Below are 57,671 nucleotides of genomic sequence, written 5' to 3'. Positions count from 1 at the left end.
TGAGCTTCCAGATGGGCCGTTTGATACTCTTGCTGGCTATATCGTTGATGAGCTTGGCCGAATGCCTCAGAAGGGGGATGAGGTGATGCTCGGATCGCTTCTGCTTCAGGTGGCCTTGATGGACGGACGCCGAATCGATCGAATTACAGTTATCCCGCAGCCGCTGGCAGACGAAACGGAGATTGCTGAGTAATATGGTTCGGTAATGAGACGGGCTGGAATGCACTGTTCCAGCCCGTCTCATTTTTATGCATCATGGAGGACAACTGAAAGGTTTGTCAACGGTTGATCATAGTGGGCATCTGCCATTGCTGCGGCAATGCAGGTCAGTCCCATCCACCACTGCTCGTACGGCAATCGTGAGTCCATATCAATCAGCTCAGGCATATGAGTAATGGGCAACGCAGTCATTTGTCCATCAAGATGCCCGACGTGGAAAGCGCCAGTTTTTCCTTGCTGAAGTTGCTCGTCCAGAACCGCTAAAGCACGATCGACAAGGCGAACTGCCAAGGTACGATCAAACGGTGAAGGCCGTCCACCTTGTTGTGTATGTCCGATGATGTGTGAGCGGACGTCGAAGAGGCCACCACCTTCTTCCTCGAATGTCCGGCGAAGGAAATCAGTGGTGTAATACTCCGAGGCTGACTCATTCCTGATCGACAGGTACAGGTGGCGTCCCTCGCTGAACGAGCGCACCATCCGCGCTGCGTCGTCGGCGAGGCGAGCGAGCGTGATCCCTTGCTCTGCCAGATACACCTGCTCGGCACCTGTGGTGATGGCACTCATCAAAGCAAGGTAGCCGCATTGGCGGCCCATTGTTTCGACGACGAAGGCGCGTTGTGAAGCCGAAGCCGAGGCTTTAATGGCATCGATCGTTTTTGCATTTACGTTCAGTGCCGTGTCCGCTCCGATGGACAATTCTGACCCGGGGAGATTGTTGTCGATAGATGATGGGACACAAATCATCGGAATATTGAAGGCGGGGTAGTGGGTACGTTCGGTGACCATATTGTAAATGGCCTTGTATCCTTTGAACCCACCAATCATGACAAGCGCGTCTAGCTTGGCATTCTCGATGGCTCGACCCAATGCATAGTATTCGTCTGACTCGGGGATAGTACGTCGTGTGCCAAGCTCTGCGCCCGGCTCAGTTGCCCATCCTTCGACGTCGGCCCACTCAAGTGAGCGGAAGGAGCCGGCGAGCAGTCCGGGAAAACCGCCTTCGATGCCGACCATCTCCCAGCCGCGAGATAGTCCGAGTTTCACGGCTGCTCGTGCGGCGGGGTTCATTCCTGGAGCGAGACCGCCTGAGTGAAGAATGCCCACGCGTTTGCGTTCGCCGTCGACCTTCGGGGCGGAGGGAGCGGAGAGCGTTTCAAAGAGGGCGATCATCTGTCCGTATCCGCGTCCACGTGATTCGATGGCTTTCTCCCATTCGCCCGAAGCCATGTAGTCCTTGACCTTACGCGTTGAGGCGATCGCGTCCATCATCGGGAGGCGGATAATACGGTTGCGCTGAGTACCGATAATTGTCGGTTCGTCATCATCAGTGGCATTGACTATGTCGAGAGTGGCGGTATAACCCAACACAGTGGACATCCAGCGATCGTAGGCCGATGGTGTGCCACCGCGCTGGACATGACCAAGGTTCGTGATACGGGCGTCCTCACCGAGGCCATCTTTGACCGCTTGCGCAATCTGAGTGGAAGTGATCGGCTGACCCGAGCGATCGATCGCGCCTTCAGCCAAGATGATGATCGAATCGCGGCGTCCCGAGGCGCGTCCTTGGCGGAGTTTGTCGCACATGGCCAATTCCCATCCGGGCTCTGGGGGATTTTCTGGGATAAAGACGTAGTCGGATCCTCCGACAATCGCACTCATCAGCGCCAGGTAGCCACAGTGGCGTCCCATCACTTCGATAATGAACGTTCGCTGATGTGACGCGGCGGTGGAAGCGATAGCGTCCAAGGCTTCCATGATTCGAGTCAGGGCGGAGTCAGCGCCGACTGTCATATCAGTACCGACAAGATCGTTATCAATGGAGCCGACGACGCCTGCGATATGGAGCTTGGAGTGAACCGTTGCTTGTTCACGGGTAATCTCACCGGCCTCGGCAAGTTCTTCCAAAAGCGATGGCCATTCGGCTCGGAGCATGTCTGCGCCTGTCAGTGTGCCGTCTCCGCCGACGATGACGAGACGATCGATTCCGCGCTCAACAAAGTTTGCCACGGCTCGTTTGCGCCCCTCTCGGGTGCGGAACTCGTCGCTTCGTGCAGTGCCAATTGCTGTGCCGCCTCGAGGCAGGATGCCCGAAGCATCGTTCCATGTGGTCGGGCGGATGTAGTCTCCGCCTGCAATTGCGCCCTTCCAGCCTTCATGAATGGCGTAGGCGGTGGCACCTGCGCTATGGGCTGTGCGGATGATGGCACGGACAACGGCGTTCATGCCCTGGGCATCTCCGCCAGAGGTAAGAAAGCCAATTTTGATATCACTCATGTGACCCATATTACCGTCAGTAGCTAAGTGGAATATGTGCTGATTGGCCTAGCTTGTGGTGCTTAACATCGACTTTCAAGAACATGCCTCCTACTCAAGACATGGTGCAGATGCTCCGCGACGTGTTCTCAGTCATAATAAGACCAGCATGTTCAAGGAGGAATAATGAAGAAGTCCCTCGCCGTCGTCGCCGCTGTCACCTGTGTACTCGCGGGATGCTCTGGTGGAACGAAACTTTCAGCGGGAGATCAAACAATTTCCATCGACGGCGTGAGCTACCCAGTTCACCTGGCAGCACCTGCTCATATCGAAGTTAAAAATGGCCGACTCGTCACCGCGGATATCGGTGAAGGTGCTCCGCGAGCCACTGCACCGTATCAATCCCCGTCAGGAAATGAACAGTTCTACTTCGTTATGACTGATCGATTCGCTAACGCAGACCCGTCGAACGATCGCGGGGGTATCTCAGGCGATAAACATCAGACCGGCTTTGACCCAACTGACATGGGGTACTATCTCGGTGGTGATATTGCAGGACTTGAAAAGAACTTGGACTATATTAAGGGGCTTGGAACTACGGCAATCTGGATCACTCCGCCGTTTAAAAATAAGCCAGTTCAAGGTGACACGGCGTCTTACCACGGGTATTGGATCCAGGACTTTACCTCCATTGATCCTCACTACGGGACAAAGGAGGAGATGAAACACTTCATCGACACTGCGCATTCGAAGGGAATGAAAGTTTACTTCGATATCATCACTAATCACACAGCCGACATTATTTCCTATAAGGAAAATGACACCACCTACGTCCCTCTTCAGAAGTCTCCTTATCAGGACGCCAATGGCAACGTGATCGACGTCTCGACACTTGCAGGTAAAACTTTTCCTCGACTCGATCCGAACCGTTCCTTCCCTTACACACCACAGGCGAAGGAAAAGAAACTCCCCGATTGGCTCAACGATGTGACCTTGTATCACAATCGTGGAAATTCGACGTTCGAGGGCGAATCGTCGACGATGGGCGATTTTGGTGGGCTTGATGATGTGATGACAGAGAATCCCAAAGTTGTTCAAGGAATGGCTGATATTTATACCGAGTGGATGAAACTCGGAATTGATGGATTCCGTATTGACACGGTTAAACACGTGAATTTCGAATTCTGGCAAGAGTTCATGGAAAAAATCGCAAAAGTCGGTGGCGATAAATTCTTTTCTTTCGGTGAGGTTTATGACACCCAGCCAGCAACTCTTGCCTCGTATCCACGCAAAACCAAAATGAATTCGGTACTCGACTTCGCTTTCCAAGCTGCCGTGACATCGTGGGCCAAGGGAGGGCCGGCGTCGCGCCTATCGAGTCTTTTTAAAAATGACGCGCTCTACACCACCGCGCATTCTTCAGCGGGCGATCTACCGACTTTCTTGGGAAATCACGATATGGGGCGAGCTTCTCAGATGGTGGGGCAGGATCCGAAGGCCTTTAACCTCGCCTATACGCTGATGTTCCTTACACGCGGACAGCCGGTGGTCTATTACGGAGATGAGCAAGGTTTCGTCGGCGGAGGGAAGGACAAACTTGCCCGCCAGCCACTCTTTGCAACTCAGGTGGAGGGTTACCGCTCTCAAAAGTTACTTGACGGATCCGACTTCGGTGCTGGCGCCCACATGTCTACTGACACGGCACAATATAGGCTGATTTCAACATTAGGCCAGTTGCGGCGTGAGAATCGGGCCCTTTCCGACGGGGCACAGTTTGAACAGCTCGACGACGCAGGCGTGTACGCATTTTCACGGCTCGACCCACGTGAGGGCGTCGAATATCTCGTTATTGTGAACAATGCTGAGTCGACTTCGGTCACTGTTCCAACTCTGACCAGTGGTGAGTTTAGCCAGGTGTGGGCGCTTGGCGACGCGCCCACGTCGGTGACAGCATCTGACAAAGGCGCAGATGTGAAAGTTCCCGAAAAGGGAGCGGTGGTGTATAAAGCTCAAACCAAAGTTCCCGTCGCCACAGGTGCGCCGATGTTGAGGACTGCCGATGACGGAAAGACAGTGACGCTGACGGCAACGCTCAAAGACGGGGTGGCGCCAGTGTCATTTGCGTGGCGCGCTGTCGGTACGGATCAATGGCACTCGCTCGGATCCGCTTATGCGCCAGAAGCAACCGTGATTCACGATGTCAGTGGCGAAAAAGAGAATTTAGTGGTCGAGTATCGAGCGACGAATGGGACGGACGGGACATCGGTGATCCATATCCTCGGTGGCCCGGATCAGCAGTAGGGAAGTCAAAGGAAACGAGACTCAACTGCGGGGGAGGCGTGCACGCTCGCGGACGTTCGGCCCGTTCAGGGTAGCCCCAAATGCGCTAAAATTTTGGCCGGAACTGACACAAAGGAGAAAAAGTTGGACGTTACCGCAACCCAGGCATGGAGCCGCCTCGGGCAGCTCCGCGATGGCCTCAATGTGAACTTTCGTGAATGGTTCGCAAACGATCCTCAGCGCGGCGAAAAGCTTGTCTTCACTGCTGGCGATTTGTATGTGGATCTGACCAAGAGCTACCTCACCGATGAGATCGTCGATGCCTTGCTTCAGCTCGCAGAAGAGGTCGATGTTGATGGTAAGCGTGAAGCGATGTACCGCGGTGACGTGATCAATGTGACGGAAGGACGTTCGGTTCTCCACACTGCGCTTCGTCGTCCCCGTGAGGACTCGCTGATGGTCGGTGGCCGCGATGTTGTGGCAGATGTCCACGAGGTTCTCGATCGCATCGATACGTTTGCGAAGAAGGTTCGCTCCGGTGAGTGGGTTGGCATCACAGGCAAGCCGATCAAAACCGTGGTTAACATTGGTATTGGTGGGTCTGATCTCGGCCCAGTGATGGCGTATGAAGCGCTGCGTCCGTACGTCAAGCCGGGCTTGGAAGTCCGTTTTGTTTCCAACATCGATCCAACAGATATCGGTGAGACGGTGTCGGATCTGGATCCGCAAACAACATTGTTTATTGTGGCGTCGAAGACCTTCACTACGTTGGAAACCCTGACTAATGCTCGTCAGGCTCGTACCTGGTTGCTTGAGAGCCTCAAGGCTCAGGGCATCGACGCCGACGGTGCGGTTGCCAAGCATTTCGTTGCTGTGTCGACGAACCTGGAGAAGGTTGCTGAGTTCGGTATCGATCCGGCCAATGCGTTCGGCTTCTGGGATTGGGTCGGTGGCCGCTATTCGGTTGATTCTGCCGTGGGAACGTCTCTTGCGGTTGCTATCGGACCGGAGAACTTCCGTAATTTCCTCGCTGGTTTCCACATGATGGATGTTCACTTCGCAAAGGCTCCGGCTCGTCGTAACGTTCCGCTGCTCATGGGTCTGCTCAACGTTTTCTACACTAACTTCATGGGGGCTGCTACCCATGCAGTTCTTCCGTATTCGCAGTACATGCACCGCTTCCCGGCATATCTCCAGCAGCTGACGATGGAGTCGAACGGTAAGCGTGTCAAGGCTGATGGTAGCGAAGTAACCACGACCACGGGTGAGGTTTTCTGGGGTGAGCCGGGCACCAACGGTCAGCACGCTTTCTACCAGCTTATTCATCAAGGTACACAGCTCATCCCAGCTGATTTCATTGCCTTTGCTAATCCAACCTTCGCGCTCAAGGATGGGGATAACGATCAGCACGAGCTATTCTTGGGGAATTTCTTTGCTCAGACGAAGGCTCTTGCGTTTGGCAAGACTGCCGAAGAGGTTCGCGCCGAAGGCACAGCTGAAGAAATCGTTTCGGCTCGCGTGTTCCCGGGTAACAAGCCGTCGGCCTCGATTATGGCTCCTGCGCTTACTCCGTCAGTGCTTGGACAGCTCATCGCCTTGTATGAACACATCACTTTCGTGGAAGGCGTTGTGTGGGGAATTGATTCATTCGACCAGTGGGGTGTTGAGCTCGGCAAGGCGATGGCCAAGCAACTCACTGGTGCAGTAGCCGGTGATGAAGAAGCCATCAAGGCTCAAGATCTCTCCACGCGTGGACTGATTGAGTATTACCGTATGCATCGCCGCTGAATCATGGTGCATGACGCAGATGCGCAATAGTGCGCAGGCACTGCGTGAGGCGACTTGATGATGAGCATGCTGTTATTCATCGAGCGGGTGGGGGGGGCGATATTTGCGCCCCCCCCACCCGCCATTTTTCGAGGTCAGTAAACATTACAGTGATCAAGGGTTGTTTGCCCTACAGAGGCATGGGTGGCCCGGGAGTGCGGGGATGCGCAGAGTTTTGGGAGTTTAGTCAATACGTGGTGTTAGCCCATTGCGCTCTGGGTGTATCTGAACACCACCGATACGGATGAGGGGCGTGTTACCTGTTGTGGTGTCGACTGTTGCCACAGGTTTTCCTCTTGGTGAAATCACTTTTGCCGGTACCGCGGTGGGTGTCGAAATCTTTTGAAGGTTCCATTTCGATTGTGGATCCGCAAATGTGACTTGAGCTTTTTCGCGGCTGAAAGGTCTGGCATAAGCGCGGCGATGGTGAGGAGAGAGGCGATAACTATTCGCGAAAGAAAATCAGAAGATGGAAGTGGAGCACAGTCCTTGAATTGGTGAGCTTTCGTGAAAACTAGTCTTCTAACTTACGGTTGGGTAAGTTAGTGCTAGAGTGGAAGAATCCGGAGTGTGCTCCGATTCGTGTTTGGTGATCGGCACCAGCTCAAACCGAAATGCACTGTGAGAGGAAGGAGCCACAATGGCATATGAACGTGTCCACAACTCGTTGACGTCCCAACAGGCGCTCGCGCAGTTGTACACGCCTGTGACCGGCTCTACCCAAGATGATGCACGCGCATGGTACGAAGATGGCAATATCCCGTCCTTTACAGTGCTGTCTGCTGGGCATCAAACTGCAGGTCGCGGACGTGTTGGGCGTGTGTGGGAAGACTGCCCTGATAGCGGGGTCCTTTCGACACTCGTGCTGACCATTCCCGATACTGCTGCAAATCGTGCAGAGATTGGCTGGCTCACCCTCATGGTCGCGCTGGCCGCGCGCAATGCAGTGCAAACTGTAGGAGGTACGAGTGCGATCGCACAGATCAAGTGGCCAAACGATATTGTCATCAACCGCGAAGCCTGTAGGGATGCGCACCGCCATTTCAAAATTGGTGGCATCTTGGGCGAGCTTCTTGGTGTACGTGACGGTGTGATCACGTGCGCGATCGGTATTGGCATCAACGTTGACCAGGGGATTGGTGACATTCCTCCGCTTGCCACGTCGATGCGCCTGGCTTTCGGCTCCCACGCAATGGGAAGCGCTGATCGTATCTTGGCAGACATTCTTGCTCGATTGCAGGCGATGTTGCCAGAATGGATTGACGGCGGGGAAGCGCGAAATGAATTGCTGCGCGCTGAACTCGTTGACCACAGTGCGGACCTCGGCCATGCCCTGACGGTAAATCTTGCTGGTGGCGAAAAAATCGCTGGCTATGCTCGGGTCATCGGAATTGATGGTTCGCTTCAACTCGATACGCCCTCCGGACCAGTGGCAATTACTCCCGCGGATGTGTCAATGTTCGCGGCTGAAGATTGGGAACAGAGATGAAAATTTTTGTGGCGAATAGATCCGAAATCGCAGAACGAGTGATCCGCACCGCCCACGATCTCGGTCATACGGTCGCAGTGGGGTATTCCGATTCTGATCGTGAGGCTCGTTTTGTTCGCATGGCCGACGAAGCCTTCGCTCTCGGCGGCACATCGACGTCCGAAACGTACATGAATATTACGAAGCTCGTTGAGCTAGCTACGCGAGTAGGCGCCGACGCCGTTCACCCAGGTTATGGCTTCCTTTCAGAGGTTGCGGAGTTTGCGGCTGCGGTTGAGGAAGCGGGTATCATCTGGATTGGCCCTTCCTCACAGGTTTTGGCAGCTCTTGGCGATAAGATCTCCGCCCGCCAAATCGCACAGCGTGCCAACGTGTCGTCTGTCCCTGGGATTTCCCATTCAATCCGTTCCCGTGAAGACGTCGAGAATTTTATTTCCAATGACAGCTTCCCCGTCGTCATCAAGAAAGCCGACGGTGGTGGAGGACATGGCATTAGTATCATTCGTTCAGCTGATGATGTGGACATGTTCTTCACTGTCAACGGACACAATCTTGATGCGTTTTTCATCGAGAAATTCCTTGAGCGAGCACGACACATTGAGACTCAGTCGATGCGTGATTGCGACGGAAAATTTTCCGTTGTCTCCACCCGTGATTGCTCAGTGCAACGCCGTAACCAGAAACTGATTGAGGAGGCACCAGCTCCGGGATTGTCTGAGGACGTCGTTGCCGAGCTTGAGCGAGCTTCGCGCGCCCTTTTCGAATCGGTTGATTACCGGGGCGTGGGAACATGTGAATTCTTGGTGGAAGACGGACATGTGTATTTCATGGAGGTCAATCCGCGCCTTCAGGTAGAACACACAGTCTCCGAAGAAGTCAGTGGCGTGGATATCGTTGAACAGCAAATCCTTATCGCTCAAGGCCAACCGAGCGCCGACGTCGGGTCGGCTCGTGCGCACTCGATTGAGTTCCGCATTAACGCTGAAAACCCGTCTCTTGGGATGCGGCCTGCCTATGGAAAGATCCGTCACCTCGTGTGGCCACTCGGTCATGGTGTTCGTATCGAGTCGGGAGTCTGCGAGGGCGACGTCGTCACGGCCGATTTTGACCCGATGCTCGCCAAACTGATCGTTACCGGTCCGACGCGCGAGGTAGCCATTGCGCGTTCGAAGCGCGCACTTGCTGAATTGGTTCTCGACGGTGTGGCAAATGGTGTCCAGCTCTATCGCGATCTTCTCGACGACGATGCATTTGTCTCGAACAACTTCTCTACCCGGTGGTTCGAGTCAACCTTCCTCCCTCAGTGGATGGAATCGCATCCATCGGCTCCGCAAGACATCATGCCCGAGGCCCCCACCGAGCGTCGCGAAACCTTCACAATCGAAATTGACGGTAAGCGCGTCACCCTTACTCTTCCGCAAGCGATGTTCGGGAGTGCTGCTCGCGCACAGTCGCCATCTCAACCACGTCGGCGCCGCTCCTCGTCGCCTGCGCGTCGTGCCGTTCTGGGAGAGACAACGAACGGTCAGGTGGCATCACCAATGCAAGCAATCGTTGTGCGCGTGCTGGTCAACGAAGGCGACGAGGTAGCCGAAGGAGATCTGCTTGTTGTCCTCGAATCCATGAAAATGGAGAGTTATGTGCGCGCCCCTCATGACGGTGTGGTCGAATCCGTGGCAGTCTCTGACGGCCAAACGGTGGCCGCCGGTGAGATTCTGGTCAAGATTGGATAAGTATGAGCACCCAGCCATTTTTGAATGAAAAAATTTCCATCGATACCTCCGACCGTGTTGCCGACCGTGCAAAATTCGTGGCTCAACTTCAGTCGCTTGTCGATTCGGCAGAAGAGAAGGCCATGGCTCGCCAGCACCCCAAAGGTAAAGGCACTGCTCGTGAGCGTATCGCAGCGTTGGTTGATTCTGGATCATTTGTCGAGACCGGCCAATTCATGGGTGGCAATGTTGCTGATGGCTTTTCAGGAGCAGCGGTTATCACTGGCCTTGCTCGGATCGACGGACGCCAGGTAGCCGTGTACGCGCAAGATTTTTCCGTGCACGGAGGAACGCTCGGAGAAGCTGAAGGCGACAAGATCCTTGCCATAATGAAATCGGCGCTTTCGTTGCGTATTCCGGTGATTGGGATGCTTGATTCAGGCGGTGCACGTATTCAAGATGGCGTAGTGGCATTGGGACAGTACGGGAGGATTTTCAAACTCTCAGTTGAAGCCTCTGGAGTGATTCCACAGATTTCACTGATTCTCGGTCCGTGCGCCGGAGGAGCGGTCTACTCACCAGCTCTGACGGATTTCATTGTCATGACGAAGGCGAATTCGCATATGTTCGTCACCGGGCCCGATGTTGTGCGTGCTACGACAGGTGAGGAAGTCAGTTTCGCCGATTTAGGTGGCGCTGAAGTTCACAATCACCGCTCCGGCGTAGCCCATTACCTTGCCGACGATGAAGCTGACGCGATTGATTTTACGCGCGCCCTATTGTCCTACCTTCCGTCACATTCGGGGCAACCAGCTCCGCGTTACGACTACGTCTCGGAGGATATCTCTACTGAAGTAGCAGATCTCGTGCCGGCGTCGTCGAAGCAGCCATACGACATGAGTGAAGTGATTGCTCAGCTGGCCGATTATGGGGAGTTTTTACAGATCCACGAAGGATTCGCTCGTTCGATTTTGACTGGTTTTGGAGCGTTTGACGGGCAAGTTGTCGGTATCGTTGCCAACCAGCCGATGGTCGATGCTGGCACGCTCGATGTCGATGCGTCAGAAAAAGCAGCCCGTTTCGTCCAGTTCTGTGATGCGTTCAATATCCCAGTGGTGACACTCGTTGATGTGCCAGGATATCGACCAGGAACTGAACAAGAGCAGGCCGGGATCATCCGCCGTGGTGCGAAACTGATCTGGTCTTATGCCTCAGCAACGGTTCCACTCGTCACCGTCGTCTTGCGCAAAGCCTATGGCGGCGCAGAGATCGTGATGGGTTCGAAATCTCTCGGCGGTGACATGGTCTATGCGTGGCCGAGTGCCGAAATCGCTGTGCTTGGGGCTGACGGCGCTGTATCGATTCTCCACCGACGCGAACTTGCCGCCGCACGCGAAAACGGTAACGAAGCTCAGGTGCGAGCCTCACTGATGGCTCAGTACACGGAAAAGAATGTGAACCCCCTGCTATCGGTGGCACGCGGAGAGATCGATGCGATCATCGATCCTGACCAAACTCGTGCCACCATCGTGGCCTCCCTGGCAGCTCTTGCCACAAAGAAAACGCCCCCCGCCCATGAACGCAAGCATGGCAACATGCCGATGTGATGAGGAGTAAACATGGAATCATTCAAGACTCACTGTGAAAATACCCCCTACATTGCCCTTTTTGGCGGACAAGCGACCCCCTGGCATCTGGCCTTGAGCGAGTCTGTTGCAGAGCCGATTGCAGCTCATCGCTTCGAGAAGATGATGCAACGCTCGGATGAGACTCTTGCTCCTGTCCTCAATGAAGTGAATTCAATCTGCGCTGGTCCGCTTGATCTTCTTGGTACTGACACCAATGAGCCATTCGCTTCGGTTCCGGGTATCTTCGCTGCCCAAGTTCTCGCTTATCACGAGCTCGGGTTGCCGGATCCTGCTATTGCGATCGGACATTCTCAAGGAGTCCTCGCGGCAGACTTTGTCCGCGGTGACGACGAAGGCGAACTTTTCGCACTGGCTCGACTCATTGGCGCTGCTGCCACATTCGCCACGCGTATGGCAGATGCGTCGGCACACGCCGGGCGTACCCCAATGGCATCTATTCGGGGGATCACGGAAGACCAGTTGCGATCTGTACTGGCTACCCACCCGAATCTTGACCTCGCAATTCGCAACGGTTACCGCTTCTTCACTGTTTCGGGGCGTCCTGTAGATCTCGCTGCGCTTGAAACCGATCTTGACCAGTTGTCTGCTCAGGCACGTGCACGTCGGGATAACAAAGAGGTCGGAGGTACTGCCCGTACCGCCGTCGTTGAATACCTGCCCGTTGCTGCTCCGTTCCATTCTCGTCTTCTTGAACCTGCTGTCGACCAAGTATGCCAGTGGGCGCGAGCCTGCGATCTGACGATCGACGTCGAGCGGCTTGCTCGAGCCGTGTTAACCGATCACATTCGCTTCGACGACGAGATGCGTGAAGCACTCGAAACTGGTGCTCCTTGGATCATCGATTTTGGCCCGGGGCAGGCTTTGAATTCAATCACTCAGGGACTCATCGCAGGACGCGGAATTGGGCTGGCAAACGCTGGATCAGCGATGGCTCGTGACCGTATCGTAACCCCTGGCTATGATTGGGAACGTGGGGCTGACTGGTCAGCCTTCGCCCCACGCGTGGCGCGTGTGGGTGGTAAAACCGTTCTCGACACACGTTTTTCTCGGCTTACTGGCCGTTCACCGATCCTGCTTGCTGGAATGACACCGACGACGGTCGAACCGGACATCGTGGCAGCTGCTGCGAATGCTGGGTATTGGGCTGAACTTGCGGGTGGGGGGCAGGTCACGGAGACAATTTTCCTTGAGCATGTGCGCAAGCTTCGCGAACAACTTGAGCCGGGACGTGCAGTCCAGTTCAACACTATGTTCATGGATCCGTATTTGTGGGGGCTACATTTTGGACGTGAGCGCATTGTGTCTCGTGAACGTGCCAATGGTGCGCCCTTCGACGGCGTTGTGATTTCAGCTGGTATCCCGCCAGTAGAGGATGCGCTGGGGATTATTGAGCAACTGCGTCAGGGTGGCTTCCCGTACGTGTCATTTAAGCCCGGAACGGTGGCTCAAATTCGTACGGTACTGGCGATTGCAAAGGAGATTCCCAACATTCCCGTCATTATCCAAGTTGAGGACGGTCGTGCAGGTGGACATCACAGTTGGGAAGACATGGAGGGTCTTCTTGTCCCGACCTACGGCGAGATCCGGCAGCTCCCCAACACAGTATTGGTTGTTGGCGGCGGACTTGGCGTTCCTGAGCACGCGGCAACCTTCCTCACAGGCACCTGGTCAGAAAAGTTCGGTGCACAGCGTATGCCGGTGGACGGAATCCTTGTCGGAACAGCCGCGATGGCCGCAAAAGAAGCTCACACGTCACGTTCTGTGAAGCAACTCCTTGTCGATTTACCAGGAATCACAGAAAATGATGGATGGGTGGCGTCGGGAAGCGAGAACCACGCCATCACCTCGGGTCTTTCGCATTTGCTTGCTGACATTCACGAAGTAGAGAACGCCTCTGCTCGAGCCGGTCGTCTGATCTTGTCGGTTCAAGGCAAACCTGAAGAACGCGAGGCTCGCCGAGAGGAAATCATTGAGGCGTTATCGCACACCGCGAAGCCTTATTTCGGCGATGTCACGATGATGACTTATGACGGGATGCTTCGACGCTACGTCGAATTGGCATATCCATGGGTGGATGTGATCTTTACTCAGCGCTTCCATGACATGCTTCAGCGTGTTGAAGCTCGTCTGAACGAGGCAGACCATGGCCTCATCGACACGATCTACCCTGACATCGACAGTGTGCGTGACCCTTATGCTGCCCTTGACCGATTATCTGAGCGATATCCCAGTGCAGCCACAACCAACGTTACTCAGGCGGATGCGGCATGGTTCATCGAAGAATGCCGCACTTATCCCAAACCGGTACCATTCGTTCCCGCACTCGATGATTCCTTGCTCCGATGGTGGGCCTCAGATAACCTTTGGCAATCTCACGATGAGCGGTACGACGCCGATTCGGTGCGCATCATTCCCGGTCCTGTTTCTGTTGCTGGAATTACTCGCGTCGATGAACCGGTGGCACAGATCCTGGGACGTTTCGAGTCTGTCGCTATCGACGCCGTCGGGGGAGAGATCAGTGATCGCTTCACTCGCATGTCGGCAACTCCTGAAGAATTCCTTGCCGACGTTACCCACATCTTGTGGCACGGACGTCTCGTTCCTAACCCGGTGACCCTCGTCGATTCCTACGAACTGATCGACACTGAACTCGGCGTTGATCTGGTCGTGACATTTGATCAGCCTGACGGCATGGCTCACAGTGCAACCAGCCTCACGATTCCGCTGATCCTGCCCAACGCTGTGGCTGACGGCGGGGTTCCTGTCGTCGATGAGGACAGATTTGACCACACCATGCGTTCTCTCCTCTGCGAGATCGCCGGCGTGGGAGCCGTTGACCCCATGGGAGAGACAATTAGCGCACTGCCACCGGTTAATGTTCCATTCGGGCAAGCTCGCCACACTTTTACCTACGGCAAGCGACTGGGCGTGCTCCACGCCGGAGTGACAGCCAATACACTGCACGGGGTCACTGCGGCTCCCATTGTTCCTTCAGCACTTTTGGGAATGGCGTGGCCGGCAATCTATGCAGCTTTCGGTTCAGCAACCTATGAAGGTGCGAGCGTACTCGAAGGCTTCCTTGGTGTGGTTCATCTCGATCACGCCGAACTACTCGATACTCGCCAGCTGCGTGAAGGTGCTCGCATTGAAGCAATCTCACGTGCATGTGATGTCGTCGATTCGTCCGCTGGCCGCGTTGTCACAGTGGTGACGCAACTGCGCGATGAACGTGGCGACCTGGGCTCGTTCACTGATCGCTTTGCAATCCGTGGCCGTGCACAAGGACGCGACGCCGTGGATGAACCATCTCTCGCAGGAGGGAACTGGGACGTGCGCGAAACGAAGCGTTCACGTCTGCGCACAGTCACAGTAACAGCGCCGACGTCGATGGAAGCGTTCGCGCAGGTGTCGGGTGACTACAACCCGATTCACACCTCCTCAGTTGCTGCCCGTTTGGCAGGACTTGACGCTCCGATTGTTCATGGCATGTGGCTCGACGCCGCCGCACAACACGCCGTGATGGGCGCAGGTCTCGAGCACGGATGGCAGATTCTGGGCTGGACTTATCGAATGTTCGGTATGGTCAAACTTGGCGAAAACATTGAGATCACCATCGATCGTATTGGGCGCATCAACGGTGGGGGACTCATGCTCGAAGTCACCTCAAAAGTGGGTGGCAATGTTGTCTCGGTGGCGAGTGCCGCTGTGGCCGGTCCGATCACCGCGTACGTCTACCCGGGTCAGGGCATCCAAAAACAGGGAATGACACTTGACCTGCGCTCCTCGAGTGCGCCCATCAACACTGTGTGGGAGCGCGCCGACGCTCATACTCGAAATGCTCTTGGTTTCTCGATTCTCGCAGTTGTCCGTGACAACCCTGATTCGATTACCGCAAAGGGAGTGACGTATCGTCATCCCAAGGGAGTGCTCAATCTTACCCAGTTCACCCAGGTGGCTCTGGCGACCGTTGCTTTTGCTCAAACCGAACAGCTGCGCGCTGCTGGTGCGATCGAAGATGGATCCTACTTCGCAGGTCACTCACTCGGTGAGTACAACGCGTTGTGTGCCTATGGCCAGATTATGGATCTTGAAACAGTGCTCGATATTGTGTTCTACCGCGGTTCAACGATGCATAACCTTGTTCCACGAAATGAAGATGGATCATCGAACTACCGCCTGGGAGCACTTCGTCCGAATCAGTTCGGAGTCACCGACGCCGATGTGGCAGCCTATGTCGCTTCAGTGGCAGAAGCGAGCGGCGAGTTCCTCGAAATTGTGAATTACAACCTCCTCGATGAGCAGTACGCGGTGGCAGGAACAGTGGCAGGACTCGATGCGCTCGCGGCCGACGCTCAGGCTCGGGCTCTCGCCGCTGGTGGGAAGGGCGCGTTCATGCTCATTCCAGGTATTGATGTTCCCTTCCATTCGAGCGTCTTGCGTAACGGTGTGGACGAGTTCCGTACTCTGCTCAACTCCCTTCTTCCTGAGCACATCAGCTGTCAGTCGCTGGAAAATAAGTATGTGCCCAACCTCGTGGCTCGACCGTTCTCGCTGACACGTGAGTTTTTCGAAGCTGTGGCCTCAGCATGTGACTCACCATTCGTTGCCGATTCGCTTGCGCATTGGGAATCGATTGACGTCGTGGGACAGCGCGATTCGCTCACGCGTGCCTTACTGATCGAGCTGTTGGCTTACCAGTTTGCTTCACCGGTGCGCTGGATCGAGACCCAAGATCTCCTCCTGCGCCAGCAAGGTGTCGAACGTCTCGTTGAAGTGGGGCTTGGACAGGCGCCGACGTTGGCGAATATGGCTGCTAAAACTCTGAAGAAACCTGCTTTACGCAGTTGCGAGGTTGAGGTTCTCAATCTCGGACGGGACACTGCTCGTGTGATGAATGACGACGTGGTGGAACCTCCCACACCCGTCGCGAGCGAGACAGCGGAGGAAACTCTTACAGAAGAACACTCAGCTTCGCAAGAGGCTGTGCAGGTGAATGCGCCGTCGCTCCCGCTACCGTCGCCGTCGGCGGGGACGGAGCCGATCGCGGATCTTCCCTTTGATGCTCCTGACGCCCTGCGCATTCTTTTGGCGTTGGAAAACAAGGTGACGTTGAGCCAAATTGGCGACGCGGATACACTCGAAATTCTCACAGGTGGCGTCTCATCCAAGCGCAACCAGGTTCTCATGGATATGTCCGCGGAGCTCACGTTGCCATCCATCGACGGCGCGGCAGACTTGCCTGTGGCTGAGCTGGCATCGCAAGTTGCGACACTCGCGCATTCCTATCGCCCCTTTGGCCCGGTGCTGTCCGATGCTGTTGCACAGCGTCTGCGTAGGCTCTTCGGTGCCGCTGGAGTCAAACCAACCCAGGTCGGTGAGCGTCTGTCGAATGTGTGGAATTTGGGCGCCGGATGGGCTGCGTGGACCAGCGCAGTGCTTCTGCTTGATACGCGCGAAGGGTCGTCAACGCGCGGCGGAGAACTTGCCACCTTGTCAACCCAGACGCCGACGTCGGCAGACGATGTTGATGCGTTGATTGATGCGGCTGTTGAGCGTGTTGGTGCGTTGCACTCGATCGCGGTAGCACGGCCTTCAGCGGGGACAAGCTCAGGTGGGGTCGTGGACTCAGCAGCGCTTGACGCATTCTCACAGACAATTACCTCCGCGCTGGAAGCCAATGCTCGCGATCTCCTTGATCGTCTTGGCAAGCTCGATATCCAGGGCGATCATCTTGAGCCTGATGACACTCTGATGGAAACGGTGACAGCTGAACTGGGGTCAAAGTGGCCCGAGATTGTTCAGCCACGATTCGAGGCTGTCAAAGCTGTGCGCCTTAACGATCGCTGGGCAACCGCACGCGAGGACGTGGCACGGATTGCACTTGGAGAGGAAGTCGAAGCAAACTTCCTCGCAACGGGCGAGGCTGTTGCACGCCAGGCAGAGTACGAAGCTGACAGGGCGATCAACGATTCGCTGCGGTCACGTCTGCTGATGATCGCTCGGGATGCCCGAAATACCGATCCTGGTGAACTCACAGGTCAAGTTGCAGTGGTGACGGGTATGACGCCGACGTCGATCGCAGGCGGTGTTGTCCGCCAGCTCCTAGCTCGCGGCGCTACCGTGATCGCGACTGCTTCGAGCATCTCCACAGATCGCCTGCTTGCGGCACGCCAGATGTACCGACGCCATGCACGCGGGGGAGCCGAGTTGTGGCTCGTGCCTACCAACCTTGCCTCCTATCGTGATATTGATGCGCTCGCGGAATGGATCGGCACACAGTCGACAGAAACAGTGAATGCGACGTTGGTCGAAATTAAACCGGCTCTGACTCCTGATCTGTTCTTCCCCTTCGCTGCGCCGCCTGTCTATGGAACCATGGAGAGTGTCGGAGCTGAGACAGAAATTCATGCACGAGTGATGCTGTGGGGCGTGGAGCGTTTGCTCACCCGCTTGGCCGCAATCGGCGAAGAATGGGATACCGAACATCGTATGCACGTGGTGCTTCCAGGTTCACCAAACCGTGGTCTCTTCGGCGGCGACGGCGGCTATGGAGAGGTCAAGGCTGCATTTGATGCAATCTTGAATAAGTGGCGAGTTGAACCGTGGGGTAAGCGCACCACAGTGGCTCGCGCTCGAATCGGATGGGTTCGAGGAACCGGCCTGATGAGCGCAAATGACCCGTTAGTGGAGTACGTGGAGAGTCAGGGGGTGACCACTTACTCAACCGACGAAATGGCTGACAAGATCATCATTCTTGCTGGGCGTGAGGCTCGCGAGGACGCTCTGGACGCGCCGCTTGACGTCGATTTTACCGGCGGTCTGGGCAACATCGACTTTGCTACCCTTCTTCAGCAAAGCCGCAGTAGAGCAACTCAGATGCCTCCGCAGAACGTTGCCACTCTCAAGGCGCTGCCTCATGCAACCTCGGTGTCTCTTCCCGCTTCACGGGAGGGTGACTGGGATTCGGTGACCGCCCGTCCGCAAGACACCATTGTCATTGTTGGCTATGGCGAGGTTGGCCCGTGGGGAAGTTCGCGCACGCGCTTCGCCGCTGAACTCGGTGTTCAAGCCGATGGCTCCTTCGAACTCACTGCGGCAGGTGTTCTTGAACTTGCCTGGGGAATGGATCTACTGACCTGGCATGACACTCCGAAAGCGGGCTGGTATAACACTGACGGCGAGCTTGTGGATGAAGCGGATATCTACGATCGCTATGCCGACGAAGTAGTGGCACGTTGTGGAATCCGTCAGTTATCCGATCGCGACACGATCACTGATCAGAGTGTGAACGATGCCGCTACCGTTTTCCTCGATCGACCGGTGACCTTCGCTGTTGCCAACGAAGAAGAGGCTAACGCCTATGTTGCTGCGGATCGACAATTCACGACCGCGACGCGCGTGGGAGGTGAGTGGCAGGTGACCCGTGCTAAGGGGGCGACTGCACTTGTCCCGAAACGCACGGCGATCAGCCGCTATGTTGCTGGACAGATGCCTGCTGGTTTTGACCCGCAGCGCTGGGGTATCCCAGCGTCGATGATTGAAAATGCCGATCTCATGGCGTCGTGGAATCTTGTGACGACTGTGGATGCTTTCTTGTCATCAGGGTTCACACCAGCACAACTGCTGGCAGCAATTCACCCCACACAGGTTGCGTCAACTCAGGGCACCGGCTTTGGTGGCATGGAATCAATACGCAAGCTTTTCCTCGAACGTTTCCGCTCAGAGAATATCCCCCAAGATACGCTCCAGGAAACTTTAGCCAATGTCATCGCTGCTCATACGATGCAAGCCTATGTCGGAGGCTACGGATCGATGATCCAGCCGGTCTCAGCATGTGCGACTGCTGCGGTTTCGGTTGAGGAAGGAGTGGACAAGATTCGTCTAGGCAAGGCGACCTTTGCCGTAACAGGTGCAATTGATGCCCTCAGTGCCGAGTCGCTCGAAGGCTTCGGGCTGATGAACGCCACGGCATCGTCGGCTGCGATGGAAGAAAAGGGAATTAACCACCGCTTTTTCTCGCGCGCGGGAGACCTTCGTCGGGGTGGCTTCGTCGAAGCTGAAGGCGGCGGAACTGTGCTGATCGCTCGTGGTGACCTCGCTCTTGAACTCGGGTTGCCAGTGTACGCGGTGGTGGGGTACGTGCAGAGCTTCGCTGACGGCGCTCACACCTCGATCCCGGCACCGGGGATCGGAGCGCTCGGCGCAGGTCTGGGAGGCACAGAGTCATCGTTGATGCGTCAGTTGCGCCCTTTGGGAGTTGAAGCTGATGATCTCGCTGTCGTATCCAAACATGATACGTCGACGAATGCGAACGATCCGAACGAGGCAGAGCTTCATGCTCGCTTGGCGAAAGCAATTGGCCGACATGAGGGCAATCCGCTGTATGTGATTTCGCAGAAAACCTTGACTGGTCATGCGAAGGGTGGAGCGGCGCTCTTTCAGATTGCTGGCGTGACACAGGTCTTTGCTACGGGAATTATCCCAGCCAACCGAGCACTAGATAATCTTGATCCGGTATTTGAAGACGACGACTACTTGGTTTGGCTGCGCGATCCACTAGCGCTTGGCAAGCGGCAAACGATTAAAGCAGCTTTGGTGACCTCTCTCGGCTTTGGGCATGTGTCTTCGGTTGTTGCTCTTGTCCATCCGGGGGCATTTGAGGCAGCTGTGGCTCATGCGCACGGTCACGAGGCGTTGGTAACCTGGCGTGAACACTCGCTTGCTCGCCGACGTGCTGGGCATGAGCGAATTGAGGCGGCGATGATGGGACACGCTCCCTTCTTCGAAGAGATCGAAGGTCGACGCTTCGCTTCCAATGCTCATGAGACTGAGACGCGGATGCTACTCGATCCATCAGCCCGTCTGGGGGAGAACGGCTACTATGCCTGAGATCTCAGGTGTCGGGATTGATCTTGTTCATATTCCCGCATTCATCGCCCAGTTGGATGAGCCGGGAACGCAGCTCGCGCGTGCGTTCCACCCGCGCGAGCTGCGTATTGCGGCCCAACGTCACCATGTCACAGGACGTCCGGTGGCCTACCACCTGGCTGGACGTTGGGCCGCAAAAGAGGCATTTATCAAGGCGTGGTCAGAGGAAAACTTTGGCCGCCCACCTCTTATCCCTGATCCGATCGATTGGTCACAAGTGTGGGTCGATGCCGATGCATGGAACCGTCCTCGACTCGTCCTTGACGGTGAACTTGCGCGAGCTGTCGGCAGTGTCGTCGCCCATCTCTCGGTCAGTCATGACGGAGAATACGCTACTGCCATCGTCACCCTAGAGAGGAAAACTGATGGGAAAACGTGAAGATCGCAAGCGTGATGATCACGCAAAAATCTTGGCCGCTGCGCGTGAATTGATGCACCGAGACGGCTTCGATAACGTGACAACGAGTGAGCTTGCACGCGTTGCAGGAGTTTCGACGGGAACGCTATTTCGCCAGATTGGGTGCAAAGCAGATCTTCTGATCGAGCTTTTTCTCGTATCGCTCAAGGATCGGAAGCTTCCTGATGGCGAAATCCTCACGATGGATGACGCCGTCGCGCAAGTGATCGCTGTCGTTGATCCTTTCATTGCGATCTCCGCTTCTCGGCCGGACAACGCTATCGCTCTCCAACGAGAAGTCATTGGAGGCTCATCTCCGCGCGTACGAGACTTCATTTCTTACGTGCAGTCCTTTGAAGCATCGATCGGAAGTGCGCTTAGCCGTGCCCGTAAAGCTGGAGTTCTCAATATTTCCGCCGACGAGGTGGCGCCTCTCGCACATGCAATCTACGGCTCGTTGTATATGGATTTTCTCCAAGTATCGACGGGACGCGTGAAAATGGAAAGCTTGCGCATCACAATGGTTGACTCGGTGAGGTTCCTCTTGGCGCGATACTGAACGTGACGCCACCTCGAACCGATGTCGTAGAATGACACACAGAAAGGTGGTGGCCATGGATTTTATGTCAATGCCGATTGGCCAGGTCGATCCTGAGATCGCCAAGGTAATGGATCAGGAGCTGAACCGACAGCGTTCAACTCTGGAGATGATTGCGTCAGAGAATTTTGTCCCGCAAGCCGTTCTTGAGGCTCAGGGGTCTGTGCTGACGAATAAATATGCTGAAGGTTATCCAGGGAGGCGTTACTACGGCGGCTGCGAATTCGTCGATGTGGCCGAAGAACTTGCGCGCGAGCGCGCTCAGAGTCTTTTCGGTGCAGCATACGCCAACGTTCAACCCCATTCCGGGGCACAGGCCAACGCCGCGATTTACCATGCTTTGGCCACGCCGGGCGATACCGTGCTCGGTCTTGAGCTTGCTCACGGTGGTCATCTCACTCACGGGATGCGGATTAATTTCTCGGGTAAATACTTTAACGCTGTCACCTATGGTGTGGATCCCGCGACATCCCTGATTGATATGGATCAAGTGCGCCAGCGCGCCTTGGAACATCAGCCTCGCATTATTATTGCTGGCTGGTCAGCCTATGCTCGTCATATCGATTTCGCGGCATTCCGTGAAATTGCGGATGAAATTGGCGCATATCTGTGGGTGGACATGGCTCACTTCGCCGGTCTGGTTGCTGCAGGTTTGCACCCGTCGCCGATTCCTTACGCCGACGTCGTCACCACGACAATCCATAAGACGATCGGTGGCCCGCGTTCAGGCATGATTCTTTCTCGCGATGATACGTTGGCGAAGAAGATGAACTCTGCAGTTTTCCCTGGCACTCAAGGTGGCCCGCTGATGCATGTTATCGCGGCCAAGGCCGTAGCGATGAAGATTGCGGCAACAGAAGAATTCAAGGAGCGCCAGCAGCGCACTCTTGATGGTGCAAAGATTATTGCTGAACGGCTGATGCGCTCAGACATGACGTCAGCAGGCGTGAATGTCCTCACTGGTGGCACTGATGTGCACCTCGTATTAGTCGATATGCGCAGATGCGCGATGGATGGTCTGACCGCAGAGCACCTTCTCGATTCGGCACATATCACCGTCAACCGCAACGCTGTGCCGTTTGATCCGCGACCACCGGCCATCACCTCTGGTCTCCGTATCGGTACTCCGGCTCTGGCGACGCGTGGATTCGGAGACGAGGAGTTCCGTGAGGTGGGAGATATCATTGCCTCCGTTCTTGCCGACGGAGAAAGCGCAATTGCCGACGCGAGTGTTCGAGTTGCGACACTGACTGATGCTTTCCCCTTGTATCCGGGTCTTGGCCAGTTTGGAGCTGAATGATTGTGATGGACGGGCGGCGAGTCGCCGCCGAAATCAAGGCTGATCTCGCCGCGCGCGTCGCACAGCTCAGCGAACGAGGAGTTACTGTCGGCCTGGGGACAGTTCTGGTTGGTTCTGATCCTGCCTCTGCGCTATACGTCAATGGGAAGCATCGTGACTCTGCGCAGGTGGGTATTGCATCGATTCGGGTGGAGTTACCCGAGACAGCATCGACTGACGATGTGTTGGCTGCTGTTCATCGTCTCAACGCTGATCCGCAGTGCACAGGGTTCATTGTCCAACTTCCGCTACCTGAGCATGTCGATACGCAGGCGGTGATCGAGGCAATTGATCCTCGTAAAGACGTTGATGGGCTCCATCCGCTCAACCTTGGCAAGCTCGTCGAAAAAGTCAGCGGCAGGCTCGATATCCCGATCCCATGTACTCCGAGAGGTATTATTGCCCTCGGCCGTTACTATGGAGTCGAATGGGAAGGTGCCAACCTGTGTATTGTTGGACAAGGCGCAACGGTCGGTCGTCCGCTCGGCGTCGTCGCGTCGCGTGAAGATGTTGGGGCCAGTGTTGACTTGTGTCACCTACAAACACGTAACCTCGGCGATCACACTCGTGCAGCCGACATTATCGTTGTGGCAACAGGAGCGGGACATCTTCTGACACCTGAAATGGTGACACCTGGAGCTGCCGTCTTTGACGTGGGTATCAAGCGCATCAACGATCCGACGACAGGAAAATCGACGGTGGTTGGAGATGTCGTTCCTGGCGTGGATGCTCTTGCCGGATGGTTATCGCCCAATCCCGGTGGGGTCGGGCCAATGACTCGCGCAATGCTGCTCGCAAATGTTGTTGATGCCAAAGAGAGGACTGCATGAAGATCACCACCGTCAACGTCAACGGGATTCGAGCTGCCTACCGTAAGGGGATGGGGCAGTGGCTGTCGGATACAGCACCCGATGTTCTCCTCTGCCAAGAAACCCGTGCTCCTGAAGAGATCATCGTTGAGCTTATTGGCGAAAATTATCAAGTCTTTCCTCATGAGTGCCAGATTAAAGGACGAGCTGGGGTCGCGGTTGCGGTACGTCACGGCATTGAGGTTGGTCAGGTGCGTGTCGGTGTTGTCGACAGCGAAGAGCCGGTCGATACTGGGCGGTGGCTAGAAGTGGGTTTGCCTGAATACGGCCTGACTGTGGTGAGCGCATACCTTCACTCGGGTAAGGCAGATGATGAGGCGAAAATGTCAGCTAAATATGCACATCTCGACAAAGTCAGTGAGCGCCTCGGAGCAATGACAGGTGAATTCGTGGTGGGGGGTGATTTCAATATTGTCCATACAGAAGCTGACATCACTAATTGGAAATCGAATCACAACAAAACCTCAGGTGTTTTGGATCGGGAAATCTCCTATCTTGATCAGTGGTTTGGCAACGGTTTTGTGGATGTTCAGCGACATCTTGACCCAGACTCTCAAGGCCCCTATACGTGGTGGTCGCAGCGCGGCAAGGCTTTTGACAACAATGTCGGCTGGCGCATTGATTACCACATGGCAACACCCGCGCTCGCAGAACGAGCACGAACATACACTATTGACCGCGCAACTTCCTACGATACGCGTTGGTCTGACCATGCAGCATTGACGGTGATTTACGATGAGCAATAAGACACAAGTTGCTGACACTCACGCTTCAACTCCATCGCAGACGACCAGCCTCATGGACAAACTTTGGGCGGTCATCGACTGGGTGATGAACCTCCGTCCGGTTCGTGCAAACACGCGCTATGGTTATCAGCGCGGATGGCTTTTATCAGGTGGCATTGCCTATTCGGCGCTTTTCGCACTCGGTGGTGCGCTGACTATCGGTTTGACAATTTTTTCTTACACGCTGGGGAAAAATCCGTCGCTTATGAGCCGTCTTGAATCTGGGATTAACTCAGCTCTGCCCGGGATATTGAAAACCCATGACAACCCTAACGGGTTAGTGGCAACAAAAGATTTAGTGGTGGACAATCCCTTCAACTTCGTCACGTTAATCGCGCTGCTCGTCATGCTGTGGTCTACTCTTTCTCTGATGGGCTCTTTGCGAACATCCATTCAAGCGATGTTTGGGCTGTCTGCTCTTCCTCGAACTTTTATCGTGACCAAAGCAATTGACCTTGCTGGGATTGTTACGCTTGCTGTGGGATTAGTGGCGGGCATTCTGCTTGTTTCGGGAGCTACGCAGTTCTCCGCGATTATCTTCGATGCATTGGGAATTTCAGGCTCTGTCGCTCAAGGTGTCCTTCAGGCTAGTTCGCTTGTCTTGGCTGCGGTAGTGGATATGGCAGTGTTTGCTTTCCTTATCCGCGTGGTTGCCGGAGCGCGTGTGCCAGCGAAAGATCTTTTTATTGGCACATTGGTAGGAGCGGTGGCATCGTCCCTTATCCGTGTGCTGGGAACGACTGCGGTGGGGTCAGTCGCAAATAATCCTATCCTTGCGCCTTTTGCGGCACTGGCGACAGTGATGCTCTGGGTTAATTTGGTTGCTCGAATTACGTTGCTCGCAGCAGCAATGTGCGCAAATCCGCCAAAACCACTTGATGTGACCAAAGAAAATTATGCGCATCTCGCTGATACGCCAAACTACGTCACGCTTTCGGCGCCGCAAACTCAAGATTGGGAGCATGATTCCGTCACCGGAGTCGTGATGCCCCTCAAAGAGTCGGCTGTTGAAGATGTCCCCCGTTGGGAGGGGTGGCGTGCTGCGCGTAAACGCAAAGCTGTGCTACGTGCTAAAGAACAACTTGCCGAGGCGAACTACGCCTATGAAAATGCCAAGCAAGAATATGAAAAGGGCGCACGAGCTCAATACGCTAAGCAAACCCATTATTCTACCCAGGGAGCAGCCTCGTGAGTTTCCATGCGATCATTCCTGCAGGCGGCGCAGGCACACGCTTATGGCCGCTCTCACGAGCAAAATTCCCTAAGTTTCTTGTGGATCTGACCGGTAGTGGGCGCTCGATGCTCCAAGATACAGTCATGCGGTTGTCACCCCTTGTAGCAACAACGACGGTGGTGACCGGCGTCGCGCATGAAAGCGCAGTTCGAGCGCAACTGGACGCGCTCGAAGGTGATGGCGGCGAATGCGATGTCATTGCTGAACCGAGCGCGCGAAACTCAATGCCAGCGATTGCCTTGGCGGCAGCGGTGATTGCCCAACGTGATCCCGATGCGGTGGTTGGCTCATTTGCTGCTGATCATGCGATTGAGGACGAGGATGCTTTTCGTGAGGCTGTCCGTTGTGCGATTAGTGCAGCAGAAGATGGATACGTGGTGACGATCGGTATTACACCTGATTCACCTGCCACAGGTTTCGGATATATCCACGAGGGGGCGGAGATTGCTCCTGGCGTGCGAATGGTTCGCGAGTTTGTCGAGAAGCCTGATCACAGGACTGCTCAGAGCTATGTGGACAGTGGCGAATACTGGTGGAATGCAGGAATGTTCGTTGCGCGTGCACACGTACTACTCGATGCGCTGGAGAAATTTCACCCACATCTCGCGCATGGTATTCACCAGATTGTCAAGGCGTGGGGTGATGATGAAACCTTTCTCGCTCAGTGGAGTGGTCTTGAGAAGATTGCAATTGACCATGCGATTGCTGAACCTCTGGCTCGTGAAGGCGGTGTTGCGGTCGTTCCTGCGCAGATGGGGTGGTCAGATGTGGGTGATTACTCATCTCTATACGCTATGGTAGACGGCCATATAGGGGTGTCTACCGGGGGGCAACCACAAGATGTTGTGGCTGTAGATTCGCCAGGAAGTCTAGTTTTTACACATTCGAAACCAATAGTTGTCGCGGGCGTTAAACGTGCTATCATCATAGAGACGCAAGACACGATCTTCGTGACTTGCAATGAGTACGCACAGAACGTCAAGAATGTCCCAGATGCGCTTGAACAAGCGGGTCGGAACGATCTTCGTTAGGGCTGCGGGTACTCCAGGAATTCAAAGGCGAATGAACGTTTCCATAGTTCAATCCTGAAGAAGCATTTTCGCATGACGCAGGATACTATGGAAACAACCGAATTTGCCCCGGGCAATGCGGGGCACGGATCATAGGGAGACCCACGTGAAATCAAAGTTGACTTCTCTTCTCGCGGTTGCCGCATCGGCGACCCTCCTCCTCGGCGCTTGTGGTGGCGCATCTACCGATAAGAACGCAAAGGGTGGCGATGCGTCTAACTTCAAGGCCTGCCTCGTTTCTGATGCTGGCGGCTGGGACGATCACTCCTTCAATGAGTCCGCATTCGTCGGTTTGAAGCAGGCTGAGAAGGATCTGAAGGTCCAGATCAACACTGCTGAATCCAAGCAGTCCACCGATTACAAGCCGAACGTTGAGAAGATGGTTGACGACGGCTGCAAGATGATCATCGGTGTTGGCTTTAACCTCAATGACGCTATCCTCAAGGTTGCTCAGAGCACCAAGGATCTTGAGTTCGGCCTGATCGATTCTGTCTTCACTGAAGGTGGCAAGCCGGTTGAAGTTGATAACGGACGTCCGTTGCTGTTCAACACTCAGGAAGCTGCTTACCTCGCTGGCTATGTTGCAGCGGGCATGACCAAGACTGGCAAGGTTGCGACCTTCGGTGGTATCCAAATTCCATCCGTGACGATCTTCATGGATGGTTTTGCTGATGGTGTCAAGGCATACAACAAGGACGCTGGCAAGGACATCCAGCTCCTGGGATGGGATAAGGACGCTCAGAAGGGCGCCTTCACCAACTCCTTCGACGATCAGAACAAGGGTAAGCAGCAGACTCAGCAGTTCCTTGATCAGGGCGCTGACATTGTCATGCCAGTGGCAGGCCCAGTTGGTCTCGGTGCGGCAGCAGCTGTGAAGGCTAAGGCTGGCGCCATGTTCATCGGCGTTGACTCTGACTGGTTCGAGGCTGTACCGGACTACAAGGACATCGTTCTGACCTCGGTGAAGAAGGAAATCGCGGCTTCGGTGGTTGATACCGTGAAGCAGGGTGTTGATGGTAAGTTCTCCAACGCTCCGTACATCGGTGACCTCAAGAATGGTGGCGTCTCGCTCGCTCCGTTCCACGATTTCGATTCCAAGGTTCCTGCAGATCTGAAGACGAAGATCACGGAGCTCGAAGAGAAGATCAAGTCCGGTGAACTCAAGATTGAGTCGCCGGCCGCGAACAAGAAGTAATCAGTTCCCGAGCTTGGGAATCAACGTTGGGGCCCAGCCAGTGGCTGGGCCCCAACGTCTGAAATGACATGAAGGCGGAAAGCAATGAAGCTTGAATTGAGAGGAATCACGAAGCGATTCGGTTCTCTCGTCGCCAATGACTCGATCAATTTAGAGATCGGGGAGGGGCGTATCCACGCTCTGCTTGGCGAAAATGGCGCGGGTAAGTCAACCTTGATGAATGTGCTGTATGGCTTGTACGAGCCTGACGGTGGCGAGATCCTGATTGATGATCAGCCGGTGACTTTCAATGGCCCAGGAGATGCAGTAGCAGCAGGTATTGGCATGGTGCATCAGCACTTTATGCTCGTGCCAGTATTCACTGTAGCGGAATCGATTGCGCTCGGATACGAGCCAACCAAGAGCGCGGGAATTATTGACCAAAAGGCCACTGCGCAAAAGGTGAAGGAAGTTTCAGCACGTTTCGGCTTTAACCTCAATCCTGATTCGTTGATTGAGGATCTTCCTGTGGGCGCTCAACAACGAGTTGAAATCGTCAAGGCACTCTCGCGCGATGCGAAAGTTCTCATCCTCGACGAGCCAACTGCTGTGCTCACACCACAAGAGACCGATGAATTGATGGCAATTATGCGTCAGCTTGCTGACGCAGGTACCTCAATTGTGTTCATCACGCACAAGTTGCGCGAAGTTCGTGCTGTTGCAGATGACATCACAGTGATTCGCCGCGGCAAGGTCGTGGGTCAGGCTGATCCTAAGTCGTCAGAATCCGATTTGGCGACAATGATGGTTGGCCGTCCTGTGATGATGAAGGTTGATAAGAAGCCGGCAAATCTTGGGCCAGAAGCTCTGAAGTTCGAAGACGTGACGTACATTGACTCGGTTGGTACGCATGTGCTTGACCACGTGTCCTTCAGTTTGCACCGCGGCGAAGTTCTCGCTATTGCGGGTGTGCAAGGTAATGGCCAAACCGAGCTCGCAGAATCCGTGCTTGGTTTGATTCATCCGGACGCTGGATCGATCACCCTCGAAGGTAAAGAATTACAGAGAAAGAATCCCCGTGAAATTCTTGAAGCCGGCGTCGGCTTCGTTCCAGAAGACCGCATGAAAGATGGCATGATCGCTTCCTTCTCAATCGCGGAAAATTTGGTTCTTGATCAGTACCGCGATGCGCCTTTCGGGTCGGGTCTTTCAATCAAGCCCAATGTCATCTTGAAGAACGCAGAAGAAAAGCGAGACGAATACGATATTCGTCTCACTGCTATCACCGATCCGATCTCTACTCTGTCAGGTGGAAACCAGCAAAAGGTTGTTGTTGCGCGTGAGATGTCACGCGATCTTGACCTCCTTGTCGTGAACCAACCGACTCGTGGTGTCGACGTCGGGTCAATTGAGTTCATTCACCAACGCGTTGTCGAAGTGAGAGATTCTGGTGTTCCTGTCCTTCTGATTTCGTCTGAGCTTGATGAGATTGAGGCATTGGCTGATCGCATCGCTGTGATGTATCGAGGAAAGATCATCGGTATTGTTCCTTCGGGAACCTCTCGTGACGCACTTGGCCTGATGATGGCTGGCGTTCCACAAGACGAAGCCTTGGCACAAGTGCAAGGAGGAGAGAACTGATGTCTCGCAAAGAAATTCAACCGGCAAAGCCCGGTTTCGGGGTGTGGCTGAAGGCCTTCCTCCACACGGCTCCTCGTTCGGGCCTTCTGGTCGGACTTCTCGCAGTGTTGATCGCCTTCGTCATTGGCGCGCTACTCATCCTACTCTCGGGTGAGAGCCCGATCGCCGCATATCAAGCAATGTTCCGTGGAGCGATCTTCAATTACAACGCTGCAAATATTGAACGTGCACTGTTTAAGCCAGTTGGCGATACTCTGATGTACGCCACCCCACTGATCCTTGCGGGTCTTGGCTTGGGAATCGGCTTCCGTGCCGGCTTGTTCAATATTGGTGGAACCGGTCAGCTCGTCTTCGGTGCACTTGCAGCCATCTGGGTTGGCTTCAACTATCAACTTCCGCCGTACCTTCACACCTTGATTTGCCTTCTGGCAGCGGCAATTGCAGGCGGTCTCTACGCTGGAATCGCTGGTGTACTCAAGGCAAAGACCGGTGCCAACGAAGTGATCGTCACGATCATGTTGAATTCGATTTCTGGTTTGGCACTGTCCTACATCCTTTTGCAAAAGGCATGGCAGCGCCCAGGAACGGGCGAACCCCGCACCCCGGTTGCTGAAAAAACCGCTGCGTTCGATACTCTGATTCCAGGAGCCAATCTCCACACCGGTATTCTCGTGGCTCTTCTCGCAGTGGTCGTGTACTGGTGGTTGCTGTCGCGTTCGAAGATCGGTTTCGAAATCCGCGCAGTGGGCGCCAACGCCAATGCTGCTCGTACAGCCGGTATGTCAACGGGGCGCACCATTATTGTCACGATGGTTCTTTCTGGTGTGTTTGTTGGATTGGCAGGAGCAAATGAAGCCCTCGGTACCTTGGGCTATGTCGATCAAAATATCGCTGGAACTGTCGGTTTTGATGCCATTACCGTGGCTCTTCTCGGACAGTCGACTCCGCTCGGTGTTCTCTTCTCTGGAATTCTTTTTGGGGCGTTCAAAGCTGGCGGATATACGATGCAGGCTTCGGCTCATGTTCCGATTGATATGATTCTGATCCTTCAGTCGGCCATTGTTTTACTGATCGCTGCTCCTGCACTTGTCCGCTTCTTGTTCCATTTGCCTAAGCCCGACAAGATGTCGATGCGTGAATACGTACGTATCGCAACGACTGGTGGCACTGCTACTTTTGTCGATGAAAAGGGCAAGGTCGAAGTAGTGGTAAACGCTGAGGATCCAGGTGAGGTTACCGACGCGATCGGAGGATCCACCGAGATCGATGAATCATCCGCTGATTCGAAGGAGAACGCACGATGAGCGCTGTTACGACTCATTCTCAGGAAAATACTGAGGTTTTGAAGAAAGCATCGTGGAAACTTCCCATCACATTTGGTTTGGCAACACTTTTGCTTATCGCCATGGCACTCAACGCCTCCGGCGTGTCGCGTGTTCGCCTTGCCGGGCCAGGACAGTCGTACAAGATCGCTGATGGGCACGTGAACGCTCCACTCTATCTGTGGATATTTGTTGTTATTGCTCTTGCCGTTACTGCATACGCTGTGTGGGCAAACATTCGACACAACACAATGGGCTTTGAGCCTTCAGGGCGTGCTACAGCGCTCTCGTCAATCGCAGTGGGCTTTGTGACTGTTTTTGGATTCCTCCTTTTCGCAGCTGCAGGTTCCAGCGGAGCTATCACATTGACATCAGCGCTGGTTTCGACCGTTGCGATCTCGACTCCGCTGATCTTTGGTTCCCTTTCGGGAGTGCTCTCTGAGCACGCCGGCGTCGTCAATATTGCTATTGAGGGCGACCTTTTGATCGGAGCCTTCACCGGAATCCTTGTCGCATCGTATTTCCACAGCGCATGGCTCGGTTTGATTGCTGCACCGCTTGCGGGCGCATTCCTCGGTTGCCTGCTGGCGTTGATCTCGGTGAAGTATGGTGTTGATCAGATCATTACGGGTGTTGTTTTAAACGTGCTCGCACTTGGTTTGACCTCGTTTTTCGCTGGATCGCTCATGTCTGGCGAAAACCAGGCCGTCTTCAATACGAACAAGTACACTCTGCATCCGATCAAGATTCCTGGTCTTTCTGAGATCCCAGTGATTGGACCTGCATTGTTCAATCAGACGATTATCGTCTACGTGATGTACGTGGTGGTTATTGTTTTGACGATTATGCTTTACCGTTCCCGCTGGGGATTGCGCCTACGCGCAGTCGGTGAGCATCCGAAGGCTGCTGACACCGTTGGCATTAAGGTGAACCGTACGCGTGCGCGTAATGCGATCCTTGCTTCGGGCATTGCTGGATTTGGCGGTGCATTCTTCACTCTTGGCTCAGGTCTGGCGTTCACTGAAAATATTTCGGCAGGTAATGGATATATTGCTCTCGCAGCAATGATCCTTGGAAAGTGGCATCCGCTTGGTGCACTGGCCGCGTCACTGATGTTCGGTTTTGCAACGTCAGTGGCACAGATGATGCCAAACTTGAACAACGCGATTCCGTCAAGCTTGCTGAACATGATCCCGTACGTGATCACGATCATTGCAGTGGCTGGTTTTGTCGGTAAGTCCCGACCGCCGGCAGCGGAGAACATTCCGTATCTCAAGTGAGTGAGTGTGTGGGTGGGGAAACCCACCCACACACTTTTTCGGGAGGAGAAAATGATGGAAGTCAACTGGGAGAAGTTGAGGGAGCTCGCTGTTTCCGCATCGAAACACGCATACGCTCCGTATTCGGGGTACCCCGTCGGAGTTGCAGGAGTGACAACTGACGGCCGGTACTACTCGGGATGCAATGTTGAGAACGCGTCGACAGGCCTGGGCTTATGTGCTGAGTGCGGAATGGTGTCGGCGATGACTCTTGACGGTGGCGGACAATTAGCCGCAGTTTTGTGTGTCAATGGAAATGAAGATGTCATCGGTCCCTGTGGACGTTGCCGTCAACTCATTCGCGAACACGGAGCTGACGGTTGTCTGATCGAGATGGGAGAAGGACCTGTCACGATTGAGGATCTCTTGCCCTACGGTTTTGGTCCCAAAGATCTTGCTGAAGTCAAAGGCGCGATCAATATTTTGTAGCGCAACTACGCGTAAAGCTGCTCGGAAACTCGCCTGAGGGGCTCGAGCCGAGCATAGAAATGAAGGAGAAGGAATGGCTGAAAAGTTTGACATGGTGGATGTGATCCGCGCTAAGCGTGAACACAATAAGCTCACCAAAGAAGAAATCGATTGGACAATTGACGCATACACGCGTGGTGTTGTGGGCGATGAGCAGATGGCTGCAATGGCTATGGCAATCTTCCTTAACGGTATGGATCGCGAAGAAATTGCTCAATGGACCAATGCAATGATCAACTCCGGTGAACGAATGGACTTCTCAGGCCTTGGTCGCGTTACCGCAGATAAACACTCGACTGGAGGCGTGGGCGATAAAATTACGTTACCTCTTGCACCTTTGGTTGCTGCATTCGGGGTGGCAGTTCCGCAGCTGTCTGGCCGTGGTTTGGGACACACGGGTGGTACTCTCGACAAACTTGAAGCAATTCCAGGTTGGCGTGCAGCACTGTCCAACGATGAAATCATGCATATCCTCGGGCTTGAAGGCCCTGGAGCGGTAATTTGTGCTGCTGGCACTGGTTTAGCTCCAGCGGACAAGAAGCTGTATGCCTTGCGTGATATTACGGCTACCGTGGACTGTATCCCGTTGATTGCATCATCGATTATGTCGAAGAAGATTGCTGAGGGCACTCACTCTCTCGTTTTGGATGTCAAAGTCGGCTCCGGAGCATTCATGAAGGACATCGATAAGGCTCGTGAACTCGCTCGTACCATGGTTGATCTTGGCGCCGACGCCGGCGTTGAGACCGTCGCACTCTTGACCGACATGTCAACCCCGCTCGGATTGAAGATCGGAAACTCGCTCGAAGTTGAAGAATCTGTTGATGTGCTCGCAGGTGGCGGACCAGCCGATGTCCGTGAGCTGACCATCGCCCTGGCACGAGAGATGCTGAATGCTGCTGGTAAGCCGGATGCTGACATCGAAGCCGCTCTTGACGATGGCCGTGCGATGGACGTATGGCGCAAGATGATCGAGGCTCAAGGTGGCGATCTTGACGGCGCGATGCCTGTTGCCAAGGAATCGATGGACATCTACGCCGAGGAAGATGGCGTTTTGTCCAAGCTTGATGCGCTGTCAGTTGGAGTTGCCTCCTGGCGTCTGGGAGCTGGTCGCGCTTTCGCGGGTGAGAAGGTTCAACTTGCTGCAGGTATTGAACTGTTTGCCAAGCCGGGAGATCAAGTGAAGAAGGGCGATAAGCTCATGACACTCTTCACGGATGAGCCTGACCGTTTTGAGCGCGCTCTGCAATCGCTTGAGGGCGGAATCGAGATTGGCGGCACTATCGCCAATCACTCAGTCGTTCTTGACAGGGTTGCAGCTCAGTGATCAACATCGGGTCATTCGTGTCGGCGCTCTCGCGTCCAGTCACCACAGCAGTGAGTTTTATGAAGCCGCAGGATCTGGATGCGCAGGCGCTGGCCGCGATGGAAACCTACGCGGCCTATGGCGAACCGCTTGAGGCTGGTGGGCATACACTTGCCCAGTCGACCGAGACAACCTGTGGAGCTATGGCGCTGATGGTTGCTCGGGCATACTTACGAGCAGATCTGCGCGAACAACTTGAGGAACACCCCGGCTTCGCCAGTGAGATCGAAGATGAGTTGTACCATCAGCTGCGGCAGAATGCTTTCGCAGGACGGTGGGAGTGGCCAAAGAAGTTTGGCACGCCTCCGTGGACTTTAGCTCGTGAACTGAGTCGTTTAGGTAAAGTCACATACTTTTCGACGGCGGTGGACGACTCCTCTGCACGCGGATGGGCCATTCTTCAGTGGGTTGCTCATGCGACGACAGTGGGGCTTCCTGTACCGCTTTATACCGGCGGTGATATTGATCAGGGCGTCGGGGCGATTTTGCCTCGACACGTTGTCCTGGCTATTCCCGGGAATCCGTTCACTGCGGATAACATTCCTCAATTGTCAATCTACGATCCGGCCTCGGGACTGGTACATGAAGTGCCACTGCATCTCCTGGTCGATCGAACAACACCTGCTCCGTTCCTGGGCAATTGGTCGCGCATTGTGTGGGCAGTTCTCCCAGACAAGATGAGCAATTAAACTGGTAAGAAACCTATCCAAAGGAGAAAAATGGAACGCAGCGAACTCGCAAAGTACGTTGACCACACGATCCTCACGCCGGAAGCCACCACGGCTGACGTGCTTAAGCTGATCGAAGATGCGAAGGAACTTGGCACCTACTCGGTGTGTATTTCGCCTTCGATGCTTCCGCTTCCGGAAGAAGCTGATCTCGATGATGTGAAGCTCTGTGTGGTTGTTGGATTCCCATCGGGTGCGGTGGCTCCGGAAATCAAGGCAATGGAAGCAGCTCGTGCAGTTGCTGCCGGTGCAGATGAAGTCGATATGGTAGTCAATCTTGGCAATGTCAAGGAAGGCGACTGGGATGCAGTCGAGTACGACATCGCCGTTGTGCGTGATGCAATCCCATACGCAGTACTCAAGGTCATCATTGAGTCGGCTGCGCTGACCGATGAGGAAATTGTGAATGTGTGTGAGGCTGCGAAGGCTGTCGGTGCGGACTTCGTCAAGACCTCCACTGGCTTCCACAAGGCCGGTGGCGCATCAGTTCACGCTGTTGAGCTGATGAAGAAGACCGTTGGCGATGAACTCGAGGTGAAGGCCTCGGGCGGAATCCACGATGGAAAGTTTGCGCTCGAGCTCATCGAAGCAGGCGCAACTCGCCTCGGACTGTCGGGTACCCAAAAGGTTCTCGACACCATGTGATGATGAGGACAACTCATCTAGCTGGTGTTTAGCCAACTGGGGGGGGAGCGTTGCTCACCCCCCCCAGTTCCTTTATTGCGTGATGAAAAGGTTTTGGGGGTGCTCTGGAATTCCAGAGCACCCCCAAAACCTGAGCAGTGTGATCAGTCGAGCTTGGTCATGGCCTCAACATCGGACTTGAACACGTTCATTCGCTGAGCGGCCTCAGCACGAGCAGAAGCAAGATCGCTGTCGACGGGGACAATGACTTCCAAGTAGCACTTGAGCTTCGGCTCGGTGCCCGACGGGCGTACCATGACGCGAGAGTTGTTCTCGGTCAAGATACGTAATGCATCGGTTCCAGGAAGCTCATCGGTGCCTTGTGAAAGATCTTCGATGGAGCGCACTGGGGAACCGCCGAGTTGAGTTGGTGGTTCCTTGCGTAACTTCGCCATGGTTGCCGGAATAATTGAGAGATCAGAAACACGGATCGTGACCGGGGTAGTGAGATAGACGCCGTAGATCGTGTGGATTCGGTCAAGCTCGTCAGCCAGATCTTTTCCTTGAGACTTGAGCGTCGCTGCCAGGTTTGCCAGTGTGACACCAGCAGACAGACCATCCTTGTCACGTACGTGGTTCGGATCAACACAGAAACCGATCGCTTCTTCGTAGCCGAAGGTGATCTTGGGGGTGCGCGCGATCCACTTGAAACCAGTGAGAGTCGACTGGTAGTGGAGACCGTGTTTCTCAGCAATCTTGCCGAGCAACTGTGAGGACACGATTGATGAAGCCAGTGCGACGTCTTTGCCTTCATCGCGAGTAGCAATGTACTCACCGAGCAGTGAGCCAATTTCATCGCCTGAAAGCTGATGCCATTCGCCGTTAACTTTCGTTGCCACAGAAGCACGATCAGCATCTGGATCAGAGGCGATGACGAGGTCAGCATTATTCTTCTTTGCTAAAGCAATGGCAAGATCCAATGCCCCCTTTTCCTCTGGGTTTGGAAAGGACACAGTGGGGAAATCAGGATCCGGTTGTGCCTGTTCGGGAACCATCTCGTAGTCCGTGAAACCAGCACCATCGAGGACTCGCTTCATAATTTCTCCGCCCACGCCGTGCATTGGGGTGTAAACGATGCGGAGATCACGTGGTCCATCTGACGGGACAACAGAAATTGCTTGGGCAACGTAGGCATCAATGACATCTTCGCTGATGGTTTCCCAACCGCTATCAGCGAGTTCGATTTCATCGGCTCGGGGAGCGGCGGCGATCTCAGCGGCGATGCCAGCGTCGATCGGTGGCACGATCTGAACGCCACGGCCGTCTTCTTCAACTGCACGAGCCCCAACGTATACCTTGTAACCGTTGTCTTGTGCAGGATTGTGTGATGCTGTAACCATCACACCGGCGTCGGCGCCGAGATGACGCACAGCAAAAGCCAAAAGCGGGGTTGGTAGGTGGCGCGGCATGATCATTGCGCGCGAACCCATGGCAGTGACGATTGCTGCGGTGTCAGCCGCAAACTCGTCGGAGTGGTAGCGCGCGTCAAAACCGATCACAACCAGCGCATCCTTGCCCACAGTTTTGTGGAGCCAGGATGTCAGACCGTAGGCAGCGCGCCGCACAACTGCACGGTTCATACGATTCGGGCCGGCAGCCATTGCGCCACGCAAGCCTGCTGTGCCAAATTGCAACGATCCCGCAAAGCGATCGGTCAATTCAGCCTGTGCCGCTTCATCGCCGCCTTCCGCTTTTGCCAGCAAGGCAGTGAGCTCGGCTTGAGTCTCTTCCGACGGATCGTGGTTGATCCAGTCTTGAACTGTTTCTACGTTGTACATTATTCCTACTTTCCCTCGATTGCCTCGATGATGTCTGCCAAGAGGCGTGAGATGCGCGGCCCCGCATTGCGCCCCGCTTCGAGGACTTCTTCATGGTTAAGGTTGCCAGGAGCGAACCCGGCAGCGTGGTTGGTGACGAGCGAGATCCCCAGGATCTCCATTCCTGCTTCACGAGCAGCGATCGCCTCGAGTGCAGTGGACATTCCGACGAGGTCGCCTCCGAGGGCGCGAGCCATCTTCACTTCTGCAGGTGTCTCGTAGTGAGGCCCAGGGAACTGGGTGTAGACACCTTCGGGCAGTGAAGAATCGATGGTATGCGCGATATTGCGCAGACGCTGTGAATACAAATCCGTCAGATCAACGAAATTCGCGCCTTCAATGGGGGAAGTTGCGGTGAGGTTGAGATGATCCTTAATGAGTACCGCGGTGCCTGGCCCCCACTCCGGCACGGTCGATCCACATCCGTTGGTGAGGATACAGATTTTCGCGCCAGCTGCAGCAGCTGTTCGTACACCATGCGCTACAGCCGCCACGCCTTTACCTTCGTAGTAGTGTGTGCGGGCGCCGAGAACGAGCGCATGGTGTCCATCTTTGAGCCGAATCGAGGTGATTTTTCCTCCATGACCGACAACAGAGGGAGCGGAGAATCCCGGAATTTCTTGAGCATCAATTTCTGCAACAACCTCTCCAATGAGGTCTGCTGCGCCGCCCCAGCCGGATCCGAGTGTCAGCGCGATATCGTGCTGTTCAACTTCGGTCCGTTTTGCGATGACGGCTGCGGCCTGAGCCGCGAGTTCCAAAGCGTTAACCATACACATAATACTAACCCTCATTCCGCGTAAAAGCACGATTCTGAGCGATTTCTATAGCGCAAAAGTGGAGATATTGTCTGCGTTGTGGCTGCGCGGATGTGTACCGATAGTTTGCGGGTGTATCCACCGATGGGCGCGGCACGGACTCTCGTCTCTTCGCAAAAGGATAGCCGTGAACTCATGGCATAAACACGCCTATTCAGTTCGATCGTCAATGATATTTATCTGCTGTTTTCCCATAGCGACTAGCATAGTGCTCATGACTTTTGACAATTACCAGCGTGGATCGCTGACACTGCGCGGCGAAATGATTCCAGATACCACTGCCGATGCGCGTCTTTTGGCTAACAGTTCCGACCCTGATTTCATTCATTCCGATACGTGGCGGGTGTTACGTATCCAATCAGAGTTCGTTGAAGGCTTTGGTGCGTTAGCTGAGGTTGGGCCTGCAGTATCTGTTTTCGGGTCAGCACGTACCGACGTCGATAGTCCGTACTATGCAGTTGCGCGTGAAGTCGGCAAAAGTCTTGCGTTAGAAGGCTTTGCTGTCATCACTGGCGGCGGACCGGGCGCAATGGAAGCCGCGAATGCTGGAGCAAAGGAAGCTGGCGGTGTATCGGTTGGTTTGGGAATTGAGCTCCCCTTTGAACAAGGTCTGAATGAGTACGTTGACCTGGGGATAAACTTCCGATATTTTTTCGTGCGAAAGATGATGTTTGTGAAATATTCGCTCGGTTTTGTCGTGTGCCCAGGCGGATTTGGCACGATGGACGAATTGTTTGAAGCATTGACATTGGTTCAGACCCGTAAAGCAACACAGTTTCCGATTGTGCTGGTCGGCAAAGAATACTGGAGTGGCCTGTTTGATTGGGTGAAAAACACGATGCTTGCGCAGGGTCTCATTAACGCTGAGGATCTTGAGCGCGTCACTATTGTTGATACGGCGAAGGAAGCAGTCTTTGCGATTAAGCGCGGTGTCCATGACTTGGCTGAGGCTAAGCGTGCGTCTGTCTGAGTATAAACGCCGCAGAACGCCACTCAAGACAGCTAATATAGAAATGCGAGGGAAGGAGATCACATGGCGGCAATGAAACCGCGAACCGGTGATGGGCCACTGGAAGTAGAAAAGAATCCCCACGGCTATATTCTCCGTCTTCCACTCGAGGGTGGCGGTAGAATGGCACTTCAAATGACGGCTGAGGAGTTGGAAGAACTTCGTCAGGTTATCGTTGAAGGTCTTGCAGAATAAAGAGACTGGGACGCTTTTGTCCCAGTCTCTTTATTCTATCGACGACGTCGGCGGTCAGTCGGCAACGTGATACCGTTGCCCTCAGTATCCCGACGCTGGTGTCTCAGATGTCTGCAGATGACGCCCGGTTACTTTTTAACGGCGATGATAAGGCCATCTCCAACAGGGACAAGAGAAGTGATAAGCTCCTCCGATTCGAGAAGGTCAGCACCGAGATTGCGCAATGCAACGGTACGTTCGTCACGTCGTGCCGGATCGGCAACGCGATCGGCATATAGTGCACGCGCAACAACAAGGAACCCGCCTGGACGGAGCATACGGATAGCTTCGTTCACGTCTCCTTCAGCTTCGAGGGGCTCGCCATCGACGACGACCATGTCGTAAGAACGATCAGCAAGGCGGGGGAGAAGATCTGCGGATCTACCGTTGATCACACGATAACGCGGAGAAGCAAAACGCGCAGCCGCGAAAAATTCGCGTGCGCGTGATTGAGCCTCAGTGTCAGTGTCGATTGTCGTGAGCTTGGAGTGAGAAGATGCTTCCAGCAGGAATAGACCAGAAACGCCAGCGCCAGTGCCGATTTCAGCGATTGTTTTTGTATGCGAGGCCAGAGTTCGCAAGAGCGCGCCAGTGGCTGGGCTGATCGGTTCGATTCCAAGCTCTTCGGATACGCCACGTGCACGTTTGACGATTTCGCTCTGATAAGCATTTTCCTCAGCGTATGCCCATGACGCAGTCTTATTCGGCATTGATCCTCCCGGTTAGATATCACCATGCTACATGGCACGCGCGGGGAACGCTGTTTGATCTGCGTTCCCCGCGCGAAATACATGGGTTATAGTGGCGAAACTCCCAGTTGTACACCTGCAAGGCTACGAGTGCGTTGCGCGAGAGTTGATGCAGCTGCGCGAAGTTCGCGCTGAGCAGCTGATTCTCCAGCAGCACCAGCATAAGGAACGCCCGCATCGCCACCTTCGCGCACTTCCTGCTCCAGAGGTACTTGAGCGAGGAGAGGAACGTCGTATCCGAGAACATCCTTGAGACGCTTTGCCACCGCCTCACCTCCGCCGGATCCAAAGATTTCCATCCGAGTTCCGCCCATATCCAAGTAGGACATATTTTCGATCACGCCAACCACACGTTGCTTGGTCTGGGCAGCCATGATTCCCGAACGCTCGGCAACCTCCGCGGCTGCCACTTGGGGAGTAGTCACCAGGACGATCTGTGCGTTGGGAATCAACTGAGCGAGCGAAAGCGCGATATCTCCGGTTCCCGGAGGAAGGTCAATCAACAGGACATCGAGATCCCCCCAGTACACGTCCGCGAGGAACTGCTCTAATGCCCGATGGAGCATCGGCCCACGCCAGACGATTGGCTGATTTTCCTCAATGAACATCCCGATCGACATCACCTTGATGTCGCCCGAAACCGGAGGAATGATCATTTTGTTCACCATTGTCGGCTTAGTATCAACACCAAGCATCTGCGGCACTGAGAAGCCGTAAATATCGGCGTCCATGACGCCAACCTTCAAACCTTGCGCTGCCATCGCTGAGGCAAGGTTCACGGTGACGGTCGACTTGCCCACGCCGCCCTTGCCAGAAGTAATTGCGTATACGCGGGTGAGGTTTCCAGGCTCGCTGAAAGGGATACGTGGTGCTGGGTTACCGCCGCGAAGTTCGGTCTTGAGAGCTTCACGTTCTTCCTCGGTCATCACTCCCATCACGACTTTGACGTTTGTGATGCCCTCCAACGCTCCGACAGCTCGCTCAATGTCTGCAGTGAGCGTATCGCGCAATGGGCAGCCAGCGACGGTGAGCTTGATGCCGATTGTGGCAGAACCTGCGTCGTCGATGTCCACGCTTGACACCATGTTCAATTCGGTAATGGGACGCCTGATCTCAGGGTCGTTTACTGTGGCCAGTGCTTGGGTAATAGTCTCTACGCTGGGAATACTCATAACCTGCATTCTACTTAGTGACGGATTGAAGGTGGATGTGGAATTACTCGCCGAGTCTGGCACGCAAGGCAGCAATCTCACGATCCTTTTCTTCAATGAGAGATCGAAGTTCCTCGCGGTCGTCGCGCACCGGATCGATCATGTCCATGGTTTCTTCGAGTTGATCGCGAATCTCGCTACGGACAAAGTCACGAGTAGCCAGCTCATTGACTGCCAGTCGGAGTGATGCGATCTCACGTGTGAGGAACTCGGTGTCTTGAAGATTACGCTCGGCAGTTTGACGATCGTTTTCTGCAACCACGCGATCTCGGTCATCCTGACGATTCTGCGCAAGAAGGATTAGCGGAGCTGCATATGATGCCTGAAGTGACAGCATCAACGTCAACGCGGTGAAACCGAGATCCGCTGAATCGAATTGAAGAGAATCTGGCGCATAAGTGTTCCATGAGAGCCAGATAACGACAAATATCGTCAGATAGATCAAAAACTTCGGTGTGCCGGAGAACCGCGCGATGCGTTCAGCCCACACCCCCGCAAAATCTGGATCGGGGCGGAAGAAAGCAAATCGCCGAGGTCGGCTTTCCATTGGTTCGTCAAAGCGCTTCATTCACTCACCTCCGAATGGTCAGAATCGTAATTGTGTTGCTCGTCAACCGCAGCGTCGAGCACCTCCTCGTCTTCTTCTCGCCAGTCATTCGGCAGGAGGTGGTCGAGGACGTCGTCGACAGAAACAGCGCCGAGCAGGGAATCGTTATCCACTACTGGTAACGCGGTTAAGTTGTAGGTTGCCAGCAGACGGGTCACGGTACCGATGCCGTCTTCAGGCGCGAGGGATTCGATGTCGGTATCAATGATTGCGCCAATCATCTGGCTTGGGCGTTCGCGTAGCGCACGTTGCAGATGGACAACGCCAATGAAACGCCCGGTGGGAGTTTCCGATGGAGGTCGGCACACAAAAATGGTGGTGGACAAGGCAGGAGGGATATCAGGCCGACGAGCCTGCGCAAGCGCCATCGCCACCGGCGCATCGGGAGTGAGAATGATGGGGTCGGTTGTCATGAGACCACCAGCAGTTCGCTCACCATAGGACATGAGACGTCGCACGTCAGCGGCGTCGTCAGGCTCCATGCGTTCGAGGAGAACCTCGGCTTGCGCATCAGGCAACTCCGATACGAGATCAGCAGCGTCGTCGGGCTGCATGATTTCCAAAACGTCCGCAGCACGATCGACTTCCAAGCCAGAGACGATCGAGACGCGGTCGTCATCGCCGAGTTCTTCGAGGACGTCAGCGAGGCGTTCGTCAGAAAGTTCGTTTGCGACTGCCAGGACGCGATCAGAAGGAAGATCGCGTAGGACGTCAGCGACGTCCGGTGGCTTGAGATCGTCGATTTGTGCCAGAATCTGGCTCGCGCCCTGATTTTCCACTTTGGTGGCAAGGCCGGAAACTTCACGAACCGATACGGTTAGGGATGAGCCGGCGTCTTTCGCGCTGCGATCGCGTTTAACATACAGTTGCGACACTTGCCATTCGCGTGTGCGGGTCTGCTCAATTGCGACGTCGACGACGGTGGCTTTGCCTGAGCCGTCGCGGAATGTCACTGGTCGGTCGAAGAGTTCACCTACCACCATTGTTTCTGTGGGACGCTGAGTAAACCTGCGAATATTGACGAGTCCGGTGGTGATCACCTGTCCATCGCGAATCGATGTCACTCGGGTAAGTGGCAGGAAAACGCGGCGCTTGCCTGCCACATCCACGACGAGACCGATGGCGAGAGGCGTGCCACGCAATCGGAAGACCACCACTACGTCGGCGACGCGGCCAACTCGATCCCCGATGGGATCAAAGACATCAGTTCCGGACAACCGGCCAACGAAAACGCGTCGGGCTTGGCGATCAATCATAAAAAGCTCCTCGGGTGTGAGTTCGTGGGTGTGTGAGCCGGGGTGTTCAGCCCTGGACGTGCTTCATCCACGCTTCGATATCGGCTACAGTGCGCGGAATATTCTCCGAAATACGCTTGCCGCCTTCTTCCGTCATCAACACATCATCTTCGATTCGTACACCGATGCCACGGAAGCGTTCGGGAACCAAAAGATCGTCTTCATGGAAGTACAAACCAGGTTCAATCGTAAAAATCATGCCCGGCTCAAGGAGAGAGTCGGTGTAGAGCTCACGCTTTGCCTGTGCGCAGTCATGGACATCAAGACCCAGGTGGTGCGAGGTGCCGTGAGGCATCCAGCGACGGTGGTACTGACCTTCGGGGGAAAGAGAATTTTCTGCCGTGGAGGGAAGCATTCCCCATTCCTCAAGGTGGCGGGCGATAACAGCCATGGCTGCAGTGTGAATATCCTTGAAACGCACGCCCGGCTTTTTGGTTTCTTCTAGTGCCGCTTCGCAGGCTTCGAGAACAGCTTCGTAGACTTCGCGCTGTGCCTCAGTGAATTTGCCATTGACAGGCAAGGTTCGGGTGATGTCTGCAGTGTAGAGAGAATCGAGTTCTGCTCCGGCGTCGACGAGGATGAGATCACCGTCGCGCACAGGGCCGTCGTTGTCGATCCAGTGCAGGAGGTTTGCGTGGTTCCCTGAGCCGACAATAGTGTCATAGCCCAGGCCGTTTCCTTCGGCGCGTGCGCGGGCAAAGAAGGCGCCCTCGATGATTCGCTCGCCACGCCAGTGGTCACGGGCGCGTGGGAACGAGCGGAGAATGTCTTCGAAGCCAGAAAACGTGACATCAACTGCCTTCTCCATCTCCTGTATTTCCCATGCGTCCTTGATGAAACGAAGAGTAGAAGCGGCTTCTGCAAGTTCGAGGTCTTCTTCGGCACCTGAGGACAGTGAGGCTTGCTCGCGCAGTTCACTGACCATTGATTCGATGGCCGGGTCGGACTGAGGCATCACGCGGATTTGAACCGTACCAAGATCTTTGGAAAGAGCATCGCGAAGATTGTCAGAGTGATCGACTGTCAAACCCGTCAGGTTTGACATCTCCTCGGCGGAGAGACGCGGCCCTACCCAGAACTCACCGTGACGTGAATCGGCGTAGAACTCTTCGGATGAGCGTGAGGCTCGAAAATGGAAAAAGAGGGTTGCTTCGTGAGTTTCTTCATCGCCCGCATGGGCGTCAGGAAGCGGGTTCAGGACAAGTACAGCCCCCGGCTCGTCCTCACCGCCGAGGCCAGTAAGATGAGAGAAAGCCGAATGTGCGCGGAAACGGTAGTCGCAATCGTTGTTGCGAACTTTGTAGTCGCCTGCAGGGATGACGAGGCGTTCACCGATGAACTGGGCGCCGAGCGCACGACGGCGTGCGGGAGTGAAGTCGGCGACGTCCATGCGATCGGGTCCTTCAGGGCGCGGTCCCCAATTCTCGCCAATGAACTCCTTAAATGCCGAGGAGTTCGGGCGTTGAGTACGCGAATGTGCGCGTTTTTCCATCTCGCTTTGAAGTTTGTCATCAGTCATGCGGTCTATTATTCCACCAATTATCTATTCGCGGGCTACGCTGTGACCATGATTGATCTGCATACTCACTCAACGTGTTCAGATGGGACGCTGACGCCGGGTGAACTTGCTCGTGCGGCGGCCCATGCGGGTCTGACGTGGTGGGGTATCACAGACCACGATACGACCGAGGGATGGGACGAGGCTTACGCGTCAGCGTCGGCGCAGGGGATCGGCTGTGTCCGTGGCGCTGAATTTACCACACGATTTGATGATGTCGACGTGCATCTTCTGGGGTATCTGTTCGACGACACATCACACGCGCTCGCGGCTCACTTTTCCTCTCAGCACACTGCTCGCGAAAACCGTGCGAGAGAAATCACGCGACGACTTTCGGCAGACTTTCCCATCACGTGGGAACAGGTCAATGTGTGTCGTTCTGAGGGTGCTCCGATCGGACGTCCGCATATTGCTGATGCGCTTGTGGCAGCAGGAATTGTGGAGAACCGATCAGCTGCTTTTGATGATTTGTTGTCCACGAAATCGCCCTATTACGTGCCGCAACAGGCACCCTCCACCACCGACGTCGTGAGGTGGATTAACGATGCCGGTGGGAAAGCTGTTCTGGCGCATCCTCTGGCAACGAAACGGGGGAAAAGTCTGACTTGGGAGAACATTGAAACAATTTTGAGAGCGGGGGTCTTCGGTGTCGAAGTTTGGCATCGTGAAAATCCACCTTCTCGGCGTGGCAAGTTGGAGGCGCTTGCAGGTAGTCTTGGCAAGGCATGCTTCGGTTCGTCCGATTACCACGGAAGTGGCAAGCCGAACCAGCTCGGGGAATTCACTACCTGTGAGCAAGTATTTCACTCTCTCATCGAGGGAACGTTTTTGGAGGTTTAATGCTCGATACGACGGTTTTCTTTTCCGCATTCGCCACGATGCTTGTCATCACAGACCCGATGGGCAACCTCCCTATTTTTATGTCGCTGACTTCGCGTATGAGCGAGAAAGATCGTCGTAAAACGGCCATTACGTGTAATTCGATTGCCGCTATTATTTTGCTGCTGTTCGGCTTCTTCGGTGTAAATCTCTTCGCTTGGATGCATATTTCGACGCAGGCTCTTCAGATTTCCGGTGGTCTTTTGCTTCTCATTGTTGCCCTGCAGCTTCTGACAGGAAAAGAGGATGATCCCGGCCGTGAAGGCGGTTCGCTCTCTGTCGCTGCCGTGCCGCTGGGAACACCGCTTCTTGCAGGGCCAGGTGGCATCGTGGCTTTCATGATTCTTATCCGTGATCAACAGGGCAATGTGTGGGGACAGCTCGCAGCGACCTTAGGTCTGCTGACCGTTCTGTTTGGCTCTTTCATCACGATGTTCTTCGCGACGCCGATTATGCGTGTGCTGGGAAATGCAGGAATCGCTTTGCTCACCAAGCTCTCGGGTATGTTACTTGCAGCGATCGCCATGCAACTTATTATTGCTGGCACCACTGAGGTATTCAAAGGCATTCTGGCGGGATAAGGCGGGATAGCCCGGAACGAGAATTGTGGCCCAAGGAGATTCCTCCTAGGGCCACAATGTTTTACTCTGCACTAGTGACGCGCCGACGGCGACGGCGGCGTTTCTTTCCGCTTCGTTGGCGTGGTGCGGATTTTGCTCGCTTGCCAGTTTCTCCAAGATCTTCAATCTTTTCGGCATCGAGCCCCGCACGAGTACGCTGAGCCTTGGGAAGGCGTCCTGTGATATCGGCGGGAATATCGAGGTCAGCGTAGAGATGATCTGAAGTGTGATACGTTTCCACTGGCTCGGGGAAACCCAGACCAAGTTGGTTGTTGATCACTGACCAACGTGGCACATCATCCCAATCAACGAAAGTCACTGCGCACCCCGAATGTCCGGCGCGACCTGTGCGTCCGATGCGATGAAGATAGGTCTTTTCATCCTCAGGGCATTGGTAGTTAATCACGTGGGTGACGTTGTCGACGTCGATTCCACGGGCAGCGACGTCGGTTGCGACAAGGACGTCGATTTTTCCGTTGCGAAATGCGCGCAATGCTTGCTCGCGGGCTCCTTGCCCCAAGTCCCCGTGCAGAGCACCAGCGGCGAAGCCGCGTTCAGCGAGTTCATCGGAAACGCGTGCTGCTGTGCGCTTCGTACGTGTGAAGATAATGGCCAGTTCGCGGCTTCGGGCCTGCAAAATACGCGAGACAACTTCGATCTTGTTCAATGCATGGCAACGGTAAATGACTTGCTTCACGCTTTGAACAGTGGTCGTTTCATCGTGTGGATCTTGGGCGCGAATGTGCGTCGGGTGCGTCATATAGCGGCGAGCCATATGGATGACTGCGCCCGGCATTGTGGCAGAAAAGAGCATGGTGTGACGGTTTGCCGGTGTGGCCGCCAGAATTTTCTCAACGTCCTCAAGGAAGCCCAGGTCAAGCATTTCGTCAGCTTCATCCAGCACAACTGTCTTGACACCGTTGAGACGAAGTGACTTGTGCTTCATCAGGTCGATTAAGCGTCCGGGAGTGCCCACCACGATTTCTGCACCACGTGCGAGATCCTCGATCTGTGGTTCGTAAGCGCGGCCACCGTAAACTTCAACTACGCGAAGAGTACGGTATTGTGAAGCTGCCCGAAGATCGCCTGCAACCTGCTTGGCAAGTTCGCGCGTCGGCAACACAACGAGACCCTGGGGAAGTCCTGCATATGCGAGGGTTTCCCAGCCGTCCTCGTCAGGACCAATGGCGTTCATCAGCATCGGAAGTCCAAACCCGAGAGTTTTTCCAGTGCCAGTTTTCGCTTGGCCAATGATGTCGCGTTTCCTGAGTGCGACAGGGAGTGTGAGCGCCTGGATCGGGAAGGGATGGGTAATTCCTTTGTCGTTTAAAGCACGAGTAATCGACTCAGAGACACCAAAGTCCGCAAAAGTTTTTGCTTCGAGATTGAGCTCTTCTGCCCCGGCGGTGATGTCAGCCACAGGTTCGTTGTGTTGTGGCACTTGCGCATGGGAAGTATCCACAATTCCAGATTCGGTCATGATGTCCTTTTCGTTGAGCGGGCATAGCCGCGTCGGAGAGCGCGCTACCTCACGGGTGCTGCGCAGGCAGCCGATCGCACACGAAAAATAAAAATGGCTCACACGACCGGTCAACCACGTACTCGCCTATACTACGCGAAAAAGGCACCTCGTGATGTGAGGTGCCTTTTTCAGCGCTATCGTTTCTGAGCCAGCGACGAAACACTCCGAAGCATCAAAGTGCGCTCATCAGAAACCAAATCCGACCTTGCGTTCAGGAACATCCTTGATCTGGACGTAACCGATTGAGCTTGACGGAACAATTACGCGAGTACCGTCCGTATCTGTGAGTTCGAGAGCAGGTCCTGTAAACGATTCCTTGACAGCGTTGGCAATCTCATCAGCGCTTTTATCGACGTCAACAAGAATTTCGCCCTGGGCGTCTTTGACACCAATAGTGACTTTCATGTTTCTCCTTTGTTCGCCGTTATTGTAGCGAGGAACTGCGGGTGGTTGTCTGGTTCGCGCAGCGGGTTTTCCTCCGAGCGAAGTGAGCGGCCAGTGCCTGATGACAGCGATGGGTGCCCCGATGTCGGCTCTTTGGTGGATCGTGAGTGTCTGATCATGGTGGCCGACGAGGTGTTGATGATTTTGTTCCTTCGAGTCCCATGTATCCGCCTTGTTCTGTGATCCGTAGTGTGACATAGCTGTGTCATGGCGAGGAATATCGAGAAGGTTTAAAAGTGATCGCCATTTTTTGTCATACCCCTCGATAGAGTTGACCTATGGACAACGACATCACTTTTGATCAATCACAGTGTGCGGCGCTCACGGCGATGAAGCCGCACAGCGCGGTGAGCGTGATTGGCATGGTTGGAAGCGGGAAAACGTCCCTTCTGATCGAGAAAGTTGCGCAGATTCTCCACGACGATCCTTCGGCCTGTATCGCGGTGCTCTCGCCTGATCGACGTGCTGCAACACAGTTACGTAACGCCATCACCTCACGCGTGGGTGTAGCCGGAGAAAATCTCACAGTGAAGTCGGTGTCTGCTTTCGCCTTTGAGATCGTGTCAACATTCGCCCAGGCAGTTGGTCGCAGTGAACCGCAACTGATTTCTGGCCCCGATCAGGATGTCTATCTCAAAGCAATTTTTGATTCTCCGCGGCCTAAGTTAGACAAACTTCTTGCCCAAGCAGGAATTGATACGAGTGTTGGAATTACCCAACTTCCGGCATTTCGTGCAGAGTTTCGAGACCTCATCACTCGCGCAAGTGAACTTGGGCTCAGTAGTGACGAACTTGCTGATATCGGTGTGACGTATGGAGAGCCTATCTGGGAGGTTGGCGCAGAGGTCATGCGCATTTATGACAGAGCATTGGCACTTGAAGCGTCCTCCGTGCCAGGCGCTCCAGATCGTGCAGATCATGCCCGAATCGTTGCGCAAGCAAGTGCACATCTGGCTCGCTGGGAAGAGGACGTCATGGGGGCGGGCTCCAACATCGGGGGGGCAAAACCGACGTGGGAGTGGGTTTTTGTTGACGATCTCTCTGACGCGACGGCTGCTGTGCTCAAGTTGCTTCGGGTGCTCCAGGCAGACGGTGCCTCAATTGTGACATTCTCGAATCCTGACGCAGCTGTGCAGAGCTACCGCGGAGGTGTGGCACATTTCGGTGCCCTTGTGGAGCGTCCGGTGAGCGAGGGCGGATGCTCAGCTACACGATATGTTCTCGATTGCGGATACCGATCGGGAGGAGCCCTCGGCACCGCGTTACAACAAAGTGCTCAAGCAATCCATGTGGGAAGTACTGCACTCCAACGGCAAGCGCAGTTATGCGGCCCACACAGTGAGATCGAATCGCAATTTTTTGCTAACTCGGACGAAGAAATCCGCTACATCGGGGCATGGCTTCGCAATGCCCATGTCAATGACGGAGTGAACTACTCCAATATGGCAATTATTACTCGCTCACGTTCAATGCACAGTTCATGGAGAAGTGCGCTTGTCCGTATGGGGATCCCTGTTGCGCCGTTGATCTCTGGGCTTCCACTTCGCCAGCAGAGTGCAGTGAGCGCATTGCTCGAACTGGTACGAATCGCGATCTGCGATCCTGGCGATATTGATGCCCGTACGGTGGCGAGGTTTTTGGGTGGAAAGCTGATTGGGATTGATCCGTTACGGTTGTTGTCTTTGAGGAAGGAACTTCACGGGTGGGAACTCAAAGCCGCTTCGAATGACGCTGTCCGTTCCGATGATGAGCTACTCCATTCGTTGCTTGATGACAGGGCGCATGATCCCATTTCTCACGTTGAAGAATTTCGCCGTGCTAGGGCGATTGTGCTTCGGGTGCGTCGTGCATATCGTCGTCGGGCCAATGCGGAAGAAGTGCTATGGGAAGCGTGGGAGAGCACAGGCGTTGCTCAAAAATGGCAGGAAATCGCTATATCTGACCATCCACATTCAGATACGGCGAACGCTGATCTCGACGCAGTGATGCAATTGTTCCGAGTGGCGCAAAGACTGACCGATCGCAACCCGCTCGCTGCCTCAATTGAATCGCTTCTTGATGTGATTGAAAGCCAAGATTTGCCTGAAGATTCCATCGCGCGAAGTGCGAATGGCACAGGCGAAGTGACGATTGCGACGCCGTCGGCTTTGATTGGGCGTTCATTCGATCGTGTTGTGATTGCCGGACTTAATGATTCGTCATGGCCGAATACACGCACGCGGCATCCGCTGACAAAGGTTGAAGACCTTGTGTCCGTTGTTGTCGGACAGATGTTGGGCAGTGAACCGATGAAACAGACTGTGTCTGACGTTTTTGACGACGAATTCCGTTTGTTTCATTTTTCCCTTGGGCGTGCTCGCCAGAAGGTGCTCTTCACCGCGCTTTCCTCAGATGAGGACATTCCATCGCGTCTCTTTGACATTCTCGGTATCGAGAAACCGAGTGACGATACTGTGCTAATGCTGGGTGAGTACCGCCCTCATAGTGCGGATAACTTTGTTGGACATATGCGCAGAGTACTCGAATTACCCGATCCGATATTGGTCGGTGGCGCTCAAACTGTTCTGGCTCAGCTGAATGATGCGGGGATTACGAGTGCTGATCCACATTCATGGGTGGACACGTATGCATATTCTGGAGAAAACCAGACAAGCCAAATATCTGTCTCACCATCGATCGTGGAAGCTGCACTCGAATGCCCATTGAAAGCATTTTTTAACGGTGCAGGAGCTCGTGACCAGCAGGACACGGTGAAGGCTGATATTGGTACACTCATTCATGAACTGGCTGAGGAATTCCCACTAGGGGGAGCAGACAGTATCCGTTCGAGTTTTCGACAGCGCTGGAATGAACTTTCACTTCCAGATGACGTGCACTCTCAACGGTTGAAAAGCCAAGCAGAATATAAAGTCGAGCTGCTCATCAGCTATCTCAATGCTTCACGTGAGCGTCTTGATGGCCGCCCGGTGAAAGTTGAGACCACAGCTCGAGGTTACCTTGACGGGATCAGGGTTTCAGCAAAGATTGACCGTTTGGAAAACGAAGGTGGAAGAAATTGGAGTGTTGTCGATTTTAAGACCGGCGATTTTCTTCCCGCCGTTGCCTTGGCACAAACTAATCCTCAGATGCTCATTTACCAATGGTTAGTGAACACTGGTGCTGTTGAGGGTGAATCCGACGCTCATTCACTGGGTGCTCACTTGATCCGAATGTCGAAGTTGACAAAATCATTCCGCGATGACGAACAACTCGAAATCGGGCCGAGCGGAATGAGCCTTGCTGAAAAGATGATCCGCACAACAGCAGAGCTCCTTGCAGGCCCTGATATTGAAGCACGCACCTGTGACGCCTGCGCGAAATGCCAATATTTCTCCGTATGCCCGGCTCAGGGCGGAAAGCGAGTTTTCGAATGACAGTAACCTACTCAGATTTTGTTTCGCTTTTTGACTACCCGCCGACACCTGAGCAAGAAAAAGTCATTTTGAGTGATGAGGCAGCGATCATCGTTGTTGCAGGAGCAGGAAGCGGTAAAACTGCCACAATGTCACAGCGTATCGCCTGGCATGTGGCAGCGGGGAATGTTAAAGCAGACGAAGTACTCGGTCTAACCTTCACCCGCAAAGCAGCAGGCGAACTTGCAACCCGTGTCATGAGCCAGTTGAACAAGGTTAAAGCACGATTTGGAAGAGACGCAACGGATGCGACAGACAGTGGAGACATTGCAGATGATGTCCATAACTCCATCGCGCGTCCGACCATTTTGACCTACAACTCCTTTGCTTCACAGATTGCCTCCTCCTATGCCATGTTGATTGGCGAAGATCCGCGTTCGCGACTCATCCAGGAGGCAGAGCGATGGCAGATCATGGAAAAAATTGTCAATGATTCGATGAATGAAGTGATGCGCGAGGCTGATTTTGATCCTGCGGCAAACGGTTCACCTCTCGATCTCCGCGCTGTCTCAAGTATTGTTTCTGATTCCCTCGCCCTCTCTTCTGCTCTTATCGATAATGGTGTCAGTCCTGAAGAGTTACGCACCCAACTTCAAAGGGAGCTTGCGTATGCCAACGAACTGCGTGAAGTACAACGTGTACCACCCAAGACGTTTACTTCTGTCGATGGTTCAACGGATCTGGTGAAAAAAGCATGGACGGAATTGAAAGCTCTGGGAGAAAAGTTCGAGTATCGTCTCAGCTTGATTATGTTCGTGGAAAAGTATTTCGACTACAAGAAAGCACATTCTGTTGCCGAGTTTGCTGACCAAGTTGCGTGGGCAAGTGCGATCCTCGAAACGAACGCGCGTGTTCGTGACGAACTCAAGAAGCGCTACAAACTCATTATCCTGGATGAGTACCAAGACACATCTGTCAGTCAGGCTCGTTTTTTGAATCTCGCATTTGGTGGTGACGGTGGCTCGCAGTGGCGATCGATTTGTGCCGTTGGAGATCCAAACCAGGCAATTTATTCATGGCGAGGAGCCTCGGCGAATGCGTTGTCAGATTTCACTCGAGATTTTGCTGTCTCGCCATCGGCACGCCTGACTCTCTCAACAGCGTTCCGCAACGGACGAAAGATTCTTGATGTGGCAAACCTTCTCACCCACGCACATCGGGGCAAGTTGGATTATGGCGAAAGGCTGAGGGTGAAGGAACTGTTTTCGCCTACCTCAGCGCGGGACGGCGAAGTGGAATGGGTTCACGCACCGTTGCGCGAAGATTCTGCCCGCCAGCTGGTCGAAAAAATTCGCGACGCTATGAAGAATATTGACGCGCGCCGCATTGAGACGACATCGCCGTTGGCAACTGCTGCTATTTTGTGTCGAAAACGCAAATACATCCCGACGATGGTTGCGGCTTTGGAGGAAGCGGGAGTTGCCTACGAAGTCGTGGGTGGACAGTCGCTAATGGAACGAAAAGAGGTGGGTTTGGTTCGCGCTCTTCTGGCACTGACGGTGAACCCGCAGCGGAATTCGTCGCTTGTTCCACTGATGAATTTTTTTGCGATTGGCGTGTGGGATGTGCGTGAACTCGGACGGATCACTCGGAACAGTGACACAGGCTCATTTGTCGAAACACTCGCTTGGTTGAACGAGAACCCGAATGAAATGACGTTGAGTGACGAGGGGCGTACCCGTTTACTCCGTCTGGCAAAAATTTTGGAACAGATGCGACAGGCGCGCCTCGATAGCGTTCCTCAAGCTGTTCATACTGCAATCGATCTTCTCGATCTTGAGATGTATGCCGGTGCGATGCGCAGATCAAATCGGACGATGTCGGCTCTTGGCTCTTTTGTGACTTTGGCACATCAGTATGCCACAAGTGTGCAGAGCCCGACGTTGGCAGGATTTGTTGAGTGGATTGACCTCGTTGAGGAGAAAGAAAACCAAGCGGAAGATTCGTCTTCGGCGGAGATGCCTCTCATAGATGAGGACATCGAGCCAGAAAGTGGAGTCGTCCAGGTTCTGACTGTTCATGCATCGAAGGGGCTTGAATGGGACGTCGTCGGCGTTCCGGAAGTGAATCATCGAGAATTTGATACTGAAAAACACTCCTATCAGGTATGGCAAACAACGGCGTCTCTATTACCTTATCCATTGCGTCAAGATCGTGAATATCTGCCGGATTTTGAGTTTTCTGGGCGTTTTCAGCCAGGTGAGTTTGCCAGCGCTGCTACGCGCTATCGCGCTGATAAAGACCCGCAGTCACGACAGAAGTTAACCTCACTACTTGCGAACATTGCCACAGATTATGCCCGTTACCGTTACGAGGATATTCCTGAACATGCTGCTAGTGAAGAACGTCGTCTCGCTTACGTCGCTTTCACTCGTCCCAAAGAGGCGTTGATCCTCGCAAGTTATGATTTCGCAGATCTCCAAAGTGCGAAGAAATTCGCCGATAGAATCCACAAAAAAGGAGAATTTATTCCTTCAGATCGGGGGCAATTCTTAGCTGATATTGAGAAATTATTGCCCCTTCATGGACGTGAGTATGTCATCTCACGGGACGAAAATAAGTTTACCCGATGGGCAAAGGACGTTGATTTGGCATCAGTACGAATCAACGAACCGGTACTTGTTTGTACGCAGCAACAGCCCAAATGGCCACTTGATGTGAACCGATCACTCGATTGCATAACCACCTATCCGCACGGTTCTCTTCAGTTAACGGATGAGGAACGCGAATCGATAATCTCCACCTGGAAGAACATCGCAGCAGGATTTATCCCCGACCCTCTCGAAGGCCAACATGCTCAAAAGCCGCACTATACTGCCTCAGATGTGGTGTCTGCAGCGTCGAATGCCGAGCACTTTTGGCGCAATCTTGCTCGCCCAATTCCATTGAAACCGTCACGGGCATCTCGTGTTGGTACTGAAGTCCATGCGGAAATTGCCCACTATTTTCAAGCATCCGCAACTTTGGATCTCGATGCGGTGTGGGAGCAAGAAGTAGACGACATCAATGATGAACGAGTGGAGATTTTAGTCAGTCGGTTCCACGATTCACCTTATTCAGATATTGCACCACTAGCTATCGAGCAACCATGCGAAATGCGTGTTGGAGATACCACTGTGCGGTGTGTAATCGATGCTGTGCTTGATACCTCGACGATGAGCGGATACTCGCCAGTGACGATTATTGATTGGAAAACAGGACATCGTCCCAATCCGGATGTCCTGGAAGCACGTGTGCTACAACTACAGCTCTACCGGTTGGTCTGGTCGAAGGTGCACAATATTCCCCTCGACCAGATTGGGTCAGCGTTCTACTATCTTGGAGAAGAAGATGAGCTCACTCGGGAGTTCCAGCCACAGCAGTGGGATGAAGACAGAATCATTGAGCAGGTATCGGCGGTTCTTCGTCAAATCCATCAGTGATGTCATCCGAGGACGAAAGGTGTGGCTGGACATAGGTTGCAGGAAGAACGTCTTCGGAAACAGTTGAGAAACTGGCGTCGTCAACATCCTCAAACTGACCGCCGGCGTCGCGAGATACTGGTTCTTCTTTCCATGTTGGCCCAGTGGCAAGCTCGGGGTCGTTTGCAATGTCACTCGCCAAGTCCGCGAGCATCGTTTTTGCATTGTCGATAACATCTGGATCTTGGGTGCGTACGCCGAATCCGAGCCAGCGTGCGAGTGCGATTTCGGACAGGAGGATCGTGCGAGTCATAAATGCGGAGTCAGATTCGAGTCCGTTCCCATAGGATTCGATGGTAGCTGCGAATTCGTCGTCGTCGAGAATCGTCACGAGTGAAGCGAAGTCTTCAGCGGGATCACCCACGTGTGAGTCGCCGAATCCGACAACGGTGGTGACGGAACCGTTCGACCAAAAGAAGTTTTCTCCTGCGACGTCTCCGTGGACAAAGACAGTGCGGAAATTCCACAGAGAATCACATGAAATCGCGCTTTCCCAACGTCGCATTAGCGCGGGAGGCAGGGGTGAACTTTCGTTAATGTCTGCGAGTTCTGCGCGTAGCCGAGCTCGCAGAAGCTGGGAGTCGTACACAGGCAAACCGGAGCGAGTTGCGACGTCGATCGGCAAGTTATGGATAGCACTGAGAGTACGACCGAGTTCGTGGCTTGCACGTTCACCGAGGCTCTCGAAGGGACGTGACTTACCTATGGGCGACGGGAAGACCAGCGCACGTCCAGTTTTCACCTTTGCAAAACCCGCAGGCCGCAGAATATCGAAGGGAAGATTGCCTTCACTGACTTCTTTGCCCAGAGCCTTTGCAACCGAAACCTCTGCCTCAAGTGTTGTGGCAGCGTGAGTGTGCAGCGGAACTTTCACTACCCAATTGCGCCCTTGAGCATCGATGACACCGCCGAATTGAAAATCTGGTGTGCGTCGGTAGGGGGCACGTGTGCCAACAGCTTCGAGTCCGTCGATGGCGCATACAGCAAGGGCAGCAAGATGTAGAGGAGACGTCTTCACACCCTTCAACCTATCGGTTTCAGCAATCTTGCGCAGGTGTACACGCGGTAAAAACGCCGATTTTAGCCGTTTCTGAGTTTCTGGGCGCAGGCCCTTACCACACTGAGGTCGAGCTACTGGGGAGTTGTCCACTGCCGTGGAAAACTCCCTAGCTGATTTTTTATCACTTCATAAGCTGTGTATGGAGGTAAACATATGGGTGCACAAGAATGGCTAGACCGCCGCGTACGCGAAATGGTGCGCGAACAACGGGTAGATCCGATGCGTCATCCGCAGCGCCTTGACGCTTTGATTGACACCGCAGTGGGAGAATACGAGACACTCACTATCGCGGGCAGTGTCGATCCAATCACTGACGATGAGAAAATGCGACGCCTCTTGCGTGACGACATCGGCGGTTTTGGGGCAATTCAGCCACTCATTGATGACCACGAGGTGGAAGAGATCTGGATTAACTCGCCGTCAAAAATCTTTTATTCCAAGGGCGGCGTGCCGACACTGTCGTCGATTGTTTTACGCCCGGGACAAGTCCGCCAACTTGTCGAACGTATGCTTGTCGCGTCTGGAAGACGGCTAGATCTGTCATCGCCTTTTGTCGATGCAGCACTGCATTCTGGTGAACGTCTGCACGTGGCGATCCCGGATATTACTCGTGAGCACTGGAGCGTGAATATTCGTAAATACGTGGTACAAGCACGCAGCCTCGACATGCTAGTCGAACGTGGAATGCTCACTGGCGAAGCAGCAAAATTTCTTTCATCGGCAATGGATTCTGGCCTCAACGTCGTGGTTTCAGGTGCAACCCAGGCTGGAAAGACTACGATGCTCCGAGCGCTCCTTGGAGAAATCCCATCGAATGAACGCATTGTCAGTGCAGAAGAAGTATTCGAACTTAACCTCGATCATCGCGATGTTGTCGCGATGCAAACCCGCCCCGCCAATATCGAAGGACGTGGAGAAGTCACTCTTCGGCGATTGGTCAAAGAGGCACTGAGAATGAGACCAGAGAGAATCGTGATTGGAGAAGTTCGCCAAGCTGAAGCGTTCGACATGCTCATCGCGCTCAACTCAGGAATCCCCGGAGCCTGCACAGTCCATGCAAATTCCGCACGCGAAGCCGTGAATAAATTGTGTGTGCTCCCACTACTTGCAGGAGAAAACGTCAGTTCAGATTTTGTTGTTCCCACCGTGGCATCCAGCATCGACATCGTTGTCCACGTTAAAAGAGAGCGGTCAGGGGAACGTAAAGTGGCCGAAATTGTTGGTCTGACGGGCCGGATCGAAGGTTCAACTGTGGAGATTTCGGAACTTTTTGTCGATCGTGGACGCGGGCTTGTGCGTGGGCTCGGGCAAGTGCCGAAGCTTGAGCTCTTCGAACATGCTGGACATGCGTTGGGAGGTGAACAATGGGATTCGCCGTTGGGAGTCTAATTGCGCTCGGCATTCATATCCTCATGCTTGCGATCATGCAACCACGGCCGTGGCGCTATGGCCAGAAGCTGGCACGACGCGTGCGAGGGCAACTTCCCACTATCGCCCTGAGCACAGTGACTTTTTGTTTGAGCTTTGTCATCATGAGGTCTGCGGTTTTTGCGATGGTTGTGAGTGCCGTAGCGGCCTTTG

42 protein-coding genes (2 of these 42 running past the window's edge) are annotated in these 57,671 nt (G+C 54.3%); 31 read left to right on the top strand and 11 right to left on the bottom strand.

The features are described from left to right. Positions 1-193, top strand: the 3' portion of a protein-coding gene (locus tag ACTOVJ_RS02210; protein ID WP_449502615.1) for a hemolysin family protein. It extends 1,106 nt beyond the left edge of the window; 193 of the gene's 1,299 nt are visible here — the last part of the coding sequence; its start codon lies beyond the left edge, outside the window; its stop codon occupies positions 191-193. 53 nt (positions 194-246) lie between these two features. On the opposite strand, the gene ACTOVJ_RS02205 is transcribed toward ACTOVJ_RS02210, so the two are convergent. Further along, positions 247-2,496, bottom strand: coding sequence for a 6-phosphofructokinase (locus ACTOVJ_RS02205; protein WP_449503882.1), 2,250 nt, complete (start codon positions 2,494-2,496; stop codon positions 247-249). Between the two features lie 165 nt (positions 2,497-2,661). Here ACTOVJ_RS02205 and ACTOVJ_RS02200 point away from each other — a divergent pair, with 165 nt between their 5' ends. The 21 genes from ACTOVJ_RS02200 to deoC all read left to right on the top strand — a co-directional run bounded on the left by ACTOVJ_RS02200 (position 2,662) and on the right by deoC (position 35,315). Next, entirely contained in the window at positions 2,662-4,776 is a 2,115-nt protein-coding gene (locus ACTOVJ_RS02200; RefSeq protein ID WP_449503883.1) for an alpha-amylase family glycosyl hydrolase, read from the top strand. A gap of 123 nt (positions 4,777-4,899) precedes the next feature. Continuing rightward, complete coding sequence (gene pgi / locus ACTOVJ_RS02195; RefSeq protein WP_449502618.1) at positions 4,900-6,543, top strand: glucose-6-phosphate isomerase; 1,644 nt, start codon at positions 4,900-4,902, stop codon at positions 6,541-6,543. Between the two features lie 679 nt (positions 6,544-7,222). Continuing rightward, on the top strand, positions 7,223-8,071 hold the full coding sequence (locus tag ACTOVJ_RS02190; protein WP_449501185.1) for a biotin--[acetyl-CoA-carboxylase] ligase: 849 nt from the start codon (positions 7,223-7,225) through the stop codon (positions 8,069-8,071). After that, positions 8,068-9,804, top strand: a complete 1,737-nt coding sequence (locus ACTOVJ_RS02185; RefSeq protein ID WP_449503884.1) for an ATP-binding protein — start codon at positions 8,068-8,070, stop codon at positions 9,802-9,804. The genes ACTOVJ_RS02190 and ACTOVJ_RS02185 overlap by 4 nt, the downstream gene beginning before the upstream one ends. Before the next feature lie 2 nt (positions 9,805-9,806). Further along, positions 9,807-11,390 (top strand): acyl-CoA carboxylase subunit beta, encoded by a 1,584-nt coding sequence (locus ACTOVJ_RS02180; RefSeq protein WP_449501183.1) that lies wholly within the window; start codon positions 9,807-9,809, stop codon positions 11,388-11,390. Positions 11,391-11,402: 12 nt separating this feature from the next. Then, positions 11,403-20,321, top strand: coding sequence for a fatty acid synthase subunit beta domain-containing protein (locus ACTOVJ_RS02175; RefSeq protein ID WP_449504615.1), 8,919 nt, complete (start codon positions 11,403-11,405; stop codon positions 20,319-20,321). Beyond that, complete coding sequence (gene acpS, locus ACTOVJ_RS02170) at positions 20,314-20,739, top strand: holo-ACP synthase AcpS (protein ID WP_449501181.1); 426 nt, start codon at positions 20,314-20,316, stop codon at positions 20,737-20,739. The genes ACTOVJ_RS02175 and acpS overlap by 8 nt, the downstream gene beginning before the upstream one ends. Continuing rightward, a complete protein-coding gene (locus ACTOVJ_RS02165; protein WP_449501180.1) occupies positions 20,726-21,316 on the top strand; it encodes a TetR/AcrR family transcriptional regulator in 591 nt (196 codons plus the stop codon). Before acpS ends, ACTOVJ_RS02165 begins: the two co-directional genes overlap by 14 nt. 31 nt (positions 21,317-21,347) lie before the next feature. Then, positions 21,348-22,655, top strand: coding sequence for a serine hydroxymethyltransferase (glyA, locus tag ACTOVJ_RS02160; protein WP_449503886.1), 1,308 nt, complete (start codon positions 21,348-21,350; stop codon positions 22,653-22,655). Further along, a complete protein-coding gene (locus ACTOVJ_RS02155) occupies positions 22,652-23,524 on the top strand; it encodes a tetrahydrofolate dehydrogenase/cyclohydrolase catalytic domain-containing protein (RefSeq protein ID WP_449503887.1) in 873 nt (290 codons plus the stop codon). The genes glyA and ACTOVJ_RS02155 overlap by 4 nt, the downstream gene beginning before the upstream one ends. Continuing rightward, positions 23,521-24,309 carry an exodeoxyribonuclease III gene (locus tag ACTOVJ_RS02150; protein WP_449503888.1) on the top strand — a complete coding sequence of 263 codons (789 nt, stop codon included), beginning with the start codon at positions 23,521-23,523 and terminating at the stop codon, positions 24,307-24,309. Before ACTOVJ_RS02155 ends, ACTOVJ_RS02150 begins: the two co-directional genes overlap by 4 nt. Further along, complete coding sequence (locus tag ACTOVJ_RS02145; RefSeq protein WP_449501176.1) at positions 24,299-25,540, top strand: YihY/virulence factor BrkB family protein; 1,242 nt, start codon at positions 24,299-24,301, stop codon at positions 25,538-25,540. Before ACTOVJ_RS02150 ends, ACTOVJ_RS02145 begins: the two co-directional genes overlap by 11 nt. Continuing rightward, positions 25,537-26,613, top strand: a complete 1,077-nt coding sequence (locus ACTOVJ_RS02140; protein ID WP_449501175.1) for a mannose-1-phosphate guanylyltransferase — start codon at positions 25,537-25,539, stop codon at positions 26,611-26,613. Before ACTOVJ_RS02145 ends, ACTOVJ_RS02140 begins: the two co-directional genes overlap by 4 nt. Positions 26,614-26,758: 145 nt before the next feature. Beyond that, positions 26,759-27,847 (top strand): BMP family lipoprotein, encoded by a 1,089-nt coding sequence (locus tag ACTOVJ_RS02135; RefSeq protein WP_449501174.1) that lies wholly within the window; start codon positions 26,759-26,761, stop codon positions 27,845-27,847. A gap of 84 nt (positions 27,848-27,931) precedes the next feature. After that, positions 27,932-29,467, top strand: coding sequence for an ABC transporter ATP-binding protein (locus tag ACTOVJ_RS02130; RefSeq protein ID WP_449501173.1), 1,536 nt, complete (start codon positions 27,932-27,934; stop codon positions 29,465-29,467). Further along, positions 29,467-30,771 (top strand): ABC transporter permease, encoded by a 1,305-nt coding sequence (locus ACTOVJ_RS02125; RefSeq protein WP_449501172.1) that lies wholly within the window; start codon positions 29,467-29,469, stop codon positions 30,769-30,771. The genes ACTOVJ_RS02130 and ACTOVJ_RS02125 overlap by 1 nt, the downstream gene beginning before the upstream one ends. Further along, the gene (locus tag ACTOVJ_RS02120) at positions 30,768-32,069 is read left to right on the top strand and encodes an ABC transporter permease (RefSeq protein WP_449504614.1); all 1,302 of its coding nucleotides are present in this window, start codon (positions 30,768-30,770) and stop codon (positions 32,067-32,069) included. Before ACTOVJ_RS02125 ends, ACTOVJ_RS02120 begins: the two co-directional genes overlap by 4 nt. 51 nt (positions 32,070-32,120) lie before the next feature. Next, positions 32,121-32,537, top strand: coding sequence for a cytidine deaminase (locus tag ACTOVJ_RS02115; RefSeq protein WP_449501170.1), 417 nt, complete (start codon positions 32,121-32,123; stop codon positions 32,535-32,537). A 73-nt stretch (positions 32,538-32,610) separates the two neighbouring features. After that, complete coding sequence (locus ACTOVJ_RS02110; protein WP_449501169.1) at positions 32,611-33,903, top strand: thymidine phosphorylase; 1,293 nt, start codon at positions 32,611-32,613, stop codon at positions 33,901-33,903. Next, positions 33,900-34,631 (top strand): hypothetical protein, encoded by a 732-nt coding sequence (locus ACTOVJ_RS02105; RefSeq protein ID WP_449501168.1) that lies wholly within the window; start codon positions 33,900-33,902, stop codon positions 34,629-34,631. Before ACTOVJ_RS02110 ends, ACTOVJ_RS02105 begins: the two co-directional genes overlap by 4 nt. A 30-nt stretch (positions 34,632-34,661) precedes the next feature. Beyond that, positions 34,662-35,315 carry a deoxyribose-phosphate aldolase gene (deoC, locus tag ACTOVJ_RS02100; protein WP_449504613.1) on the top strand — a complete coding sequence of 218 codons (654 nt, stop codon included), beginning with the start codon at positions 34,662-34,664 and terminating at the stop codon, positions 35,313-35,315. Positions 35,316-35,458: 143 nt separating this feature from the next. Here deoC and ACTOVJ_RS02095 read toward each other — a convergent pair whose 3' ends face one another. Together ACTOVJ_RS02095 and ACTOVJ_RS02090 are read right to left on the bottom strand one after the other, a co-directional pair. Next, the gene (locus ACTOVJ_RS02095; protein ID WP_449503892.1) at positions 35,459-37,132 is read right to left on the bottom strand and encodes a phospho-sugar mutase; all 1,674 of its coding nucleotides are present in this window, start codon (positions 37,130-37,132) and stop codon (positions 35,459-35,461) included. A 5-nt stretch (positions 37,133-37,137) separates the two neighbouring features. Continuing rightward, positions 37,138-37,944: a purine-nucleoside phosphorylase gene (locus tag ACTOVJ_RS02090; RefSeq protein WP_449502628.1), complete on the bottom strand. Its 807-nt coding sequence runs from the start codon at positions 37,942-37,944 to the stop codon at positions 37,138-37,140. Positions 37,945-38,203: 259 nt separating this feature from the next. Between ACTOVJ_RS02090 and ACTOVJ_RS02085 the strand changes: the two genes are divergently transcribed. Both ACTOVJ_RS02085 and ACTOVJ_RS02080 read left to right on the top strand, forming a co-directional pair. Then, positions 38,204-38,959, top strand: a complete 756-nt coding sequence (locus tag ACTOVJ_RS02085) for an LOG family protein (protein ID WP_449503893.1) — start codon at positions 38,204-38,206, stop codon at positions 38,957-38,959. Positions 38,960-39,022: 63 nt separating this feature from the next. After that, positions 39,023-39,193, top strand: coding sequence for a DUF3117 domain-containing protein (locus ACTOVJ_RS02080; RefSeq protein WP_449503894.1), 171 nt, complete (start codon positions 39,023-39,025; stop codon positions 39,191-39,193). Between the two features lie 128 nt (positions 39,194-39,321). On the opposite strand, the gene ACTOVJ_RS02075 is transcribed toward ACTOVJ_RS02080, so the two are convergent. From ACTOVJ_RS02075 to ACTOVJ_RS02055, 5 genes are all read right to left on the bottom strand, one after another. After that, positions 39,322-39,942: an O-methyltransferase gene (locus ACTOVJ_RS02075; RefSeq protein WP_449501162.1), complete on the bottom strand. Its 621-nt coding sequence runs from the start codon at positions 39,940-39,942 to the stop codon at positions 39,322-39,324. Positions 39,943-40,028: 86 nt separating this feature from the next. Continuing rightward, the gene (locus ACTOVJ_RS02070) at positions 40,029-41,153 is read right to left on the bottom strand and encodes an Mrp/NBP35 family ATP-binding protein (protein ID WP_449501161.1); all 1,125 of its coding nucleotides are present in this window, start codon (positions 41,151-41,153) and stop codon (positions 40,029-40,031) included. Positions 41,154-41,196: 43 nt separating this feature from the next. Then, a complete protein-coding gene (locus ACTOVJ_RS02065) occupies positions 41,197-41,760 on the bottom strand; it encodes a DUF1003 domain-containing protein (protein ID WP_449501160.1) in 564 nt (187 codons plus the stop codon). Then, on the bottom strand, positions 41,757-43,055 hold the full coding sequence (locus ACTOVJ_RS02060) for a magnesium transporter MgtE N-terminal domain-containing protein (RefSeq protein WP_449501159.1): 1,299 nt from the start codon (positions 43,053-43,055) through the stop codon (positions 41,757-41,759). The genes ACTOVJ_RS02065 and ACTOVJ_RS02060 overlap by 4 nt, the downstream gene beginning before the upstream one ends. A 46-nt stretch (positions 43,056-43,101) precedes the next feature. Further along, the gene (locus ACTOVJ_RS02055) at positions 43,102-44,613 is read right to left on the bottom strand and encodes an aminopeptidase P family protein (RefSeq protein WP_449504612.1); all 1,512 of its coding nucleotides are present in this window, start codon (positions 44,611-44,613) and stop codon (positions 43,102-43,104) included. Between the two features lie 48 nt (positions 44,614-44,661). Here ACTOVJ_RS02055 and ACTOVJ_RS02050 point away from each other — a divergent pair, with 48 nt between their 5' ends. Beyond that, on the top strand, positions 44,662-45,492 hold the full coding sequence (locus tag ACTOVJ_RS02050; protein ID WP_449501157.1) for a PHP domain-containing protein: 831 nt from the start codon (positions 44,662-44,664) through the stop codon (positions 45,490-45,492). Continuing rightward, positions 45,492-46,112 carry a MarC family protein gene (locus tag ACTOVJ_RS02045; protein WP_449501156.1) on the top strand — a complete coding sequence of 207 codons (621 nt, stop codon included), beginning with the start codon at positions 45,492-45,494 and terminating at the stop codon, positions 46,110-46,112. The genes ACTOVJ_RS02050 and ACTOVJ_RS02045 overlap by 1 nt, the downstream gene beginning before the upstream one ends. 61 nt (positions 46,113-46,173) lie before the next feature. On the opposite strand, the gene ACTOVJ_RS02040 is transcribed toward ACTOVJ_RS02045, so the two are convergent. After that, a complete protein-coding gene (locus ACTOVJ_RS02040; RefSeq protein ID WP_449503896.1) occupies positions 46,174-47,631 on the bottom strand; it encodes a DEAD/DEAH box helicase in 1,458 nt (485 codons plus the stop codon). 228 nt (positions 47,632-47,859) lie between these two features. Beyond that, entirely contained in the window at positions 47,860-48,078 is a 219-nt protein-coding gene (locus tag ACTOVJ_RS02035) for a DUF3107 domain-containing protein (RefSeq protein WP_449501154.1), read from the bottom strand. Between the two features lie 93 nt (positions 48,079-48,171). On the opposite strand from ACTOVJ_RS02035, the gene ACTOVJ_RS02030 reads away from it, so the two are divergent. The 3 genes from ACTOVJ_RS02030 to ACTOVJ_RS02020 all read left to right on the top strand — a co-directional run bounded on the left by ACTOVJ_RS02030 (position 48,172) and on the right by ACTOVJ_RS02020 (position 54,991). Beyond that, positions 48,172-48,300 carry a hypothetical protein gene (locus tag ACTOVJ_RS02030; protein WP_449502634.1) on the top strand — a complete coding sequence of 43 codons (129 nt, stop codon included), beginning with the start codon at positions 48,172-48,174 and terminating at the stop codon, positions 48,298-48,300. A gap of 95 nt (positions 48,301-48,395) precedes the next feature. Then, a complete protein-coding gene (locus tag ACTOVJ_RS02025; protein ID WP_449503897.1) occupies positions 48,396-51,530 on the top strand; it encodes a UrvD/REP family ATP-dependent DNA helicase in 3,135 nt (1,044 codons plus the stop codon). Next, complete coding sequence (locus ACTOVJ_RS02020) at positions 51,527-54,991, top strand: ATP-dependent helicase (protein WP_449504611.1); 3,465 nt, start codon at positions 51,527-51,529, stop codon at positions 54,989-54,991. Before ACTOVJ_RS02025 ends, ACTOVJ_RS02020 begins: the two co-directional genes overlap by 4 nt. Here the strand turns inward: ACTOVJ_RS02020 and ACTOVJ_RS02015 are convergent. Continuing rightward, complete coding sequence (locus ACTOVJ_RS02015; protein ID WP_449503899.1) at positions 54,948-56,048, bottom strand: phosphotransferase; 1,101 nt, start codon at positions 56,046-56,048, stop codon at positions 54,948-54,950. The genes ACTOVJ_RS02020 and ACTOVJ_RS02015 overlap by 44 nt on opposite strands. 195 nt (positions 56,049-56,243) lie before the next feature. Between ACTOVJ_RS02015 and ACTOVJ_RS02010 the strand changes: the two genes are divergently transcribed. Together ACTOVJ_RS02010 and ACTOVJ_RS02005 are read left to right on the top strand one after the other, a co-directional pair. Beyond that, positions 56,244-57,479 carry a TadA family conjugal transfer-associated ATPase gene (locus tag ACTOVJ_RS02010; RefSeq protein WP_449501149.1) on the top strand — a complete coding sequence of 412 codons (1,236 nt, stop codon included), beginning with the start codon at positions 56,244-56,246 and terminating at the stop codon, positions 57,477-57,479. Beyond that, positions 57,455-57,671, top strand: partial view of a type II secretion system F family protein gene (locus tag ACTOVJ_RS02005; RefSeq protein WP_449503900.1) — the beginning only. Its footprint extends 611 nt past the window's final position; the window shows 217 of its 828 coding nt (coding positions 1-217); the start codon lies at positions 57,455-57,457; the stop codon falls past the right edge of the window. The genes ACTOVJ_RS02010 and ACTOVJ_RS02005 overlap by 25 nt, the downstream gene beginning before the upstream one ends.

It is taken from the genome of Arcanobacterium sp. (ex Cirak et al. 2026) (assembly GCF_053585065.1).
This window is presented reverse-complemented; position numbering and strand designations above follow the sequence as displayed.

What these genes read in the sequence shown, in the direction of transcription:
- ACTOVJ_RS02050 (WP_449501157.1), top strand. Translation starts at nt 44,662, where the DNA reads ATGATTGATCTGCATACTCACTCAACGTGTTCAGATGGGACGCTGACG.
- ACTOVJ_RS02085 (WP_449503893.1), top strand. Translation starts at nt 38,204, where the DNA reads ATGACTTTTGACAATTACCAGCGTGGATCGCTGACACTGCGCGGCGAA.
- ACTOVJ_RS02180 (WP_449501183.1), top strand. Translation starts at nt 9,807, where the DNA reads ATGAGCACCCAGCCATTTTTGAATGAAAAAATTTCCATCGATACCTCC.
- ACTOVJ_RS02120 (WP_449504614.1), top strand. Translation starts at nt 30,768, where the DNA reads ATGAGCGCTGTTACGACTCATTCTCAGGAAAATACTGAGGTTTTGAAG.
- ACTOVJ_RS02080 (WP_449503894.1), top strand. Translation starts at nt 39,023, where the DNA reads ATGGCGGCAATGAAACCGCGAACCGGTGATGGGCCACTGGAAGTAGAA.
- ACTOVJ_RS02200 (WP_449503883.1), top strand. Translation starts at nt 2,662, where the DNA reads ATGAAGAAGTCCCTCGCCGTCGTCGCCGCTGTCACCTGTGTACTCGCG.
- ACTOVJ_RS02060 (WP_449501159.1), bottom strand. Translation starts at nt 43,055, where the DNA reads ATGATTGATCGCCAAGCCCGACGCGTTTTCGTTGGCCGGTTGTCCGGA.
- ACTOVJ_RS02150 (WP_449503888.1), top strand. Translation starts at nt 23,521, where the DNA reads ATGAAGATCACCACCGTCAACGTCAACGGGATTCGAGCTGCCTACCGT.
- ACTOVJ_RS02065 (WP_449501160.1), bottom strand. Translation starts at nt 41,760, where the DNA reads ATGAAGCGCTTTGACGAACCAATGGAAAGCCGACCTCGGCGATTTGCT.
- ACTOVJ_RS02035 (WP_449501154.1), bottom strand. Translation starts at nt 48,078, where the DNA reads ATGAAAGTCACTATTGGTGTCAAAGACGCCCAGGGCGAAATTCTTGTT.
- ACTOVJ_RS02090 (WP_449502628.1), bottom strand. Translation starts at nt 37,944, where the DNA reads ATGGTTAACGCTTTGGAACTCGCGGCTCAGGCCGCAGCCGTCATCGCA.
- ACTOVJ_RS02020 (WP_449504611.1), top strand. Translation starts at nt 51,527, where the DNA reads ATGACAGTAACCTACTCAGATTTTGTTTCGCTTTTTGACTACCCGCCG.
- ACTOVJ_RS02145 (WP_449501176.1), top strand. Translation starts at nt 24,299, where the DNA reads ATGAGCAATAAGACACAAGTTGCTGACACTCACGCTTCAACTCCATCG.
- ACTOVJ_RS02040 (WP_449503896.1), bottom strand. Translation starts at nt 47,631, where the DNA reads ATGACCGAATCTGGAATTGTGGATACTTCCCATGCGCAAGTGCCACAA.
- ACTOVJ_RS02110 (WP_449501169.1), top strand. Translation starts at nt 32,611, where the DNA reads ATGGCTGAAAAGTTTGACATGGTGGATGTGATCCGCGCTAAGCGTGAA.
- ACTOVJ_RS02205 (WP_449503882.1), bottom strand. Translation starts at nt 2,496, where the DNA reads ATGAGTGATATCAAAATTGGCTTTCTTACCTCTGGCGGAGATGCCCAG.
- glyA (WP_449503886.1), top strand. Translation starts at nt 21,348, where the DNA reads ATGACACACAGAAAGGTGGTGGCCATGGATTTTATGTCAATGCCGATT.
- acpS (WP_449501181.1), top strand. Translation starts at nt 20,314, where the DNA reads ATGCCTGAGATCTCAGGTGTCGGGATTGATCTTGTTCATATTCCCGCA.
- ACTOVJ_RS02175 (WP_449504615.1), top strand. Translation starts at nt 11,403, where the DNA reads ATGGAATCATTCAAGACTCACTGTGAAAATACCCCCTACATTGCCCTT.
- ACTOVJ_RS02190 (WP_449501185.1), top strand. Translation starts at nt 7,223, where the DNA reads ATGGCATATGAACGTGTCCACAACTCGTTGACGTCCCAACAGGCGCTC.
- ACTOVJ_RS02155 (WP_449503887.1), top strand. Translation starts at nt 22,652, where the DNA reads ATGATTGTGATGGACGGGCGGCGAGTCGCCGCCGAAATCAAGGCTGAT.
- ACTOVJ_RS02010 (WP_449501149.1), top strand. Translation starts at nt 56,244, where the DNA reads ATGGGTGCACAAGAATGGCTAGACCGCCGCGTACGCGAAATGGTGCGC.
- ACTOVJ_RS02055 (WP_449504612.1), bottom strand. Translation starts at nt 44,613, where the DNA reads ATGACTGATGACAAACTTCAAAGCGAGATGGAAAAACGCGCACATTCG.
- ACTOVJ_RS02025 (WP_449503897.1), top strand. Translation starts at nt 48,396, where the DNA reads ATGGACAACGACATCACTTTTGATCAATCACAGTGTGCGGCGCTCACG.
- ACTOVJ_RS02185 (WP_449503884.1), top strand. Translation starts at nt 8,068, where the DNA reads ATGAAAATTTTTGTGGCGAATAGATCCGAAATCGCAGAACGAGTGATC.
- deoC (WP_449504613.1), top strand. Translation starts at nt 34,662, where the DNA reads ATGGAACGCAGCGAACTCGCAAAGTACGTTGACCACACGATCCTCACG.
- ACTOVJ_RS02125 (WP_449501172.1), top strand. Translation starts at nt 29,467, where the DNA reads ATGTCTCGCAAAGAAATTCAACCGGCAAAGCCCGGTTTCGGGGTGTGG.
- ACTOVJ_RS02165 (WP_449501180.1), top strand. Translation starts at nt 20,726, where the DNA reads ATGGGAAAACGTGAAGATCGCAAGCGTGATGATCACGCAAAAATCTTG.
- ACTOVJ_RS02070 (WP_449501161.1), bottom strand. Translation starts at nt 41,153, where the DNA reads ATGAGTATTCCCAGCGTAGAGACTATTACCCAAGCACTGGCCACAGTA.
- ACTOVJ_RS02115 (WP_449501170.1), top strand. Translation starts at nt 32,121, where the DNA reads ATGATGGAAGTCAACTGGGAGAAGTTGAGGGAGCTCGCTGTTTCCGCA.
- ACTOVJ_RS02045 (WP_449501156.1), top strand. Translation starts at nt 45,492, where the DNA reads ATGCTCGATACGACGGTTTTCTTTTCCGCATTCGCCACGATGCTTGTC.
- ACTOVJ_RS02075 (WP_449501162.1), bottom strand. Translation starts at nt 39,942, where the DNA reads ATGCCGAATAAGACTGCGTCATGGGCATACGCTGAGGAAAATGCTTAT.
- ACTOVJ_RS02095 (WP_449503892.1), bottom strand. Translation starts at nt 37,132, where the DNA reads ATGTACAACGTAGAAACAGTTCAAGACTGGATCAACCACGATCCGTCG.
- ACTOVJ_RS02130 (WP_449501173.1), top strand. Translation starts at nt 27,932, where the DNA reads ATGAAGCTTGAATTGAGAGGAATCACGAAGCGATTCGGTTCTCTCGTC.